Below are 55,402 nucleotides of genomic sequence, written 5' to 3' on the forward strand. Positions count from 1 at the left end.
GGCTACGTCGAGGAGCTGCGGCAGACCCGCTACCACGACACCTGCGCCGACCGCTTCGACCGCCGGCGCTCCGCGCTCAGCCCCGATCTCCCGCGGCCCTGTGGAACACAGGGCGACAGCCGCACTCCAGCCGGTCACCGGATCAGGAGCGATCCGATGTGAACCAGGAGTCCCCTGCGGTGGCGGGGAATACGGTCGTCGCGCACAATGTTTCACAACTTGCGGCAAGTGGGGGCATATCCGGAGAAGGTGAACGGCCACGGGTATTCCTTTCGGACCCCATCTGTCGGTGCCGGGAATGTCACCGGTACGCGGCGTGGGTGTCGAGGCAAGCAGGGCCGCGGCGCGGCTGGTGCGTCTCCCGCTCGACGCGGCGGTGGTAGGTGTCGGGCGGGCCGGGCGTCTTCGCCGTACCGTGTCCGAAGCAGACACGGTACGGGACGATCCGCGACTGGCACAGGGCGGCCTTCCGGTTCTGTTGGTGCATGGGCTGGCGGACGGGGAATCGGTCGTCGCGCCGCTTCGGCGAGGGCTCGACGGCATCGGTGCGGGACCCTTCACCACGGTGGGCTATCACGCCTTCACCCCGGACATCCGCACGGCGGCCCGCGTCCTGGGCGAGCAGGTGGAGCTGGCCTGCGCCCACAGCGCCGGGCGGAGCGCCGTCGTGATCGGGTACAGCCTGGGCGGGCTGGTCGCCCGCTACTACGTGCAGGTGCTCGGCGGGGACGCGCATGTCGTGCTGGTGATCACGCTGGCGACGCCGCACGGCGGGACGGCCGCGGCTCTGCTGGCACCGCCGCATCCGCTGCTTCGCCAACTACGGCCGGGAAGTACGCTGCTGACCGAGCTCGCCGCGCCTGCCGCCGGATGCCGTACCCGGTTCGTGGCGTTCTACAGCGACCTCGACGAGGTCGTCATCCCGGCGTCCAGGGGCCGCATCGACCATCCCGATCTCACGGCGCGCAACGTGCTCGTGCCCGGCGTCGGCCATCTGACGCTGCCGCTGCACCAGCCGGTCATCGGCCAGGTTCGTTCCCTGCTGACGGCAGCCCGGCAGACCGGCTCCGACAGTGTGCTGCGTCGTGTCGCTCCCGCACAGCCCGGCCGGCAGCGCACAGCAGTGCCCAAGGCGCAGCCGCCGTTGCCGTGACAGCCGGGCCGCGGCGGGGTGACACTGAGAGGTAGCCGACAGGAACGCCAGCAGGTGTGGGGACGGACAGCATGGCCTCCTCGCCCAGCCCCGAGAGCGGGACGACGGTACGTCCCTTTCGCCCGCAGGACGAACCAGGGGTACGCGAACTCATCAATGCCGACCGGCTTCCGGGGCAGCCGTACTGCGTCTCGGAGACATCGGCCGAGGCATGGTGCGGCCCCGTCGCGCCGGCCGGCTGGGCCAGGCAGGCCCGGCCGCGGATCGGGGTACTGGCCAATGCCGAGGACCGTCCCCGCGGAACCATCGCCTATCTGTCCTGGGCCGATGTGCGCACCGGTCTGATCTGCTGGGTCCACGCGTACGAGGACCGCCCTGCCCTGCGCGCCCTGATCGGCCACGCTCTGGGCGCGCTGTCCCGCTTCCCGCGGATCGAGGCGTTCGTCAGCACCGCGCCGGGCCCGCTGGGGCCGGGCGGCCTGCCGCGCACCAGACGCGGCGCCACCCACGACGCGCTGGTGCACGCCGGCTTCACGGGGCGCTGTCTGGGCTGCTACCTGCATCGCACACTCCCCGCCGAGCCGGCACCGGCCAAACAGGTCGCCGATGTCTTCCCCTGCGACTTCCCGCCGGGCCATCGGCTGATCGTTCGCGAGGAGGCAGAACCGGTCGCCGAGGCCGTGGTCAGCACGGGTCCCGACCGGACCGCGACGCTCTACTGGATCGAGACCACGCCCGCCAGGCGCCAGCGCGGTCTGGGCCGCAAGCTGCTCGGTCAGGCCCTGGCCCTGCTGGCCGAGCAGGGCGCCGCCGAAGTCGCCCTCGTCCTCGACGACGCCCGACCGGACACGTGCGACTGCCAGGCCGCCACCCGGCTCTTCCGCTCCTGCGGCTTCACCCTCGTCGACGAGCTGTGGACCTACCAGCATCGACGCGTCGAGCCCCCGCGGCCTGGCACATGAGCCGCCCGCCGGACCGGAACCGGTCAGGCGGGGACCCGTTCGGCCGCCGCGAGAATGGTGGAACGTGCCTGGTGACGGCGCTCGTAGTCCAGCACCCGCCGGGTCACACCCTCTCCGGCGTCGGCGAGCCGCTTGCGGATGTCGCCGGCGTTCATGCCGTCGTAGCCGGGCCAGGGCTCGGGCCCGAGCAGGTCCGCGATCCTGTCCAGGACCGCGGGACGGGCCGCGTGGGAGCGCTCGTACGCGCCGACCGTGGCGAGATCCGTCTGCGACAGCTGCGGGAGCCGTTCGACGATCATCCTGGTGCCGAGCCTGCGGTAGTCGGCAATCGGCAGCTCTTCCTCCGAGATCAGAGCGCCCTCCGGCATCCCCTGGAGCCGGTCCACTCCGGGCATCCGCTCGGCCGTCTCCCGCAGCCAGGTGCTCCAGTCCCGCACCGCGCGGGCGGCGCCGCCGACGCCCACACCCTCAGCGGCCACCTCCGCCTCGGCGGCCATCACCGCCGCCTCGGCCTGCTGCTCCAGGAAGGCCGCGAGTTCTTCCAGGATCTCCTCGCCGTCGCGGCGCACGGAGCCGAGCAGGTCCTCGGTGACCGCGTCCTCCGCCTCCTGAGCGATACGCTCGGCGACCCGGCAGATGGCCACGGCGAAAGCGGTGGCCGCGTACTCCTCCTCCACGTTCTTCAGCAGCCGTTGCTCCGTCGCCCTTCCTTGCTGGCTGCGCAGCAGGGCGTTCGGAGCGAACATGGCCGCGTCCATGGGCAGCCGGAATGCCTGCCTCGTCACGTCCCAGGCGTTGCCGAGGACGTTCTCCACGAGCCGTCGAGGCTTCAGCGCTGCCAGACGTTCGTCGAGCACATACACGTGCCCTCGGGCATCACCGGCACGCCGCTCCAGGAGTTCCCGGTACTCACCCGGGGGCGTCACGGCCAGGTCGGCTTTGAAACGGTCGGCCAGCGCGGCTTGGGCCTCACGGACCTCCCGCAGCGCAGGAACGAGCATGTCTGTGGCTACGGCCATCACGTTTCCTTCGGCTAGGGCGCTGCTCGCATGACATCGGACCAGAGCGGCCCGCCCCCTCCTTCCCTACCGTGCCCCGAAACACCCTCCCCCGCATCTCGCCAACACCCCCGCGGGAACCGTCCATCGCGGGTGACGACGCCCACGACCGGCCGGACCCTCGCGCATACTTCACGCGACTGGCCCAAGCGGCGCCGACCGGACGCGGTGCACGACGACGAGGTGCACCGCCCGGTCCCGGGCAGGGCCCTGACGGATCTGGCTACCCGGTTGCGTCGCCGGCGCCGGGCAGCGGTTCGAGCCGGGTCACCGCGAACTCGATCCGGACATCGTCGGCCAGCTTCAACGCGCCGAGGAAGGCGCTGTAGGGCTTGATTCCCCAGGCGGACTGGGTGACGGCCGCCGCACCGCACACCGCGCCGTCACCGTCGCTGCCACCGTGCACGGTCACCGGATGCGTACGGTTCTTGATGGTGAGATCTCCGGTGATCTCGAAGGACTCACGTGTTCCCGTGACGCTCGTGGACCGGAAGGTGATGGCCGGGTGCCGCGCTGTGTGCAGCACAGCCTCGCTCTCCAGCGTCCGTTTGATGTCGGCGCGGTCGGCATCGGTCAGGGGCTTGATCCCGCCCGTTCCCTCCCTGACGGTCAGCGATCCGGTCTCGACGGTGACGGTCACCGACGACTTCCCGGGGTCGCCCGCGGCAACCACCGCGTGCCCTGACCATCGCGTGGCCTCGATCGTGAGGTCGTGGCCCGCCTTCCGGCCCAGCCCGGCGCGGCTCGTCCTGATCAGCAGACGGCCACCGGTGGACGACCCGAACCCGTATGTTCCCTCACTGATGGGCATATCTCTGACTCTAGGCGCTTTCCACCGGGCGGGAGCGAGGATGGAGAGGAGGCGTTCCGTCATGGCAGGGCTGCTCGCCGTGGAAGATCACGTGATCGTACGTCTGGCATGGTGGGAGAAGGCGGCCGCCCGTCATCGGAACGTGTGTGTGCCGCTGGAGGCGGTGTGCCGGGTCACCGTCGAGCCCGACTGGTGGCGAGCCCTGCAGGGTGGTCACGAGCGAGGTGTCTGCGTTCCCGGCGCTCTGTGCGTCGGCACACGCCGCCATCAGGCCGGGAAGGACTTCGTGGCCATGCGCGGGGCCAGGCCCGTGGTGTGCGTCGAACTCCGTTCCTGCGCCCCCTTCCACCTCCTGGCCGTCTCCGCACGCGACGACAAGGATGCCGAGTCGACAGCGGGTCACATCGCCCGGGCCGCACCGAACATCGACACATCGACGCCGTGTCGGCAACCCCTGCCGGTGCCGGACGAATCGCAATGAGCGGGTCGGCCGGGTCCCCGGCGAACGGGTTCCCGCACCGCGGGTCCGGGCGAACAGCCCCCATGCCCTGTGTTCCAGGGTGTTCGCCCGGGGCTGGTCAGCGGTAGAGGAGGTAGTGGCGGCGGAGGTCGCGGAACGCCGCCAGTTCGCTCGCCCAGGCCGCCGCCACCTCGTCGGCCCCGGCACCCGCGTCGATCATCGTGCGGACCCGTGTGCTGCCCGTCAGCCGGTCGATGTTGAGGTCGGACCGCCAGGCGAAGTCGCTCCAGACGCGCTTCGCCGTCACCAGCAGCGCCACTCCCGTGTGCACGGGGTCGTACACGTCCCGGTCGTGGACGTGGATCTGCACGCCGCCCACCGTCGTTCCCTGGAACTTCGAGAAGGTGGGGGCGAAGTACGCCTCGCGGAACCTCACTCCCGGCAGGCCGAGGGCGTCCGCGGCCTCGGCCCACCGGGCGTCGATGCCCGCGGCGCCGAGCAGTTCGAAGGGACGGGTCGTGCCGCGCCCCTCCGACAGGTTGGTGCCCTCGAAGAGGCAGGTGCCGGAGTAGACGAGGGCGGTGTCGGGCGTGGGCATGTTCGGGCTCGGCGGCACCCAGGGCAGACCGGTGACGTCGTAGAAGTCCGAGCGCCGCCATCCGGTCATGGGCACCGTCTCCAGGTGCACCGGGGCCGGCAGGAACTCGCCGTTGAACAGCCGTGCCAGCTCCGCGGCCGTCATGCCGTGCGCCTGGGCGATGGGCTGCCGGCCGACGAAGGACGCGAACTCCTTGTGCAGCACGGGGCCCAGCGCGCGGCGTCCCGTCATCGGGTTGGGCCGGTCCAGGACCACGACCCGCTTGCCCGCGAGCTGTGCGGCCTCCATGCAGTCGTAGAGCGTCCAGATGTACGTGTAGAAGCGCGCGCCCACGTCCTGGATGTCGAACACCACGGTGTCGATGCCGGAGGCGGTGAAGATGTCGGCCAGTGGCTGGCCGTTCTTGAGGTACGTGTCATACACCGGCAGGCCCGTCGCCGGGTCGTCGTAGCGGCCCTCCGAGCCGCCCGCCTGCGCGGTTCCGCGGAAACCGTGTTCGGGTCCGAAGACGGCGACGAGGTTCACACGGTCGTCCGCGTGCATGACGTCGACGATGTGGCGTACGTCGCGGGTCACGCCCGTCGGGTTGGTGACGACGCCGACGCGTTGGCCGTCCAGCAGCGCGTATCCGTCCTCGGCGAGGCGTTCGAAGCCGGTGCGCAGTCGGTGGCCGTTGCCGTGGGCCGCGGCGGCAGGTGCGGTGGCGGCGGTCGTGCCCGTGACGGTCAGGGCCCCCACGGCCGAGCCGGCGGCCAGCAGATTCCGTCTGGACAGGTTCATGGTGTGACCTCCGTGCTCTCCGCGACCGCGACGAACGCTTGTGGTTGTCGAGTATCTGAAGACCGAGCCCACAGGTCAATAAGTAACGCACAGGCTTTGGTTGTGGTTACTTTTTGACGCACCATGGCCTGGATCGCGAAGTCCGCGAAGACGGGCGCGACCCTGACAGGCGCGGACGGGGTGAGCCCGGCACCCCTCCGGGAGTTTCTGGTGCGGCCCCGAAAAAGCCTCGCGCGGGCCGTCGGCCGGATGGTGGGATGGCACGGTGACCGATCACGGTGAGGCGGCGGCTGTCCGGCCGTTGACGCTGGCTTGGGTGAGGCGGCACCTGGCGGTGGGAGAACGGATCGTCAGGACCGAGGCGCTGCGCGGTGGTATCACCGCCGAAATGCGGAGGCTGACCATCGCCACGCGACACGGCGGCAGCCGTGACCTGGTGCTGCGGAGCTTCGTCGGTCCGTTCTGCGCGGGGCACGCCGAGGACTCGCTGAGCAGAGAGGCCGGCGCCCTGACCCTGCTCGCGGGGACCGGCGTGCCGGCCCCTGGGCTGGTCGCGGTCGATCCGACCGCCGCGCATGGTGAGTATCCGTCGCTCCTGATGACGCATATGCCCGGCCGGACCGTCCTCGATGATGTGGGACTGGAGGCGCGCGTGCCGCTGCTGGCCCGTCAGCTCGTGGCGATCCACGCGGTGCGACCCGCCGAGCGGCCCCGGACGTATGTGGCGTTGACGACCGCCGAGACCGTCGTCGTTCCGGCGGGCGCCGACGCGGCGGCATGGGCCGCGGCGATCGACATGATCCGCTCGCCCGCGCCGCCCTATGCGGGGCGGTTCCTGCACCGGGACTTCCAACCCGGCAATGTGCTCTTCGACGTCCCGCCGCTACGGCCGGAAGATCCCCGGATCACGGGGGTCGTCGACTGGGCAGTTGCCTCCTGGGGCCCGGCGGACCTCGATGTGGCGCACTGCTCCACCCAGCTCGCGCTGCTGCACGGCCCGGCGTGGGGTCTGCGGTTCGCCGAGGCGTACGAGGAGGCTGGCGGGGTGCTGGCCGCTGCATCGAACGAGCGGTTGTACTGGCAGGTGCGGGACGCGTTGGCGTGCTCAGAGGAAGTGCACCTGGTGTCGCAGCCGTGGCGAGAGGCGGGGAGGACAGAGCTGACGACGCGAGCCGTCGAGGAGCGGCTGGATGCCTATGTCACCGCCCTGCTGGACGCGCTGGGCTGAAGCCGAGACGGTCTGCTGCACCTACGGCACCTTGTCGGTCGACGTCGAGGCCGGCCAGGCCATGGGCGTGCCGCCCGACCGAACCTCGCAGGCGGTGATCCGGACCGGGGCCCGCGGCAGCTCAGGGCCAGGACCGGATCGGGGTGGTGACGCGGCCGGGCCCATGCCCCCGAGGGCGCGGGACTCCGTCAACCGTCCGTTCCGGCCGCCCACAGCACGGTGTCGCCGGACTTGATGACAACGTTTCCGTCGGCCTGGAACACGAGGACCGCTCCCGGGTGGCCATTGGTCTGCGAGGCCCACAGCGGCTGCCCGCCGCTGTTGTAGACGACCAGGTTGCCGTCCGTCTGGAAGCGGGCCGAGTTGCCCTCGCCGACGGTCATCGTGGCCCAGCGCGCCTTGTCGTGCTGGTCGTTGACCACCAGGTTTCCGTCCTGCTGCATGACCAGGGTCCTGGCGCCGGTACCCACGGAGTCTCCGGTGGCCAGCTCGAACGTGGCCCGTATGACCTTGAGTGCCGCGCCCTTGTCCTGGGGCTCCCGGGACTCCTGGGCCGAGGCCGACGGCGTCTTCCCCGTGGTCGCCGAGGCGGACGGCGGTCCCTGCGTGGACGGGGAGGATTCGGCCGAGGAACGCTGCGTACCGAAATGGACGACGGCCACCACGGCCGCCACGACCGCGACCGCAGCGACGGCCGTGGTCAGCAGCCAGGCCCGCCGACGGCGATTGCCGGGCTCCGCCGGGGTGTCGAGGACGGTGTCGGACCTCATCGTCGGTAAGGCCGATCCCTGACCCGCGGTGGCCGCGAGGTCGACTTCGGTGCGCGCCCAGTGTTCGGCCTCGGTGAGCTGTCCGGCGAGACCCGTGGGGCATTCCTCAGGCCAACGCCCGATCCGGGCACCCTTCTCCTCCAGCCATCCGCTCAGCTGGGCCGCCGTCGGGCGCAGCTCCGGGTCCTTGGTGAGGCACGCGGTGAGCAGCGGCACCAACTCCGCGGGGACTCCTGTGAGGTCGGGTTCCTCGTGCACCACGCGGTACATCAGGGTGGCCGCGGGGATCTGTTCCCCCGCGCGTGAGAAGGGGCCGCGTCCGGTCGCGGCGTACACCAGCACGGCGGCCAGCGAGAACACGTCGGCGGGTTCGGCGGCGACACCGCCGACGGCCTGGTCCGGCGCGAGAAATCCGGGGGAGCCCACGGAGACGCCGAGGCGGGTGTGCCGGGCATCGTCGGCGGCCCGTGCGACACCGAAGTCGATCAGCCGGGGACGGTCGCGTGCCAGCAGGACGTTCCCGGGCTTGATGTCCCGGTGTGCGAGGTCGGCCTGGTGCACGGCCTGCACGGCGCCGCTCAGTTCGGCGGCGAGTGACAGCAGCGCGGTCCGCGGCAGGGGGCCGTGGGCCGTGACCCATTCGGCGAGCGAGGGCGCGGGCACATACTCGGTGGCCAGCCACTGCGGGCGCTGGCCCGGGGCACTGTAGTCCACGACGGTCACGGTCCACGGCGAACGGACCCGGTCGCTGTTGCGTATCTCACGGGTGAACCGCTCCTCGAACCCCGGCTCCGAGCTGAGATCGTCGCGGATGGTCTTCAGTGCGAGCAGGCGGCCCGACCCCGTACGGGACAAGAACACCTGCCCCATGCCTCCCGCGCCGAGCCGGCCGAGCAATGGATAGCCGCCTATGGACGTCGGGTCCGAAGGCTGAAGGTTTTTCATGACGACTTTTCCCCGGAAGTGTGCCTCAGGTTCGGACCACGCGCTGGGGCCTTGGCCTGCGTGCTGGTGAGCAGGGTGGTCCGCGCTCGTAAGTATGCCGGACGGGATCGCCCTGCGTCGTTCTTTCCAACTCGTCGGCGCCGAGCGGAGGTTGCACCGGCCCGGGAGTTCGCACGAGCACCGATGGATCGGACAGCCGCGGAAGACACCCCGTCGGTCCGGCATGGCCGGCGAGCACAGGCTCAGAGCCAGTTCCGGCGGGCGGCCTGCCAGGCCAGCTGCATACGGGTCTCGGCGCCGGTGAGGGCCATCATGTGCTGGATGTGCCGTTGGATGGTGCGCCGGCTCAGTTTCATCTGGCTGGCGATGGCCTTGTCGGCGACGCCCGCCACAAGCAGCGACAGCAGTCGGCGGTCGGTTTCGGACAGGGCGCCCGCGCCGTGGTCGTCGGTGCCGTCGACGGTGCCGGCCGCACCGACGCGCAGCGGGACGGCGTCCTCCCAGTAGCGTTCGAAGAGAGCTGTCAGCGCGTCCAGGAGACTGCTGTCGCGCAGCAGTGCCGCCGTCGGTTCGCCGGGGTTGCCGTGCGCGCCGCCGGGGACCAGCGGGCAGATGGCGATGGCCCGGTCGGCTATGGCCAGACGCAGCGGGAGGTGGGGTACCGAGCGGGCGATCTCACCGGCGCGCACGCCTTCGGCAACGTTGTCGATGGCTCCCTCGTCGTCGAAGAACGCCTGCTCGTACAGGACCCGGTAGCGCACACCGCGGGCGAGGGCGTCGTACTCCGCGCGGTTGCTGCCCGACGGCATGGCCACGTACTGGGCCTTGCAGAACCAGAGCATCTCGTGGCGCGCGTTGTCCTGCATCCGGCGCAGATGCTCACGCAGCGCCTCCGCCCCGGTGATCACTTCGATGAGCTGGCCCGCGTCCTGGCGGCGGCGTGCGCTGCGGTAGCTGTCCAGCAGGTCGCCGACCGCGGTGCGGGCCTTGTCGAGGGCGTCGGCGTGCCGCTGGAGCCGGGGCAGCAGTGCCACGTCGGGCGGCGTGGCGGCGAAGTGCGGCGGGTCGCGGTCGGTGGGGGTGGCGAGCCCCTTGCCGCGCAGGGACACCAGGGTCGACTCCACGGTGTCGGGCGGGAGTCCGGTCTGATCGGCGATCTCCTGGACCGACGCGGTCGCGGTGCCGACCAGAAGGCGGTAGACCGTTTCCTCACGCGCTGTCAAGCCTGCCGCCTCCAGCATGCCTTACCCCTTCTCGTCTCCGTCCGGTCCCGGGCGAAGCGGCCGGATGTCGTTGACGTTCGTACTGTAAGGCCCTGGTGCAAGCGTCGGCGGGCGCCGGGGCTCCTCGGCCCCGGCGCCCGCCGGTGTCACTCGCTGTACCGCTCCGCCGTCACCGCCGCGCGGATGGCCCGCGGTGCAGGTAGGCACGGTCGATGGTCTGCCGGACGCCGTCGCCGGCGGCGTCCGTCGCGGTGACACGCAGCGTCACGAACGCGTCCCCGTGCACCGAGGAGGGCCGCTCGACGGTGGCGGTGAAGTCCGTGCCGCCGCCGTGCCGGCTCGTACGGGCCGTGGTCCAGGTCCGCCCGTCGTCGTACGAGGTCTCGACCTTGAGCGACACCCCGCGCGGTGCGGCCAGGCCGTCCGGCATGCGCACGCGAAGACCCACGGTGTGCGACCGGCGCGGACCCACCGCGTTGCGGACGTCCACGGGCACCGCGTAGTCGACCTGGAGCAGGGGCAGCAGGGCGCTGGTCGCCGCGGTGTCCGAACTGAACGTCCAGGAGGTCGTGGTGCCGGTGCCGAACCGCCAGTCGGACGAGGCGCGGGCGGTGGTCAGGTCGAGCCGGTAACCGGCCTTGCCCGCGGGCACCTCGAAGTCGCCCCACGCGCCGTTGTCGGACTGCGCGACGCGCCGGCCGTTGCGGTACAGCTCCGCGCGGGCCACGTCGCTCGCGTCGGCCGCCGCGGCCGCTCCCGTGCCGATGCCGCCCAGCGCGGAGCGCTCCGCGAACGACCAGTGGCCGGCCTCGGAATCGGTGAACTCCGCGATGTGGAACGACAGGGTGTCGCCGTTGCGCGCCGAGGCGGGCCAGCCCGTCACACCGTGCGGGATCGACGGCCGCACCGGGGCCGCGAACCACCGCTCGGTGGCGCGCTGTCCGGGCTGGTAGGTGTGGGCCGCGTCACGCATCCCGGCGCCCAGCTCGACGTCCCGGTCCATGACGGTGTCGTGGTGCACGGTGTGGCTCCACCGCGTGTCACCGGCCGTCACATATTCCGTCCGTTCCTGGCCGGTCGGCACGTCGCGGGTGTACTGGTTCCAGGCCGTGTTCTGGTAGGGCCGCCATCCGAAGCGCTGCTCGCTCGTCCAGGCGGAGGCCCCCGTGCGGGTGTAGGCGGCGCGCACCACCGCGCTGTTGCGGTCGGAGACGGTGTGCACCAGGTGTTCGGGGATGCGCTGCTGGGACACCTGCATCACGTCGTACAGGTACGGGCTGCGGACCGTGCCGGAGAAGTTCACCGAGGTGGAGCGCTTCGCGGCGCGCCTGAGCAGGTCGGTGCCCTCCGCCGTGCCGGCCCGCATGACGGGCAGGGCCAGGCGGTCGCCCTCCGGGTGCCAGCGCGTCCAGGGGTAGGAGCCCTGCGGCATCACGAGCATCAGCGCCTTGGCCCCCGCGTCCGCCGCCGCCCGCGCAAGCGCCCGGTCGTCGCCGTAGTCGTAGCGGATGACGGCGAGCTTCCCGCGCACGCGGGCGGCCCTCAGGTCGGCGGCAGTGCCCGCGCCGGCGTCCACCGCGGTCAGACGGACACCCTTGTCGTCGAAGACAGGGGAGGTCGGCAGGTAGTACGGGGTGAAGGCCGAGGAGGTGCCGGACACCTCGGCCCGCAGCTGGGGCGCCGTCATCTGCCATCGGGAGGCGAACTCGAAGGTGCCGTCGGTGACCTGGGCGGTGGGGCTGACGTAGATCCGCTTGGCGATGTCGAAGTACATCACGCCCTGGAGCAGGCCGTGGCCGTCGATCTTGCGGTACGTCTGGTAGCTGAGGATGCCCCGCTGCTCGGCCGGCTTGGGCGTGCGGATCCGCACCTCGGTGACCTTCGAGGCGTCGAGCGTCACCGTGGTGTCCTTGGCGACCGTCACCTGCGGGTTGATCACCTCGCGCAGTTCCTGGCCGTCGGCGGCGTTGTCCAGCGTGCCGTAGTCGACCTGGTACGTGCCCTCCTCGACGACCGCGACCGCGGGCTCGGCGCTGGTGTACGAGACGAAGCCGTCGGCGCCCCAGATGGTCGGCAGCCAGCCGGGGAGCACCTTGCCGTCGCGGTCACGGACGACCACGGTCAGCCGGTGCTGCGGAGCGTGCACGACCAGGGAGAGCGTGGTGTGGGCGACCACCGTGCCGTCGGCGCGGCTCGCGGTGACATAGCCGTAGTACGAGCCGCGCTTGGCGTTCTTGGCGTCGGTGCTCAGCGGCACGTCGGCGGAGGCACCGGGAGCGAGGTGCACGGTGGCTGCCGCGGGCGTGACGACACCGGACGGCAGGGGGATGCCGTCGGCGTTCGCCAGGGCGGCGGTCAGCTTGAGGTCGACGGGCCGGTCACCGGTGTTGGTGTAGTGCAGGACCGCCGCCTGCCGCTGCCCGCCGGCGCCCGTCTGCAGGGCGGGCAGGGTCACGCCGCCGGTGGCCGTGACCGCTCCCATCGCGGCGGCGACGTCGATCCGGCCGCCGCCCTGCTCGGTCACCCCGGTGCCGGCCACGGTGCGGGCCGTGCTGGTCAGGGCGTCCTTCACCTGCTGCCCCGTCCACTGCGGATGCCGTTGTGCCAGCAATGCCGCCGCCCCCGCGACATGCGGGGTCGCCATCGACGTACCGGACGCGCTGGTGTAGTTCGCGTCGACGGGATCACCCATCGTGGTGCCCGCGGCGCGCGCGGCCACGACACCCACACCGGGTGCGGTCACATCCGGCTTGACGGCCTTGTCACCCGGGCGGGGGCCGCGGCTGGAGAACGAGGCGAGCAAGTCGTCGCGGTCGACCGCGCCCACGGTCAGCGCGGCATCCGCCGAACCCGGCGAGCCGATCGTCGAGGGTCCGTTCTGGCCGGAGTTGCCGGCCGCGACCACGAAGAGGGTGTCACCCGACGCGGAGAGCGTGTTGACGGCCTGGCTCATCGGATCGGTGCCGTCGGACGCCCCGTCCGAGCCGAGGCTCATGTTGACGACCTTGGCGTGCTCGGCCGCCGCCCACTCCATACCGTCGATGACCTGCGACTCCGAACCGTAGCCGTCGTCGCCCAGCACCTTGCCGACCAGCAGCTCCGCCTTCGGCGCCACACCGCGCCGCTTCCCGGCCGACGCGGCACCCGTTCCCCCCACGATCGACGCCACATGCGTACCGTGTCCGAAGTGATCCTCGGTGTTGGAACTGCCCGAGAAGTCCTTGGACTTCGCGATCCGTCCCACCAGATCCGGATGGCGCGCGTCCACCCCGGTGTCCAGCACGGCCACCTTCACGCCCTGGCCCTCGAAGCCGGCCTGCCACGCCGTCGGCGCGTTGATCTGCGCCGTAGTGCGATCCAGTACCGGAGAAACCCTGCCGTCCAGCCACACCCGGGGCGTCGCCGCGGCACGGGCCGCGCCGGATGCGTCGCCGGGGGTGAGTGTCTTCCAGAAGGCGCCGAGATCGCCGACCGCCACGCGCAGCGACCGGGCGTCGATGCTGTCCAGGCGGCGCTCGTCGGCGGACGCCATGGTGAACGCGGCGACCCGGTCCGCGACGGCGGCCGCGGCCTTCTCGCTCTTCGCCGTCGTCCGGACCAGGCCGGGACGCGGTGCGGCGGAGACGATCAGCGGCAGCGAGCCGGCCGCCTCGTCGTACCCCTGGGCCATCAGGGTGGTGACGTTGAACAGGCGCCGGTCCAGCGTCCCGGCGGCGACCAGGTCCGCGGCGTCCGCCGGCAGCACCGTCAGGTCGCCGCCGTCCTCCTGGTATGTGCGGAACACGATCCCCTCGCGCCCCGGCCCGGGCTCCACCGACGCGGTGTTCCGGCCGTCGGCGCCCGGCGTCACGCTCACGCGGTCGCCGGTCACCAGCCGCAGGGTCGTGGGGTGGGCCCCTGGTACGGCGGCGGGTCCCGCCGCGCCCACTTCGGATGTCTGCGCGGACACGGACTGCACACTCCCAGCGGTCAGGAGCAGTCCTGTCGATATCGCCGCCGTCAGGCGGATCCATGCCATCAGCCGAGCACCTTTCGTTCAGCGTGTGGTCACGCGCCATCCGAAAGAATCTGCTGATGTCCAAGCACATGTCACGGCCCTCGGGTGTCACAGCTGCGACATGTCGCAACGGCGCCAGGGCATGGACCCGTTGACGTTTCACCCCGGTTACGGACTCTTTGCCGGTGGCTGTGCCGTGTGCGTCCTACGACGGTCAGGAGCGCGGCCGGTCGGTGGCGTGGGCCTCGGCGAAGTCCCACAGCACCGGGAGCAGTTGCTCGGGGGTCTCGGCCTGGGGCATGTGGCCGGTGCCCGCCAGCAGACGGAACTCCGCGTCCGGGATGGCCTGCGCATAGGCGCGGCCGTAGTCGGTGTCCACCACTTGGTCGGATTCCCCCCAAGCGACCAGGGTGGGGTGGGTGACCTTGGCGAGGCGTGCGGGCAGGGCCGGATCGGCCATGGCGTGCGGGCCCGAATAGACCTGCAAAGCGGCCCGGTTGGCGGCCGTCACCGCGCGCTGGGTCTCGGTCAGCGCGCTGGGGTCGAAGCGGAACTTCGACGGGTCGTGGAAGGACAGGCGCGACAGCTCGACGGGGGTCAGGGAGAAGGTGTCGGCTATCGGGTGCCCGGGGACGGGGATGCCGACGGCATTCACGAGGGTGACGCTGCTGATCCGGTCGCTGCCCAGGGCTGCCAGTTCGGCGGCGATCCAGCCGCCGATCGAGTTGCCGACGACGGCGACGTCGTGCAGGGCAAGTTCCTCAAGCAGGTGTGCGTAGACCTGGGCCAGGGTCGTGACATCGGTCAGCCATGCGGGGCGGTCGGTTCCGTCGAAGCCGGGGTGGACGGGAGTGAAGACCCTGGCCGGCCGCTGCTCGGCCAGGAGAGCGGCGAAGGGGGTGACGGTCTGCGGGCCGCCGCCTCCGTGCAGGAGCAGGAAAGGCCGCCCCCGCTGCCCGTCGCGCCCGACGGTGACGTCGAGGGTGCCCTGGTCCAGAGCGAGTGTGTGGGTGGTGGTCATGGATGCTCCTGAGAGGTGGGCTGTGGCGGACGGTGTGCGGTCCGGTCAGGCGAAGTCGGTTGCGGGGACGGTGGCGTAGCGGCTCATGACCGCGATGGTCGACTCCGGGGTGAGATCCTGACCGCTCGCGATCATGGCCCGCAGGTCGCGGAAGTACTGCACGTACAGGTCAGGCGTAAAGGTGTTGAGGATCACCGCGGGCGTGTCACCGAGGTTGGCGAAGGTGTGCGGGGCGCCGGGCGGGATCATGGCGAGTGTGCCCGCCGGTGCCACATGGGTGGTGTCCCCGATGGTGAAGTGCACGGTGCCGGAGACGACGTAGAAGCCTTCGTCGTGCTGGGCGTGGCGGTGCTGGGGCGGGCCCTGGGTGTGCGGGGCGATGGTGATCTCTCCGATGCCGAGGCGGTGCCCGGTGGTACTCCCGTCCTCCAGGATGCGCATCCGCGTCGCACCGAGATGGATCGTCTCGCCGTCGTCCGGGCCGATCACGGAAACCGTGCTCATCACGCCTCCTTCATGAGAGTTGACTCTCACGAGGGTAGGAGGGCACACGCTCGTTATGCAAGCCAGCTCTCATAACGAGGGTCGGATGTTAGGATCTGGGCAGATCCGACGGAGGGAGCCTCAGCATGGGGACGCACACCGGCGCCGGCCGCACGAACCAGAAGCTGCGCACCCGGACGGCGATCGTGGCGGCAGCCCGGGGTCTCATCGACACGGGTGCCGAAGTGACCATGCCCGCCGTCGCCCGCGCGGCCCTGGTGTCCGAGGCGACCGCGTACCGGTACTTCCCCGATCTCCCCTCGCTGATCACGGAGGCTCTGGCCGGCGTCTGGCCACCCCCCGCCGTGGCGCTGGCACCCGTCGCCGAGTCCACCGATCCCGTCGAACGCGTCGCCTTCGCCTGCGCATACCTGCTTCGCGGCATCCTGGCGCGCCAGGGCTCCGTGCGCGCGATGATCGCGGCCACCATCACCCGTCCCGAGACCGTCGCCGCCCGGCCCGGGATCCGCTTCGGCCTCATCGACCACGCGCTCCTGCCCGCGCAGGACACGCTCGGCTCGGCGGACCCGGATGCGTTCGCCCAGCTCAAACGCGACCTGGCGGTGGCGGTGAGCGCCGAGGCCCTGTTCACGCTCACCGATCTGTGCGGGCTCGATCCCGAGGAGGCCGTCACCAGTGCCGTACGCACGGCGATCACCCTGACCAAGGCCGCCCTGGGGCCCGATCACGCGCCTCGCAGCAGCGGATGAACCGCGGGACGGGGCGACCTCACTCAGACGGCGGCTCTTGAGCCGTCCCGGGCACGCCGTTCGGAGCACGGCGAGCCCAGCGGCAACAGGCTCCGCTCACGGCAGGGTTGGCGCAGAGATGCCTCAACTGGCCACCGTGGTCCGGTGGCTGGTCAAGGGCGAGTGCTCCCGGCGGTCGTCATGCGCTGGGTGGCGGTGTACCGCAGACGCGTTCGCCAAAGTGCGGGCCGTAGCGGACGACGCGGGTCGGGACGGTGACGCGGCGGGAGGCGGGCGGTTCGGAATCCCGGTGGCCCAGGCGCTCGATGAGAAGGCGTGCGGCCTGCCGGCCGATCTCGTCAGCGTCGTACGAGACGAGCGTCAGCGGAAGACCGAGGATGTCGGAGAGGTCGAAGTCGTCGAAGCCTGCCAGCGGAAGGGTGATCCCGGCCTTGTAGAGCGCCCGGATCGCGCCTTGGCTGATGCGGTTGTTCGTGCAGAACAGTGCTGTGGGTCGCTCGGGCAGGCCGAGGAGTTCGAGCACCGCCTGCTCGGCCGTCGCGGCGTCGACGAGGCCCTGCCGTACGAGGGCGTTGTCGGGCTCGACGCCGGTTTCCTCGTGTGCCGCCCAGAAACCGCGCAGCCGTTCGGCCCCCGTGTACAGCGCCGGCGGGTTGCCGAGGAAGGCGATGCGGGTGTGTCCTTCTGCCAGGAGGCAGGCCGTGGCCTCGCGGGCCCCGTGGAAGTCCTCGACCAGCACGCAGTCGGTGTCGAGTCCGGCCGGTGGCCGTGCGGCGAGGACGACGGGGACATGGCGCATGGCGGCGGCCAGGTGCTGCTGCCGGCTGCCGGCGGGGACGACGATCAGTCCCTCGACCCGGTGGTCGATCAGGCCGTCGACGAGGCCGGGCTCGCGTTCCACTCGTTCGCCGGTGTTGCTGAGCAGCATCCGGAAGCCGTGTTCGGTGAGGACTTCCTGGACCCCGAGGGCGAGACGCGAGTAGAACGGGTTGGCGAGGTTGGTGACGACGAGACCGATCATCCCGCTGCCGCCGAGCCGCAGGCTGCGCGCGGTCTCGTTGCGGCGGTAGCCGAGACGGTCGACCGCGGCGAAGACACGTTCGCGGGTGGCTTCGGAGACGCCGGGGTCGTTCTTGAGCACCCGCGAGACCGTCATGGCACTGACCTGCGCGAGTTTCCCGACGTCATGCATGGTCGGCCCGCCGCCTCGGCGAGCGGTCATGGCCCCTTCTCCTTCCTGCCGGCCCAGGCGGCGTCCCGGATCCGGCATCAGCTCTCAGGGCGCGCCCGGTGTGTCGTGTGCCCAGTGGGCGGCCCCGATCAGCGGTGCCTGAGCGGGCTGCCTGGCCGGCAGCACGCGCGCGGTGGTCCCACCGGTCCGAGCCAGCCCTGCGACGAACGCGGGGTGGATCAAGTCCCACGACTGGGCCATGGAACCACCGATGACCACCGCGGTGGCCTCGAAGCGGTCGATCCATGGGGCCAGGGCCTGGCCGAGGGTGTCGAAAGCGTAGCGGAAAGCCTCCAAAGCGGCCGAGTTGCCCTCGCCGGCCAGCGCGGCGATCACGTGGACGTCCGGGAGGGCTTCGTCCGGGAGAGCTTCGTCCGCGACGCCCTCAAGGCGGGCGTAATGCGCGCGGATGGCGCGGCGCGAGACCAGGTCCTCCAGCGGCCGGCCGTGCACGGTCAGTCGGTACACATGACCGCAAGGGGGCACGTGTGTGCCGTCGTGCACGGGCCGGCCGCCGCGCAGGAACGACGAGCCCACGCCGGTGCCCAGCGTCAGGCACACCACACGCTCGTGCCCCGCGGCGGCGCCGGCGTGATATTCGCCGATGGCGAAGGCGTCGGCGTCGTTGAGGAAGCACAGTCGCTCGGCCCGGTGGGCCAACCGCCGGCGCAGACCGGCCCCTACGTCGACGCCGGAAAGGGACTCGAACTTGCCGATCCCTGTGAAGCGGCCGATTCCGGTGTCGTAGTCGAAGGGGCCCGGCATGGCGACGCCCCAGCGCAGCCGGTGCTCGGCGGGCAGTTCCAGGGCGGCCAGGGCGATGGCGTCGAGGATGCCGTCGGCCGCGGCGTCAGCGCCCAGGGGCCTGCGCAGCACCGAGGAGGGCAGAGGGCGGCTGGTCACGGGGTCGACGAGGGCGGCGGTGACATGTGTTCCGCCGATGTCGAGAACGGGGATCGGCGCACCGGCTCGCTCGGCGACGGCCCCGGTCATGGCTCGACCACCAGGGCCTTGACGATGTGTACCTCGCCGGTGCCCACCGAGCGGACGCGGTAGGGGCCGACCGCGGCGGGCACGGTGATGGTCTCCGCGAAGGCCAGGAAGTGGCTGCCCGCGTCGCGGGTCTCGATGACGGCGCCCTCGCCCGCGGCGAGGTTGAGGATGTGGAAGCGGCCGGCGGTGTCGTCGGCGATGTCGGCGTCCGGGGCCACGACGAGGCGGTGCACCGCGTAGAACATCTCCGGCAGGGCGCCGATGACCTCCTCGCGCCAGCCCTCGCCGGTGCGCAGCGTGCGCGGCTGCTGGATCAGGTCCTTCGTCACGTCCTGGCCGCGTCGAGCGGTGTCCAGGTTGGCGAAGCCGTGTTCGTAGGGCAGGGGCCGGGACGCGCCGGCGGCGTCCTTGCGGAGCCAGTCGTAAAAGCGCAGGGAGTACAGATACGGCGTGGCACTCACCTCCAGCACCAGGTTGCCCGCGCCGGAGGCGTGCGGGGTGCCCGCGGGGATCATGAACAGCTGGCCCACGGTGGCCGGGTGGGTCTGGATGTGGTCCTCGACGGGCAGCGGGGTGCCCTGGGTGATGGCGTCCTCCACCTGGCGGCGCATGACGTCGAGGTCGGCGTGCTCGGTGAGACCGAGCAGCACCTGGGCACCGGGCTCGCTGGCGGTGACGTAGTACGTCTCGTGCTGGGTGTAGGGCCAGCCGAACACCTCCCGCATGTACCGCTCCCGCGGGTGGCAGTGCAGGGACAGGTTGCCGCCCCCGACCGTGTCGAGGTAGTCGAACCGGATCGGGAAGGAGGTGCCGAACACGCGGTGGACCTCCTCGCCGAGCATGGCCTGAGGGTGAAGGACGCAGAGCAGCTGAAAGGGTATCTCGACCTGCGGCCCGCTCTTGTCGCCGACGAGGACGCCCGCCTCGGGCGCGATCAGCTCGTAGCCGAGGGCGGTGTTGCCGGCCTGCGGGGTGAAGCCCAGTTCGCTCGCCGCCCACTGGCCGCCCCACGGGGTGGAGTTGAAGTAGGGACGGGTGCGCACGGGCCCACGGGCCAGGCGGGCCAGGGTGGCGCGCAGCGCGGCGCCGTCCAGTGAGGCGGGCGATGCCGCGTCCTGCATGTCGATCCACCGCTCGACCTGTGCCGCGTACGCGTCGCGGTGCCGGTCCAGCACGGGCCAGTCGGTGTAGAACAGCCGCACCAGATCACCGGGTTCGCCGGGGCGGCCCAGGTTGGCGCCCACTGGCAGCCGTCCGTGTGCCACGGCGGCCTCCGCGTACCGCTTCGGCAGGTCCGCGTACCACAGCACATCGGGCCCGCACAGGGCCGCGCCCGGCCCGAACACCACGAGTACGCCGTCGCCCGAGGGTTTCTCGGCCCGGGGGACGGAGTCGAAGAGATCCGCGACCCGCGCCTTCGACAGGGGGGTGAAGAAGGGGTCGTCGGCGGGGACGGGCCGAGCGGCGATCCGCTCGGCACCTGCCGGCGCACAGTGGCGGCGCACGTCCAGCAGCTCCACCTCACGCCCCGCGGAGCGTACGGCCGCCGCAAGGCCGTCGGTCAGCGCACCCCAATCCAGCGCGGCAGGACCGTCCACCGACAGCACGAGCGGACCCGGCGGCAGCGCGGCGACCGCGGCCGGCCAGCCGACGACCACCTGCCCGCCCACAGGCGGGTAGCTGGGGTGGGGATCGTACGAACGAGACGCGGACGGCACATCTTCTCCTCGTTAGGCTCCACGATGTTCGTTAACGATAACAACAGCTGGCCGAAGCGGTCCACCCCTCGATCCCCAACGGATTTCAATGACCAACTCCCATTTGACCTGCTGTTCTTTGGACTGTTGGACTCACCGACGACTTCAGATGGCGACGAACCCTTGATGTCGCCGGAGTGTTGTCGTTAACCTCCGGGCAACACGCACCCGGCAATTCAGGCGTTTCTCCTGGCCCCACGTGTGTTCACTGGCTCACATCCGGCCATGCAGGTGGCCCGTTCGGTGAAGGTGATCAATGACAGCAGGCACGCCCCGCCGCGCAGCAGCGCCGCTCGCCCGGCGTCGCTTTCTCGCCGGGATGACCGCAGGCGCGGTCACTCTCGCGGTGGAAGGCTGCGCTCGCGGAGACAGCACGTCCCCGCAGCCGGGGACCACGAGCATCTCGAATGACAACGCCACCTGGGACGAGGGGTACCGCTCGGCCGGCCAAGCACTCAGGAAGATCACCGGTTATGCGCTGCGGCCGTTGTCGAATCCCTCGGTGACGTCCTATCAGCAGGTCGTTCAGATGACTCTGCAGACCTCGAAGGCCTCCGACCTGGTCAAGTGGGCTTCCGGCTACCAGCTCAAGCGCCTGGCACGCGCGGGCGGGCTCACCGACCTGTCGGACGTCTGGGACGGGTACGCGGCCAAGGGGTGGGTGCGCGGTGCGACACGGGAGACGGTGTCGTACCACGGGAAGGTCTACGGCGTTCCGCTGTACGAGTCGTACTACGTGCTGTTCTACAGCAAGCCGGTGTTCAAGAGGCTGGGGCTGTCGGTCCCGGGGAGCTGGGCCGAACTGCTGCACTGCGCGGACGTCCTCAAACGGAACAAGATCACGCCGTTCCTCGCCAGCCAGGTCGGGGGCTGGCCCGCGATCGAATGGTTCCAGGAACTCGTCACCAAGGTCGATCCGCGCTTCTACCAGAAGCTCGTGGCGGGCGCGGCCTCCTACCTCGACGCCCCGGCCCGCCAGGCGATGGACATCTGGCACGACTTCATGCGCAAGGGCTGGATGACATCGCCCGACTTCGACCAGGCCCGCGGCCCCGGCGCGATCAAGGCCGGCACCGTGGGCATGTTCCTCCACGGCACATGGCAGGCGCAGGGGATGAGCGCCGTCGGTATGAAACCGGGCGTCGACTACGGCGCGTTCATCCTGCCCACGGTGCGGCCCTCCACGCCCAAGAGTGTGATCACCGAGTCGGGTGTCTTCGCGGTTCCCACCCGTGCCTCCTCGCATGCCGCGGCCATGGCGAACGCCGGGTCCTGGCTCGCCCCGCCCGTCCAGCGCGTGTGGAGCGATTTCCTTCAGGACAGCTCCGCCAATCCGACGGTGCGCTCGGCCAACCCGGTCGTGGCGGAACTGCAGCGAGGCATCGCGCAGGAGCGCCGGCTCCCGCTGATCAGGTACTGGGAAGCGAGCCCACCGAGCCTCATCCAGGGCAACAGCGACGACCTGGGCGGCTTCATGGCCGGGCAGACTTCGCCGGCCACCACGCTGCGCCGGATGCAAGAGCGTGCACAAGACGAATGGGCGGCCTGGAGGCGTGACGAAGCATGAGTACTTCCTCGACCGAGCACCGTACGTCCACGGCCGGCGGCGGACTTTCGGCAGCGCCTCCCGGCGACGCCCGCCGTTCTCCCGTACCGCACACCTGGCACAGAGGGCGTGAACGCCTGGCGGCCGGGACGTTCATGGCTCCGGCGGTGCTCCTGGTCGCCGCCTTCCTGCTCGCCCCCTTCGTGTGGACGCTGTATCGCAGCTTCTTCAGCGACACCAGGACCTCTCCCTTCAGCGGGTTCGACAACTACTCGCTGTTCGCCTCCGACCCGGCGCTGGCCCGCTCCATTCAGAACACGCTGATGTGGGTGGCGGGCACCGTCCTGCTCCCCTTCGTCCTCGGGCTTGCCATCGCCTACCTGACCAACGCCACCCGCTGGTCGCGGCTGGCACGGCTGTGCGTCGTGCTTCCCTACGCGCTCTCGGGCTCCGCGGTGGCGGTGGTCTGGAACTTCATGCTCACCACCGACGGCGCCGTCAACCAGGTCCTGACCAGCCTGCATCTGGGCTCGCTCGCCCAGGGATGGCTGCTGACCTGGCCGGGCAACACCGTCGTGATGATCCTCGCCAACGCCTGGCAGGCCACCGGCGTGGCCGTCATCCTCTTCCTCGTCGGCCTGCAGTCCATCCCGCCGGAGACCGTCGAGGCAGGTGCCCTGGACGGCGCGGGAGGCTGGCAGCAGTTCCGCCACATCATCCTGCCCCAGCTCAGACCGGTCTCGATCATCGTGATCGGCATGAGCCTCGTCAACGGCCTCAAATCGTTCGACCTGATCTGGGTGCTCACCCAGGGAGGCCCCGGACGAGCCACGGAAACCCTGGCGGTGTCCATGTACAACGAGACCTTTCTGGAACTGCGGCCCGGCGCGGGAGCGGCGATCGCGGTCGTCCTCACCGTGATCGTGCTGGCGGCTTCCTGGATCTATCTGCGCCGACAGCTCGATGTGAAAGGCGAATAACCGATGTCCCTGGGCCGAGGTCTACGCAATGCCACCGTCGTGGTGCTCGCCGTGCTGTGGCTGGTTCCGACATGGCTCCTCGTCGTCAACGCACTGGTGCCGGCCGAACGTTACTCGGGCAGCCCGCACTGGCTGCCGCAGAGCTTCGGACTGTTCGACAACATGTCCCAGGCCCTTGACAAGGCCCAACTCGGGCCCGCGCTGGGCAACAGTCTGCTGTACGCCGTCGTCAGCGCGCTCGCCGCCGTCGTGCTGGCCACATGCGCCGCGTTCGCCACCGTCATCATGCCCGTGAAGCGGCAGGCGCTGTGGTTCTGGCTGATCTACTCCGGCACCCTGCTGCCCTTGCAGGTCTTCATCCGGCCGCTGTTCCTGTCCTACGCGAAGTCGTCCCTGTACGACACACAGATCGGGCTGGTGCTGATCTACACGGCCATCGCCGTTCCGTTCGCGTTCTTCGTCATGCGCAACTACGCCCTCACCCTGCCGCGGGAGGTCGTGGAAGCCGCGCGCATGGACGGTGCTTCCTGGTGGCGGCTGTTCTGGCAGATTCATGTCCCGCTGTCCCGATCCGCCATGATCGCCGTGTTCGTGTTCCAGTTCGTGGCCGTCTGGAACGACCTGATGTTCGGCATCACGCTCACCACGAGCCGCAACATCCGGCCCGTCATGGCCGCGCTCGCCGATCTGCAGGGCAACTACTCCAATGTCGGGCCCCCGGTCGTGCTGGCCGGCGCCCTGCTCGTCTCCCTGCCGACCCTGGTGGTGTTCTTCTCCGCACAGCGCTTCTTCGTCAGCAGCCTCAAGATCCACCGCTGATCCGTGCGCTCCTGCGCCTCTCCTCGTTCCTCTTCGCCCCTGCTCGCCCCTGCTCGCCCCCGCTCATCTTCTCCCTCGCTCCGAAGGGTAACCATGCTGAGATCGCTGCTCCGTCGTGCCACCGTGACCGCCGCCTGCGCCGTCCTGCTCTGGAGTGCCGTCCCCGCGCACGCCGGGCCCGCTCACCCCGTACGCCCCCACCCCATGTCCCCCACTGTGTGGGCCGACCGCGCCACCAGCGCCTACAACGCCCTGCAGACCCACCTGTACGAGGGCGCGGACCAGCACGGCCTGTACCTGGAGCGCACACCCCGGCAGGCGACGGACCGCGAGCACTCCTACCTGTGGCCGATGCGCGAGGCCGCCGCGGCGACCGTGGACATGCAGCAGCTCCCCCGAACCGGCCCCGTCTACCGCCCGGATGCGGCGGAGCGCTTCAACACCATCGAGCTGTACTTCGCGCCCGGCGACCGGCCGGGCTACCAGTCCTATCTGCCCGCCCCGCTGGGATCGGGCGGCGATGTGTACTACGACGACAACGCCGTGGTCGCGCTGAGTCAGCTCGACCAGTACGAGCGCACCGGCGACCGTACGTTCCTCACCCGGGCCGAGCAGGTCGTCGCCGTCGTCATCCGGGCCTGGGACACCGACCCCGCGAAGGCATGTCCCGGCGGGATGGACTGGTTCGACTCACCCGACAACACCGTCCGTGCCACCAACGTCACTTCCCTGTCCGCCCAGCTCGCCGCACGGCTCTACGAGCACACCCGCAACCGCACCTACCTGGAGAAGGCCGAGCAGTGGTACGGCTGGGTGTACTCGTGCATGCGCCAGTCACCGGGCCTGTACGCCAACGACCGCGGCGACGACGGCAGCACCAACCCGACCCTGTGGACGTACAACTCGGGCTCCATGATCGGCGCGGCCACCGCCCTCTACCGCGGCACCGGCGACGCCGCCTACCTGAACAAGGCGGTCGAGGACGCTCGCGGCTCCCTGGCGTACTGGACTCAGGGCAGCCGTCTGCATGATCAGCCGGCCATTTTCAACACCTTCTACTTCAAGGACCTGCTCGCCCTGGACGCCGTCCGCCCCGACTCCGCCTACGTCAAGGCCATGAGCGCCTACGCGGACAGCACGTACGCCGGCAACCGGGACGCCACAACCGGGCTGTTCCACTTCCAGCCCTCGGGCGGCGGCGATTACGATCCGCGGATTCCGGCCGAGACCCTGGAACAGTCCGCCATGGTCCAGATCTTCGCCACGCTGGCCCGCACCACCCGCTGAGGCCACCGTCCTCGGCGAGTTCACCGCCCCCGCTCGTGACCCGCGCCTTGGCCGCGCACCATCGTCCCTCGACCCGAAGGAAATCCACGGACCATGTCCAAGGCACCACTGACCCGGCCCTCCTGGTGGGACTCCGACATCGCGCGCGACATCCTGCGTGACCGGGTGGTCACCACCAGCGCCGGCATCGGCGGCATACGGCTGCATCTGTCGGGCGAGCCACTGCTGCGCCGTGACGGCAAGGGCGGACTGCTGCAGTCCGTCCGGCTGCGTCTGCGCCGCCCGGGCGCGGCCTCGCGCGACACCCTGCCGCGCGTCACCCGGGCCCGGGTCACCACGAGCGGGGGCACTCCCGTCCCCTGCGAGATCCTTCCCGGCCCCGGGACCGACACCCGCATCCTGGTGCCCGAAGTGGACGCGCCGACACGTCTGCTGATCGAGCTTCCCGACCTGGAAGAAGGCACCCGGTTCGACTTCGAGGCCCGCCCGCAGCGTCACTGGACGCTCCACCTGGTACAGCACTCGCACCTCGACATCGGCTACACCGACCCCCAGGGACGGGTGATGGCCGAACACCGCGCCTACCTCGACTCGCTGCTCGAACTGTGCGACGACACCGACGACTGGCCGGAGCCCGCCCGATTCCGGTGGGCCGTCGAGGGCTTCCACTCCTTCCAGGACTGGCGGGCCAACCGCCCCGACCGCCAGATCGAGCGTTTCCTCGACCGGGTACGCGAGGGCCGCATCGAACTCACGGCGATGCCGTTCAACCTCCATACGGAGACCTGTTCCACCGACGAGCTGCATGAGCTCATCCGGCCCGTGCTGGATCTGCGCCACCGGCACGGCATCGACATCCGCACGGCCATGCAGACCGATGTGCCGGGCCAGGTGGTCGGGCTGCCCGATGTCCTCGCGGACAACGGCATTCGCTATCTCTCCGTGGCGCACAACTGGGCCGGGCGTGCCGTACCGCACCTCGTCGGCGGGGAGCACCTGCCGCGGCTGTTCCGCTGGCAGGCTCCCAGCGGCAACAGCGTCCTGGTGTGGCGCACGGACACACCGCACGGCCTGGCGTACATGGAAGGCTCCATCCTCGGTTTCGACGAGTCCTTCGACCACGTCGACGACCTCCTGCCCGCCTATCTCAGTGCGCTGGCCGACTTCCCCTACCCCCACGAGGGCCGCGGGATCCCGGGCTTCCCCATCCTCGACCACACCGTCACAGCCGAGCCCTACCCCTGGGACGTGCTGCACCTGCGGGTGCTGGGCAAGTTCGCGGACAACGGCCCGCCCCGCCGGATCATCTCCGAAACCGTGCGCCACTGGAACGAGCAATGGGCCTTCCCCCAACTGCGCGCCTCCCGGAACGAGGACTTCTTCGAGGACGCCGAACAGCGCGTCGGCGACCGCCTGGAGACACACCAGGGCGACTGGAGCGACTGGTGGGTCGACGGAATCGGCGCCGGCGCCGTCCCGCTCGCCGCCACGCGCCGCGGTCAGGCCGCCCTCACCGAGGCGCAGACCGTGGCCGGCTACGCACGGCTCCTGGCCGTGCCCGGCAGCCCGGCCGTCACCGAGGCGGCACCGACGGTCTACCGTGCGGCCTCGCTGTTCAACGAACACACCTGGGGCGCCGGCGATCCCTGGACGCACGGCGACCACGGCCATGGATCGGGTGAAAAGCAGTGGCACTGGAAGTACTCCCAGGCCCTGCGCGCCCATGACGAGGCGGAGACACTGCTGGAATCCGCCGCCGCGCTGCTCGGCGAAGCCTTCGCGCCCGCCCCGGGCGCCCTGGCCTCCTACCACGTCGTGAACACATGCAGCTGGCCGCGGACCGAGACGGCGCGGCTCTTCCTGCCCGAGAGCACCGTGGCGCAGGACGAGGCCGTCCAGGTTCTCGATGCGCGCACCGGTACGTCCTTGTCCTTCACGGAGGAGGCCCAGAGCAACGACCGCCACCGGGCCGCCGGACGGTTCCTGCGGGTGCCCCTCACCGACGTGCCGGCCTGTGGAAGCGTGCGCCTGGACATCCTCCCCGGCGTCGCCTCCGCCACGGAGCACGGCGACAGCGCACAGCCGTCCGCTGATCCGGCCGTTCTGGAAAACGATCACCTGCGGGTCACGGTCGATCTGCGCAACGCGTGCATCGGCTCCATCCTCGACAAGCACACCGGGCGCGAACTCGTACGGCAGGACGCCGTCATCGGCTTCAACGGCTATGTGTACGACGAGTACGCCACCGCCGGCGCGTTCAACCACCAGTCAAGCAAGACCGTCGCCGACGACTCGATGCATCTGCTCGCCTCGCGCCGTACGGCACCACCGGCGGCGCTCGTGGAGCGCACCGTTGACGCCACCGGTCACACGCTGACCTATGAATGTGCCCCGGCCGGTACCCGGCGGCTGCGCACGCGGGTGCACCTCCCCCACGACGCGGCGCGCATCGACATAGAGAACCGCATCGACAAACCCGCGACCCTGACCAAGGAGAGTGCGTTCTTCGCCTTCCCCTTCGCCCTGGACGACCCCGCCGTACGCATGGAAGCCACAGGAGGCGTCACGGGCACCGGACTTGGCAGCGTTCCCGGCTCCGCCACGCACATGCGAGCCGTCCGGCGCTGGATCAGCCTGAGCGACGGCCGCCACCACGCCGCGCTGGCCACCACCGACGTACCCCTTGTCCAGCTGAGCGGGATCGCCATCCCCTACGTTCCCTACCCCCAGTCCCTGCCGCAGGAGGAACCGGCCACCGTCTTCTCCTGGGTGCACAACAACATCTGGGACACGAACTTCCCCGCCCAGCAGGCATTCGACCACGTCTTCCGCTACAGCGTCGGCTTCGCCGCCGCCGCGGCGGATTCCGGCGCCGGCGCACACACCCTCGCGGGTCTCGGTGAACAACTGGCCATGCGCACCGCGGCCGTCACCGGCCACCCGCTCGTGGCGGTCCGCGCCCGTGCCGTGAACCGGCCCGAGTCGCCGGCACAGTTGCGGTTCCTGACCGTGGAGGACCCCCGCGTGCGTCTCGTGGGCCTGACCGTCCCGGACGACCGGAGCGTCATGGTCCGACTGCAGTCCACCGCCGACACCCCGGTCACCTGCCGCCTGAGCATCCCGTTCCCCTTCGCCGAGGCGTTCCGCACCAGCTACCTGGGCCAGGCACCGGACGAACTCAGCCCGGAACCGGGCGGCATCGTCCCGGTCGACGTGCCCGCGCTCGGAACGGCGGCGGTCACGCTCCGGCTGCACCCGTCCACGGCCTTCCCCAGCGGCGGCACACAGCCCTGACCCGCACCGCCGGCCCGGTGCCCCATCCGGCAGCGAGGAGTCCGCGGTCCGCCGGAGGTTGCGGGATCGCCGGAGAACGTTTCCGTGGTGCCCTTTCAGCCGCTGGCCCGGCAGATCGTCGGCGCCGACGCCGCGCTGGTCCACGGGGGAGCCGGCACGGTCATCGGGGCGCTGAGCGAAGGCGTTTCCCCTGGCCGTGCTTCCGCTCGGGGCCGACCAGTTCGTGCAGGCTGCCGCGGTCGACACGGCCGGATGCGGGATCGCGCTGCCGGTCCGGCCGGGGCACCTGGGCGATCTGAAGCCGGGGCAACTGCGCGACGCCGTCGCAGAGGTGCTGGCCGACAGCGGATACCGGCTGCGCGCACAGGCCGTTCAGGAGGAGATCGCCAGGATGACGTCACCGGAGGAGGTCGCTGAGCGGCTGGCCGCCGCCGTACGGGAGTGAGGTCGCGCCGGTGCGGGGTGGGAGTGTGCAGCGTGCCCGTCCCCGCACCGGCGTGGTGCGGCCTCGGCGCGCCACGGCGCGGCGGGTGAGGGGCTCAGGGGGCCACGGCGACGGCGCGTCCGTCGACCTGGCCGTCGCGGAGCTTGCCAAGGTACTCGGGGATCTGGTCGAAGGTGATCGGCACGATCCTGGAGCTGATCTTGCCCTGGGCGATCAGATCGAGCACGGCCTCACATTCGGCCTTCTCCCCGTTGGAGGCGCCGACCAGGGTGATCTCCTTGAGGATGATCTTCTGCATCGACAGCGTCGCGGACTCGCGGGCCATGCCGATCTGCACGACCCGGCCGCCGTGCCGGATGGCGTCGATGGCGGAGGCGGTGGTGGTGCCGAAACCGGCGAAGTCAATGATCACGTCGAGCTGGGCATCCTCGAAGTCGCGCATGTCGGCGGAGAGGGCCGCCGGCCCGAAGTCCCGGACGTTCGGCCAGACGGCTTCGTTGATCTCGGCCACGTACACCTGCGCGCCGAAGGCCCGGGCGATCTGCGCACCGAGGGAGCCCAGTCCGCCGAAGCCGATGATGCCGACCCTCATCCCCTCCTCGACGCGGCCGAAGGTGCGCACGGCCCGGTAGGCGGTGCGCGCCGCGTCGGTGGCCGGTGCGGCCTGCTCGAAGCCGACCGCGTCGGGGAGGCGGACGACAAGCCGCTCTTTGACGCGTACCTTCTCGGCGAATCCGCCGTCGACGGCGGTACCGGGGCCTTCCGTCGTGGCGGGGATGCCGACGCGGTCACCGATGGCGAAGGTGTGGACGTCGCTGCCGATCGCGGAGACGATGCCGGCGGTCTCATGGCCCAGCACGATGGGGACGGATCCGAGCAGTGCGGTGATGGTGCCGTCCACGAAGCTGACGTCGCTGTGGCACAGGCCCGCCGCCTTCACGTCCACCACGATCTCGTCCGGGCCGGGCAGGGGGTCCGCCAGGTCGACCAGGCGCAGTGGTGCGTCGATGCCGGTGAACTGCCATGCCTTCATGGGGTGGAGCCTTTCGTTCCGCTGTCGGGTGGTGCCGGTGTCCCCCGGAGGGGGTCAGCGCCGCCCAGTGCCGCAGCGGCCTCGTCGAACGCGCACCGGGTTTATGGTACCTCGTACCACAAATATTTTCGGTACGGGGTTCCATAAAAGGTGGGGGGTGGGAGGGCAGGCTGCCGCCGCCGGTGAGAGGGATGGGCGGAACACGCGCGTCGGATCGGGGAGTTCAGTCCGGATCCGCGGAGGGCAACGGGCGGAGCAGGGCCGCGACGTGCCCCATGTTCCGGTCGAGGTCAGCGATGAAGGCGTCACGATCCCGGTCGTCCTGCCAGGCGCGGAGCTGGGCGACGAAACCGCCGTGGAACGCGCCCGCGACCGCAAGGGCGATCACCGAGTCGGGCGCGCCGCCCGGACGCCCCGCGATGTACTCGGCGATGACACCCTTCCACCGCTCCCAGTGCCGGTGGGATTCCGCCTGTAGCTCGGCGACCGTGTCGAGGAGCTGGAACCGCTCCAGCCACACCGGGCTGTCCTGGACCGCGGCCCGGGTGGACTCCACGACGGCCGCCCGCACCGTGTCGAGCGCGTCGGCGTCGGCGGGCGCTGCGGCGATCGCCGCGACCAGGCGTTCGATCGTGGTGTCGAAGGCGTACCAGATGACCCCGGGCTTCGAGCCGAAATAGCGAAAGAAGGTGGTCCGGCTGATACCGGCGGCGGAGACGATCGAGGCGACGGTGACGTTCTCATAGCCGTCGCGCCGCATCAGCGCGACGGCCGCCGACTCGACGTCCTCGCGCGTACTGGCGCGAGGACGCCCCCGCCCCCGCCGCCCTGGCTCCACCGACACGCGGAGGAGTCTAGTCGGGGTTCCCTCTCCGGCTGGGCACGTGCCCCGCGGCCGGCCGCGTGGGCGGTGCGGCCCGGGAACACTTCGCCGAACAGGTCGAGCCGAGACGGAGGCCCGTCGGCGGACCGTTCACGGGGCACGGTGCCACGGCAGCGCGGGCAGGACAGACGCCTGATGGGAACGAGCCCGGGCACAAAGCCTGCGCGGCGCGCGGTCAGGTCGCCCCGCGCAGGCGGTCATGAGGTCAGCTCGACCGCGCGCGCCCGGTCCGGCGGGGTCCGCAGGACGCCGGCCGCCACGGCGGCCGTCGCGCAGAGCAGGGCGGGGAGCAGGAAGGTGTGGTTGAGAGCCATCAGATGGGTCATCCAGCCGATGACGGCGGGACCTGCGAGCATGCCGATGTAGCCCAGCCCGGCGACCCGGGACACGTTGGTGCCCGCGGCCGTGGGGTCGGCGTGTCCGGCGGCGCTGAACAGCTGCGGGATGCAGCCGGACAGGCCCAGGCCGAACAGTGCCCAGCCGGTCAGCGCCGCCCAGATCCAGGGAGAGAGGGCCACGATCGTGATGCCGACGGCGGCCAGAGCCGCGCCGTACCGCAGGACGGCGACCGGCCCGAACCGCGCGGACAGCCGGTCCGCCAGGAGCCTGCCGATGGTCATGGTCGCCGCGTAAGTCCCGTAGGCGAAGGCGGCGGTGCTCTCCGGCGCGTCCAGGACGGACTTGAGGTGCAGGACGCTCCAGTCGTTGGCGGCTCCCTCGCACAGCATGACCAGCAGGGCCAGGACGGCCAGCAGCCAGATCCGGCTGGGCACAGCGCGCTTTTGCACCTCGGGCCCGGCCTCGGCATCGACCGCGGGAGCGGTCGCCGCAGAGGGCAGGAGACCGCGAGCCGACACCAGGGCGACGATGACGCCGACGCCCGCGGCGGTGCCCAGTGTCATGGCCGGGCCCCAGCCGATGTCGATGGCCACGGCACCGGCGAGCGCGGCCAGCACACCGCCGACGGAGAACGTGGCGTGGAAGGCCGACATGACAGGCCGCCCGTACGCCTTCTCCACCTGCACGGCATGCGCGTTCATGCTGACGTCGAGGGTGCCGTTTCCGAATCCGAAGAGCACCAGGGCCGCTCCGAGGGCCCACGGCTGCCGGGCGAGCCCGGGCAGCACCAGGGTCGCAGCGCACAGCGCTCCGGCCAGCGGTACGACGGTGCGTGTGCCGAGGCGGTCGGACAGACGCCCGCCGATCTGCATGCCGGCGAAGGCCCCGGCGCCCAACAGCACAAGGAACCCGCCCAGGGCCGCGTGGCCGATGCCCACGCGTTCCTCGATGGCCGGGATCTGCACCACCCACATGCCCAGCAACGTGCCATTGAGTACGAAATAGACGAATGTCACGACGCGAGACATGCGCAGCGCTCTTTCCATGCCGGCCGCGCAAGGCGTCCTCGAACGGTTCCGCGGCGGCGCGCGCACCCTCCTTCTGCGGGGAGAGGAACCTCCCTTCGCGCTGCGCGCCCACGAGGCGATCGATGCCAAGCGCCGGATCGCGGCGGAGGTGGCCTCGCTCATCACCGACGGCGAGGCCGTCCTGCTCGACAGCGGCACGACCTGTCTGGAAGTCGCACGTCTGCTGCACGGACGGCGGGTCACCGTGATGCCCCTGTCACTGCAGGCGATCGACATCCTCAGCGACGCCCCCGATGCGACCTCGCTCCTGGTCCCCGGGGGCCGGCCCCGCGCCGGCGAGGGAGCCCTCACCGGACCCCTCACCCTCGCCTCGCTGTCGGCGCTGCGCTTCGACACCGCCGTCCTGGGCTGCTGCGGCCTGGCCGCCGGCGACGGCATGACCGCCTACGACCTCGACGAAGCAGCGGTGAAGAAGGCGGTCATCGCCTCGGCACGCCGCGTCATCGCCGCCGCCGACGGCAGCAAACTCGGCCGCACCACCCATGCCTGCGTCGGCCCCTCCACCCTGGTGCACATCCTTGTCACCGACAGCACCGCGCCCGCCGACGAGACCACCGCGCTCGAAAACGGCGGCACCACCGTCAAGATCGTCTGAGCCGAGCGCTCACCCCAAGTCCTGGTCGATCCTCACCACATACTTGCCCCGCACACCGCCGGCCTCCAGTGCGCGGTGTGCCGCCGCCGTCTCCTCCAGGGGGAAGACCGTGTCCACCGCTGGGCGCAGCCTGCCCTGCTGCACGTGGCGGGCGAGGTCGTCGAAGTGTTCCCGTACCGGGTTGCCGCTGAAGAAGCGCACCCGGCCGCGTCCGTGGATCGCGCTGGCCGCGATGTAGCCCAGCGAGGCGACGGGCCGCGTCAGGTCGAGGGCGATGGTGACCATACGCCCTCCGGGCCTCAGCAGACCCCGGAAGGTCCGCAGGTCGGTCCCCGCGGTGTCCACCACCACGTCGAACCGGCCCAGTTCCGCCGGTTGGACGGCCCGATGGTCGACGGCCCGGTGGGCGCCGAGTGTCCGAACGAAGTCGAGGTTGGTGGCGCGGGCCAGGGCCGTGACCTCAGCGCCGTACGCCTGTCCGAGCTGCACGGCCGCGTGGCCCACGCCCCCCGCCGCGCCCCGCACGAGCAGTCGCTCACCGGGGCGCAGGGCGGCCTTGTCGCGCAGCGCCGTGACGGCCGTGGTCGCCACCGGCAGCGAGGCGGCGTCCACCAGGTCCAGGCTGTCGGGAACCCGGCCGAGCCGCCCGGCCGGTACGGCCACATACTCGGCCGCGCTGCCGAATCCGGAGATGCGGCCCAGGAGACCCCATACGCGGTCGCCGACCGCGACGCCCGCGGCGCCGGCGCCGAGTTCGGCGACCTCTCCCGTGAAGTCCAGTCCGATGCGCTGGGGGAACCTCCGGCCGGTGAGGAGGCGGAGGCGGCCGGCACGGGCCGCGGTCTCACCGCCGTTGACGCTGAAGGCACGCACCCGCACCAGCACTTCGCCGGGTGCCGGCTCGGGACGCGGCACCCGGCCCACGTACAGCACTTCTGGAGCGCCGTAGCGGTCGAAGAGAACTGCTTTCATCGTGCGGTCGTGCACCGTTTTCACCTTGCAACCCATGGCCGTACGGACGATGTGGCCTTGACCGTAGGCTCTGGAGCGGACGCATCGTCCGTTCGAGGCGAAGGTGAGAGGCAATGGTCGAGGAATTCTCTCGGATAGGGGTCCCGCGGGGGCTGCGGGCGGACGCGCGGCGCAACCGGGAGCGCATCCTCGTCGCCGCACGCTCGGTCTTCGCCGAACGCGGGATCGACGCGTCCATGACGGCCGTGGCCCGGCGGGCCGGGGTCGGCGCAGCGACGCTGTACCGGCACTTCCCGACCAAGGACGCCTTGGTGCAGGCCGCCTTCGCCCGGCAGATGGAGACCTGCGACCGCGTGCTCGGCGAGGCGCTGGCCGATCCCGACCCGTGGCGGGGCTTCCAGCGGGTGGTCGTCACCGCCTGCGAGGTCCAGCGGGAGGAGCAGGGGTTCTCGGCCGCGTTCGCCGCCGCGTTCCCTGACGCCTCCTCGCAGTACGCGCAGTCCCGGCAGCAGGCCGAGCGGGACCTCACGACCCTGGTCCGCCGAGCCCAGGCGGCCGGTGCGCTGCGGGCCGACTTCCATCCTTCCGACCTCGCCGTGGCCTTGCTGGCCCACTGTGCCCTGGTGGCCACTTTGCCGGGGGACGGTGCGGCGTCTCGGCGTCTGGTGGCGTACCTCCTCCAGTCGTTCCGTGCCGACGCGGCCAAGGGGCCGCTGCCTCCGCCCAGCGCGCTGCCGCTGCGCCGGCTGCCCCTGGCAGCCGGCAGCACCCTGGGCCGGTGGCCTTCCGGAGCCTGACGCGAGGCGGGCGGGTGCCGGTACGCAGGCAGCGGGCCACCGGCCGGGCTCCGCCGGGCAGTCGGCGCCGGCTTCGTCAACTCCCGTCCGGCATCGGGCAGATCACTCGGATACGGACTGCCCTCGGCCATGACCTGGGCGGGTCGGGGCACTTGTCGAGGATGCGGCGGCGGGCGAGGTCGTCGGTCAGTCGGCGGTGGCCGGGGTCGTGACGGAATGCGTGAGGGTGTCGAGTCGGGCGGCGAGGTCGGGGTGGGTGGGGGTCAGATGCGGGCGGGTGGCGGTCAGGGGAGGGACGAGGGCCGCGGGGTCGTCGTGGGCGAGAGCCGCGTGGAGTTGGCTGAGCGGGCGACGGGCCGCCGTGGGCAGGTCGGTGAGGGCGGTGATCTGGCCGGCGATGCGGCGCAGGTCGGCGGCGTTGCGGCGCGCCCAGGTGGCGACGGCGCGTTCGGCGGCGCGGCGTTCACGGGTGGCCTGGACGCGCTGTTCGCTGGTGGTTCCCGCGGGGCCTGGCCGGTTGCGCAGATAGCGGCGTTCCGCGGCCTGGCGGCTTGCGACGCCGAGGGGGTGGGCGAGATCGGCCCAGCTGGCTCCCGCGTGGCGGGCCGTTTCGATCAGGCCGGTTTCCCATCCGGCGAGCTGCTCGCGCACCTGCCGCAGCAGCAGGAGAGAGGCCAGAGCCTGCTCCGGTCCTGGGCCTGCGCCCGGGGCATCGGCGGCCTCGTGCCGGGCGGCGCGCAGGGCGGCGTCTATGGCTTCCAGGGCCGCCGCGGCGGCGAGAAACGACGCCGGGCTCCGGGCGTCGGCGTCGGAAGAGACCGGCTCGTCGGCTGCTGTCACGGGCACTCCTCTCAGAGACTGTCATCGTGTGGATGACACCTGCACTTGTCATCCATTGGACGACATGTTACAACGACTCCAGTGAGGCGCATTGGCAGCAACTGCCGGAACCTGCTGGAGGTGTTTCACGATGTTGATGCGCACTGACCCGTTCCGTGAGCTCGACCGTCTGGCTCAGCAGCTGATGGGTCCTGGCACCTGGTCGCGGCCCGCCGCGATGGCGATGGACGCCTACCGCGAGGGCGACGAGTACGTGGTGGCCTTCGACCTCCCCGGCGTCAGCGCGGAGGCGATCGACATCGACGTCGAACGGAACATGCTGACCGTCAGGGCCGAGCGCCGGCCCGTGGCGAAGGCCGACGACGTGCAGATGGAACTGTCGGAGCGGCCGCTGGGCGTCTTCTCCCGCCAGATCGTACTGGCCGACACGCTGGACACCGAGCACATCAAGGCCGACTACGACGCCGGGGTGCTCACGCTGCGCATCCCGATCGCCGAGCGCGCCAAGCCCCGCAAGATCGCCGTCGGCGGAGGATCCGACCGCAAGGAGATCTCCGGCTGAGCCGGGCGATACGGGCCGATCAGTCGCGGAGGACGGGCACCCGACCCCCTCCCCCGTCCTCCGCGGTACCGCAGTAGCGCAGTGGAGAAGGGTGGCGACCGACGTGACCCTGCGACGGGAAGCGTTCCTCGACCAGGTGACAGAACGCGGTGAGTACACGAGCCCGCAGGAAGCAGAGCGCGCGGCCCGCGTCGTGCTCGCCCTGCTGGGCGCACACCTGGTCGGCGAGGTGCGCGCACACCTGGCGGCGCGCCTGCCGGAGGACTTCGCCCTGATCCTGCTCAACCCGCTGCAGAGCGCCGAGCCGCTGCCACCGGAGCGGTTCGTGCGGGCGACGGCGGCCTGGATCGAGGGAGCCACCGACCGGACAGCGGCCTGGGACGTCGGCGCCGTCCTCAGCACGGTCGCCGACGCGGCCGGAGACGATCTGCTCACACAGATCCTGCTCCAGCTCCCCGCAGGCTACGACCTGCTGTTCGGCCACCCCCAGCCCACCTGACCACCCACACACGCCGATGTCCGCACACCTTCCCGGGCACCGGAGACACGACGAGAGAAAGGCAACCACCGCAGTGATGTCCGACGAGCGCGCACCGCTTGAGCACCTGCCCTCGATGACGTACGAGCAGATGCTGGAGAAGGTCCGCTACGAAGGCGCCTACCCCACCCGGGAACGGGCCGAGGAAGCCGTCCGCCTGGTCCTCGCGGGACTCGGACGCCAGCTGACGGGCGACGAACGCGTCGACCTGGCCGCCCGGCTGCCCCTCGAAGCCGCGCGCATCCTCACTCAGCAGATCCCCGACACCCAGCCCCTGACCGGCTGGGCCTTCGTCAAGGACCTCGCTGCCCGCAGCGGCGCCTCCCCGGCCACCACCCGCTGGGACACCGGCTCCGTCCTCGTCGCCGTCGCCGCGTCAGCCGGCCCCGAACTGCTCACCCGCATCCTGCGCCAACTCCCGGGCGGCTACGCACTGCTGTTCGGCCGCGCCGAACTCACCCCAGCGGCATAGGCGGGCCGTGCGGATCGACGGGGCATGAACGGCCCAGCGGATTGCTCCCGTTGGTCGGAGCCTGCCCTTGACGCTCCATCAGCGCCGTACGGCATCCGCGGAGTTCATGACGGGGGCGAACCGGCTGGTCAGCCGAGATCGAGGACGGCTTTGCCGTACAGGCGGCGGTCGAGCAGAGCCGCGACCGCCTCGGAGTGGCGGGTCCAGGGGCCGCGCCAGCTGATGCCCGGATCGAGGCGGCCCGCGGCGATCTCTCCGGCCAGCCACGTCAGATCCGCGGAGAAGTCGGTGGCGGGGTCGCCGAGGAGGAAGAAGGTGCGGATCGACCGGTCGTGCCGCCCTTGGTCACCCAGCAGGGCATCCGGTGACAGCACCGCGTCGGCCTCGGAGGAGCGGCCCACGCTGAAGAGGCTGCCGCCGGCCGACAGCGCGGCGAAGGCGTCGACGAGGTGTTGTCCGCCGACGGTGTCGAGGACGGCCGACACGGGCTGCCGCACCGCGGCCGGCTCGGGGTGGACCTCGTCGGCGCCCAGGGCGCGCAGCCCGTCCGCCTGGGCGGGGCTCCGGCTGACGGCAACGACATGCGCGCCCGCGCGGGCGGCCAACTGGACGGCGTAGCGGCCGACACCGCCGGAAGCACCGGTGATCATCACACGGCGGCCGAGCAGGCATCCCATGCGGCGCAGCACGTGCAGGGCGCTCAGCCCGGCCACGGGGACGGTGCTCAGCGCGCCGGGGTCGGCGTCCTTCGGCGCGGTGCCGAGCAGGGCGGCGGGTACGGCCCGCAGCTCGGCCCAGCCGGCCTCGCCGAGGGTGACGACCCTCTCCCCCTCGGCCGGACCGGAGCCGTCGGCGGCCGCCTGGACGACGACGCCCGCCGCGTCCCATCCGAGCACGGTGCCGTCCGGTGTCGTTGCACGGATCGCCTCATGGACCTCTCCGAAGTTCAGCGAGACCGCCTCGACCCGTACCAGCGCCTCGTGGGCGGCGGGACGCGGGGCGGGGACGTCCATCAGCGACAGGTGTCCGGGTGAGGTGTGGTCGACGACGAGTGCGCGCACGGGGAAGATCCCTTTCCAAAGTGCCACAGTGAGGCGTTTGCTTCAGTAGAGCATATGCACAGGCTCGGCGTGCTTGGTACAGTGCCGGGGATGACCAGCTCCGACCAGCCCACCACCCTGCGCGAACGCAAAAAGCTGCGTACTCGCCAGGAACTGATCGACACCGCCGTCACACTCTTCGGTGAGCGCGGATTCGACAGCACTCCGCTGGACGCGCTGCTGGAGCAGGTGGAGGTGTCCCGGCGGACCTTCTTCCGCAACTTCCGCTCCAAGGAGGACGTGGCGCTCGCCGCCGTCAAGCAGCTCTGGGACGCCTACCTGGAAGTCCTCGACGGCATGGAGAAGTCCGGGCCGCTGGCCGATGTCTTCCTCGCCGCCATGCTGACCACTCTGGAGCGCATGGACGAGGGCTGGTACCGGCGCTTCCCCCTCACACTCCGGCTGATCGCCGGCTCACCCGCACTCGACGGGTACACGCTGCGGCACTGCGCCGAAGTCCAGGCCGAGATCGCGCGCCGACTCGACGAACGGAACCGTCTCGAACTGCGGCTCCTCATCGAGTTCTTCGCGGCCGCCTGGCGCTGCGCTCTGGACGACTGGCTGCCCGACTGCACACCGGGCGAACTGCCCGCGCTCCTGCGCCGGGCCTGCTCGACCATGGACTCCGCGCTCACCCTTGAGGCATGACCCGCCCACCGGGGGCCCCGCCGGGCGGCTGACGGCGGCGTCCCGAGGGCGAGACATCGCACCCGAGGTGCGCGCGGGGCCGGCCCGAAGGTGTTGCCGAGGCCCGCCGAGTGGGAGAAGGATCTCTCACCGCGGCGCACGAGGGCCCACGGGGAGGGAAAACCCCGGCCAAACCGCCCAGTTGCCCCGGACATGTAGGTGTACGCAACCTGAGGGAGGACGCTATGGAGCCATGGGAACTCCGCCTAACAAGATCGACACCCTGCGGCTCTCCGGCGACGAGCCGCAGATGTCCCCTGCTATGGTGCCCCGATGTCATCGGTCAAGAAGTTCCAAGTCACCTTCGACTGCGCGGATCCCGAGCGCGTCGCTCGCTTTTGGTGTGAGGTGTTGGGGTACGTCGTACCGCCCCCGCCGAAGGGGTTCGCCTCGTGGGACGATTTCGATCGCTCTCTGCCGGCCGAGCAGCAGGGTTCGTCGTTCGCCTGCGTCGATCCCTCAGGTGAGGGCCCGCGCCTGTACTTCCAGCGCGTCCCCGAAGGCAAGGTCGTCAAGAACCGGGTGCATCTTGACGTGCGGGTCGGCACCGGGCTCGTGGGGGAGGAACGCCTCGCCGCGCTCGAAGCCGAGTGCGCGCGTCTGGTCGCGCTCGGCGCGGTACGCGTGCAGGTCCTGCTCGCCGACGAATACAACGAGTCGTGCATTGCGATGCAGGACGTCGAGGGCAACGAGTTCTGTCTCGACTGAGCGTCTTCCGAGCGTGTGAGGTGGGAGCCGACTCCGCCACGGGGCCTCGACGAGTCAGTCGGCGCGGGTGTCGTATGTCGCGCGGTGGGTGAGCACATCGTCCATGTGTGTCTCGGCCCACGTCTTCAGGCCGCGCATCATGTGGTGCAGGGAGAGGCCGAGGTCGGTCAACTCGTAGGAGACCGTGACGGGGACGGTCGGTGTGGCGGTGCGGGTGATCAGTCCGTCACGTTCCAGTGAGCGCAGCGTCTGCGTGAGCATTTTCTGGCTGACGCCGGCCAGCAGGCGCGACAGCTCGGAGTAGCGCATCGGCCGGGGTTCCCCGGCGCAGTCGGCGCCCGGCTGGTGCGAGCCGCCGCTGCGCACGGAGCCGAAAGGCACCATCACCCAGCGCCCCCATGAAAGACAGACACATGAGCACACCCTCCGTTTCCCTTGCCGGCGGCACCTGGACCCTGGGCGATCTGACCGTCACCCGCTTCGGCTACGGCGCCATGCAGCTCGCCGGCCCCGGCGTCATGGGGCCGCCCGCCGACCACGACGCCGCGCTGGCCGTCCTGCGCGAGGCCGTCGGCCTCGGGATCACCCACATCAACACCGCCGGTGCCTACGGGCCACGCGTCACCAACCGGCTGATCCGTGAGGCGCTGCACCCCTTTCCCGACGCGCTGCACGTCGTGACCAAGGTCGGCGCGGTCCGCGATGAGCAGGGCGGCTGGCCCCCGGCGCGGAGGCCCGAGGACCTGCGCCGCGCCGTCCACGAGAACCTCGATGACCTCGGCCTCGATTCGCTCGACGTCGTCAATCTCCGGCTCGGTGACGCTCAGGGCCCGCGGCCCGGCTCGCTCGCCGAGCCCTTCGGGACCCTGGTCGAACTCCAGCAGCAGGGCCTGATCCGGCATCTCGGTGTGAGCAACGCGACGGCGGAACAGGTCGCCGAGGCGCAGGAGATCGCGCCGATCGTGTGCGTGCAGAACATGTACAACCTCGCCTACCGTCAGGACGACGAACTGATCGACGAACTCGCCGAGAAGGGCATCGCCTACGTGCCCTTCTTCCCGCTCGGCGGCTTCACCCCGCTGCAGTCCACGGCGCTCTCCGCCGTGGCCTCCCGGCTGGACGCGACACCGATGTCGGTCGCCCTGGCCTGGCTGCTGCGGCGGTCGCCGAACATCCTGCTCATCCCCGGCACCTCGTCGGTGGCACACCTGCGCGAGAACATCACCGGCGCGGGACTCTCGCTCTCCGACCAGGAACTCGCCGAGCTGGACAAGATCGGCCGCTAGCGGAACGCGGTTCGCGGACGAGGTGGCTGCCCCATGACGGAGTGGGGCCGCCCACCCCGGCGAACGGGCCCGGCGCCTGGCCGCCGTTCCACCCCGGGGACGCCCTCACCGGCCCGGGTGCACGTCCGCTCGCGCTCACCGCGGGTGACTGAAGGTCCCGCACAGGGCAGCGCCCGTTCCCCCGGGTGCGCGGCCCACGCGGCGCGCAGGTGGGCGATCCCCTCCCGCGACGCGTTGTTCCCCGTCGACGGAGCACTCGCGTGTCTCCGGGTGCATCAGACACAGCCACATCGCCGTGCGCAACGGCGGCGGCAGGATGTCGAAATCCAGCAGCAGCCTGGTCAAGACCCGCCGCTGACACCCGGTCAAGGACCCGGAACGGCAGAGGCCGTGGGGCCGGGCTGTGCCTCATCCGCGCCGTACCGCGCTGCTTGCCTCGGCGCCGAGTACGTTCAGCAGAGCCAGTGCCTCGGCGCCGGGGGATCCCGGCGGTGCGCTGTAGAGCACGAGGTGCTGGTCGCGGTCCGTGAGCGCGAGGGTGTCGCAGTCGACGGTGATCTCCCCGAGGGCCGGGTGGCGGAAGGTCTTCGTGAGCATCTGCGCGGCCTGCACGTCGTGCCGCTCCCAGAGCCGGACGAAGTCCGGGCTGGCGTCGCGGAGTTCGTCGACGAGGCCGGTCACCGCGGGATCGCTCGGGTAGCGGGCGAGGGTGGCGCGCAACTCCATGACCACGTGGTGCCGGAACTCGGCGGCGTCGGAGATCCCGTACAGCGTCTCGTCGGCGCGCTCGGATCCGAGGAATGCCCGGCGGGCGAGATTGCGGTCCTCGGGGTCGAGTGGGGCGAAGTCCTCCATGAGGGCGGCCGCGAGGTCGTTCCACGCAAGCACCTCGAACACGGCGGACGTCACGAAGGCGGCCGTCTGCGGCAGCCGCTCGATGAGCGCGACAATGCTCGGGCGTACGTCGCGCCGGTGCAGCCGGGTACGGGTCGGCGCGGTACCCGCGAGGACGTGGAGGTGGTCGGACTCGGCGTCGGTGAGCCGCAGCGCGCCCGCGATCCCGGCAAGGACCTCGCCGGACGGTCGCGGCGCCCTGCCCTGTTCGAGCCGGATGTAGTACTCCGTGGAAATGTGCGCGAGGACCGCGGCCTCCTCGCGGCGCAGACCCGGTGTCCGGCGTCGCGGTCCCGAGGGGAGGCCGACGTCCTGCGGCCGAAGCCGCTCGCGACGGCTGCGGAGGAACGCCCCGAGCGCTTGCTTGTCCATACCCCAAGTCTGCACGCTGCCCGGCGACGGATCCTGGTACCGCCTGTGCCTGTATCCGGCCCGGGTCCGGCCTGACGCTGGCGTCATGACGAACAACAGCGACATCGCACCCGTCGGCCTGCTCAGCGGCAAGGTCGTGTTCATCACCGGCGCGAGCCGCGGCATCGGCGCGGCGGCGGCCCGGCTCTTCGCCTCCGAGGGCGCCGCCGTCGTGCTCGCCGCCCGCAGCGCCGACGCCCTCGACGGCATCGTCACCGAGATCCGCGCCGAAGGCGGCGTCGCCGACGCCGTCACCGTGGACCTCGCCGACCGTGCCGGCGTCCGCGCCGCGGTCGGCCGCGTCGAGGAACTGCACGGACGGCTCGACGGCGCCTTCAACAACGGTGCGACGATCCAACACCCCGGCCCACTCGACACCACGAGCGACGAGGACATCGACGAACAGTTCGCCGTGAACTTCCGCTCGCACTGGACCGCGATGAACGCGGAGGCCGCGCTCATGCGACGAGGCGGCGGCGGGGCGATCGTCAACACCTCAAGTATCGGCAGCCGCCGCGCGAACCCCGCCCTGCCCGCCTACGGCGCCATGAAGCGCGCACTCAACAGCATCACCGAGACGGCCGCCGTGACCTGGGGCCGACAGGGCATCCGAGTGAACGGCATCACCCCCGGCGGCACCGCCACGGCGATGATCGACGCCTGGGAGGCCGTGTCCCCGGGCATCGTCGAGCGCAACAACGCGGCGACCCCACTGGGCCGGATGGCCGAGCCCCGCGAGGTGGCCGAGGTGGCCGCGTGGCTGCTCAGCGACCGTGCCTCGATGGTGACCGGCGCGATCGTGCCGGTCGACGGCGGCGCCGGCGCCTGACAAGGGGAAGCCCTGGCAAGCCGCGTCCTCCAGCACCTGTGAGCCGCCGGATTCGGCCCGTCCAGTCCGGGGTGCGGCGTCGGCCGCGGTTCTCGCCCGGCGCCGGCACCGGGCCGCAGGTCCTAGGTCCGGCCTACGTCTGTGGCCCGTTACGCCGCCGTGCCGTCCTGCCTACTGTCCAGGCCATGGATACGACAGGAACGTTGGACGAGGCGCTTGCGCGACTGCACGACTGCGGGCCCGAACGGCTCGGGCGGCTCACCAACCACGCGCCGATGGCCGTCGAAGCCCTCGCCGCTCACGGGCAGGCACGGTCCGTGCACCGCTGGCTCGACCTGTACGCACACAAACTGGAGGAGTTCCCGTCTCGTGTCGAGCCGGTCACGGACGCCCATTGGTCCTCCGCGCTCGGCGATCCGCGGCGCGCGGCCGACTGGATCGACCACTTCGAGCGCGAGGTGGCCGAGCGTCCCTGGCGCGAGGTGCTGACGCAGTGGTGGCCCCGTCTGCTGCCCGGCCTGTACGGCGGCTCCACACATCCGGTGATCCGGGTGGGCCACGCCGTGCGCACCCTGCTGTCCGGCGAGGTCACCGAACCCCGGCTGGCGGAACTTGCCCACGGCCTCGGCTACTGGGCCGCACGCCACCGGCCCGTCGCGGGCGTCGCCTCACTGCCCGGCGCCGACGGCGCGGCTGCCGCGCTCGACACGGTTTTGCGGATCGCCGTGCAGGACGGTGGCTTCTCCGCCCGGCTCGACCAGGTCAGGGCCCTGCCGGTGTGGGCGGCCTCGGTGACGGAACCGAGCGACGCGTACCGCCGCCTCACCGAACTGGTGCGGGCGGCAACACACCGGTATGCCACCCACGGCCACGGCGAGGCGACGATGCTGGTCCACGCGGCCACGGCTCCCAACGCCGTCCTGCGCACCCTGCCCGCGCTCCCCCACGCCCTGTGGCCGCCGAGCCTGCGGGCGGCCTGGACGGCCTCCGCGGCGGTGACCGCGATGTACGCGCCCGCGGTGCCGGTCGCCTGCACCCCGCCCGGCGCCCTCACCCCCGAAGAGGTGTTTGAACGGGCCCTGGCGCACGGCGACGAACACGTCATCAAGCTGACGGACACAGCCCTTGACGTCGGCGATGAACCGGCCATGGCGGCGGCTCTGCGGTCCATGGAACTGAGCACCCCACTGGCCTGAGCACGGACCTGCGGGGTGGTCATGGTGCGGTAGGGGCGGCCGGTTCAGCCGGCGCTGGACCAGGTGTGGTGCGCCCAGTCGGTGAACCGGGTCCAGCGGATCTCCGGGTGGGCGGCATGGAGCGCGGGGATGTGGACGCGGTAGCCGGGCCCGTTCAGGAACGTCCACATCGCGTGCATGTCCGGGTTGCCGATGGCGGTCAGCGGCACCCGCTCGTGGCGGACGTCCCGGCCCAGCGCCGCGCCGAGCGCGGCCGCCATCTGCGCAGGGGTGGGGTCGTCAGAGGCCAGTTCGATGCGCCGTGAGACGTACGGAGCGGGGTCGAGGAGCACATGCGCCGCGAACGCGCCGAGGTCGGGCCGGGCGAGCTGCTGCAACGGCCGGTCGGGCGGCAGCGGCAGATCGAGTACGCCGTCCAGGATGCGCCGTGCCCCGCCGAGCGCGTTGTCGAAGAAGTACGTCGGCCCCAGAATCGTGTACGCGACATCGCCCGCGGTCAGTTCCGCCTCGATGCGCGCCTTGCTCTCGAAGTGCGGTACCCCGCTGTCCTGGTCGGCCCCGGCGACCGAGCTGAACACGAGGTGCGGAACACGTTCCTGTGCCGCGGCGGCGAGGATGGCCCGCCCCTGGGCCACCTCCGCCTCGATGCCGGCCTCGAAGGGTGTGGTGAACGCGAAGACACCGGCCACGCCCTTCATGGCCGCGGCGAGCGATCCGCGATCGCTGAGCGAACCCGCCACCACGTCGACACCCTGGCCGGCCAGTTCCCGTGCGGCACCGCGGGCGGGGTCGCGCACCAGCGCCCTGATCCGGGCCCCGCGGGCCAGCAGCGCGTCGACCACGGCCCGGCCCTGTCCACCGGTCGCCGCGAGCACCAAGACCGGTTCATCGACCATCGAAGAACTCCTTTCCCAGCCATGGGGGCATCGGATCGGCAGCCGGCCCCAGCGGTCATCATCCGTGCCACAGCACGGCGAACGGCGCCGACATGCGGGAACAGGGCACTGGAGGACTCATTCCCGTGCACGCACAGTCATGCCGAGCGTGCGACCGGCGCCTAACGTTCCCGACGTCACACGTTTGCCGGAAGAAGAGGGATTCATGCAGTTCGGCATCTTCACGGTCGGGGACGTGACGACCGATCCGACCACAGGCCGTACTCCACCGGAGCACGAACGCATCAAGGCGATGGTCGCCATCGCGCTCAAGGCGGAGGAGGTGGGCCTGGACGTCTTCGCCACCGGTGAGCACCACAACCCGCCGTTCGTGCCGTCGTCCCCGACCACGATGCTCGGCTATGTCGCCGCCCGCACCGAGAAGCTGATCCTGTCCACCGCGACGACACTGATCACCACCAACGACCCGGTGAAGATCGCCGAGGACTTCGCGATGCTCCAGCACCTCGCGGACGGCCGGGTGGACCTGATGCTGGGGCGCGGGAACACCGGGCCCGTCTATCCGTGGTTCGGGCAGGACATCCGGCAGGGCATTGCGCTCGCCCGGGAGAACTACGCGCTGCTGCACCGGCTGTGGCGCGAGGACGTGGTGGACTGGGAGGGGAAGTTCCGTACCCCCCTTCAGGGCTTCACCGCGACTCCGCGTCCGCTGGACGGCGTACCGCCGTTCGTCTGGCACGGTTCGATCCGGTCGCCGGAGATCGCCGACCAGGCGGCCTACTTCGGCGACGGCTTCTTCCACAACAACATCTTCTGGCCGGCCGAGCACACCAGGCGGATGGTGCAGCTGTACCGGCGGCGGTACGCCCACTACGGGCACGGCCGCCCCGAGGAGGCCGTCGTCGGGCTCGGCGGCCAGGTCTTCATGCGGAAGAACTCGCAGGACGCCGTACGGGAGTTCCGCCCCTACTTCGACAACGCCCCGGTGTACGGCCATGGCCCGTCCCTGGAGGACTTCACCGAGCAGACACCGCTGACGGTGGGTTCCCCGCAGCAGGTCATCGAGCGGACGCTGTCCTTCCGGGAGACCGTCGGCGACTACCAGCGGCAGCTGTTCCTGATGGACCACGCGGGCCTGCCCCTGAAGACCGTGCTGGAACAGCTCGACCTGCTCGGCGAACAGGTGGTGCCCGTGCTGCGCAAGGAGTTCGCGAAGGGACGTCCCACCGACGTGCCGGACGCGCCGACGCACGCGGCCCGGGTCGCCGCGGCGGCGGCCTCGAAGGGGGAGGACGCCGCATGAAGCTCGTCGCCGTGTCCGCGGGGCTGAGCACCCCGTCCTCCACCCGTCTGCTGGCGGACCGTCTGGCCGAGGCGGCCCACGGCGAGCTGGCCGGCCGGGGCCTGGATACGAAGACCGAGGTCGTCGAACTGCGCGAGCTGGCCGTCGCCGTCGCCAACAACCTGGTGACCGGGTTCCCGCCGCCCGCGCTGGCCGCCGCGATCGACTCGGTGACGGGGGCCGCCGGTCTGATCGCGGTCACCCCCGTCTTCACCGCCTCCTACAGCGGACTGTTCAAATCCTTCTTCGACCTGATCGATCCGGAGGCCCTGACCGGCAAGCCGGTCCTGATCGCGGCGACCGGCGGGACGGCCCGCCACTCCCTGGTCCTGGAGCATGCGCTGCGCCCGCTGTTCTCCTACCTGCGCGCGGCCGTCGTCCCCACCGCGGTGTACGCGGCGTCCGAGGACTGGGGCTCGGGTGGTGACGCGTACACGGAGGGACTGCCCGGACGCATCCGGCGGGCGGGCGGCGAACTGGCCGCACTGATGGCTGCGCGTCCTGCCGGGCCGGCCCCCGAGGACGACGTCACCGCGCTCGAACGGCAGCTCTCCGATCTGCGCTTCGACTGAGCCCGCCCCGACGTGCGCCGGCGGACCGCCACCGGTCCGGTCCGCGACCGGGGCCGGGGCCGGGGCCGGGCGGATGACCGCGGACGGCGGCCGGGCGGACGACCGCGGTCCGTGGCCGGGGGGACGACCGCGGTCCGTGGCCGGGGGGACAGGCGGGGTGCCGCTCCCGCACGGCGGTCACCGAGGTGCCGTGCGGCCCCCGGAACAGCGCGGCCGGCGGCGCCACGACCGTCTCCAGGACGGCCCGCCGTGTGCCGCGGGCGTCAGCGCCGGTCCGGTTCATCGGGCACTCCGCGCAGGACCGTACGGTCGCGGGCGGGTCATTCGCGGCCGGCCGTGAGGCGTTCGACGACGCGGTCCAGATCGATGTGGCGGTGCTCGGTGCCCGGTGGGACCAGGGCGTCGGTGCGGTGCAGAAAGGCCGTGACGGCGCGGGCGGCGACCTCAAGGACCGCTGCCCCGTGTCGTGTCCTGAGCAGGACGCCGACCGTGTCCGGATGGCGGCGGTGCCGTGGGATCACCACCACGTCCCCGGACCCGGCGGGCCGGCACAGGCCCTGGGCGAGGAGCGACCGGGCGAAGACCCAGTCGACGGAAGGGGAGGAGGGGGCGGAGGGGGCGCCCAAGGACAGGCACACGGCGTAGGGGTCCGTGACGGTGTAGCGGAACTGCGCGGGCAGCGGCACCGGCGGATCGTCGGCCACGGTGACGAGGACGGTCGTCGCGCAGACGATCGGGCCCTCGTCCGCGGCACCGGTGTGATGCTGTCCCATGCCGCCCCCTGTCCGCGACTTTCTGCTGCGTTCCGTTCGTCCGCCGGGTGCCGGCGGATCACGGCGGCAATGACCGTACGGCGGCCGGGCCGGGGAGAATTGCCGGCGAGCGCACGGGGTGTTGCCGGTCGGCGAACCGTGACTACGGTCCCGGGCCTGGCTACGGTCCCGGGGGTCCCGGGCCCGGCTATGGTCCCGGGCCCGGTTAGTGGTTGAATGTGAAACAATTACGTGGCTGAGAGGCGGTCCACCATGAGCAATGTCGAGACGAGGCCCGTCGAGGTGCCGTGCGGCGCGGCGGCGGACGGCGGGCGGCGGGACGAGGCGCCCCGAGTCGATGTGCTCACCCCGCGGGATGTGCCCCTCGGTGGCCCGCGGGCCATGACCGTGCGGCGCACGCTGCCCCAGCGGGCCAGGACCCTGATCGGGGCCTGGTGCTTCGCGGACCACTACGGTCCCGACGACGTCTCCGAAACCGGCGGCATGGACGTCGCCCCGCATCCCCACACCGGGCTCCAGACCGTCAGCTGGCTGTTCAGCGGGGAGATCGAGCACCGGGACAGCCTGGGCAGCCACGCCTTCGTACGGCCCGGTGAGCTGAACCTCATGACCGGCGGTCACGGCATCGCGCACTCGGAGGTCTCCACCGCGCGGACCACCGTCCTGCACGGGGTCCAGCTGTGGGTGGCGCTGCCCGAGGAGCACCGGCACACCGCACGCGACTTCCGGCACCACGTCCCCGACCCGGTACACGTCGACGGGGCGGAGATCAGGGTCTTCCTGGGCTCGCTGGCCGGCGTCACCTCACCGGTGCCGACCTTCACTCCCCTGCTCGGCGCCGAGATCGTGCTCGCGCCCCACGCGTCCGTCACGCTCGCCCTGGACCCCGGATTCGAGCACGGCCTCCTGGTCGATCGGGGCGAGGTGCGGCTGGCCGGCGTCCTCGTGCGCTCCGCCGAACTGGGCTACGTCCACTCGGGTCCCGGCGCGCTGACCCTGACGAACGAGTCGGACGGCCCCGCGCGGACGGTCCTGCTCGGCGGGACGCCGTTCGGGGAGGAGATCGTGATGTGGTGGAACTTCATCGGCCGCAGCCACGAGGACATCGTGAAGGCCCGTGAGGACTGGCAGAACTCCGCCGAACGCTTCGGCGCCGTCGACGGCTATCCCGGGGACCGCCTGCCCGCACCGGCCCTGCCCCATGCGAGCATCAAGCCGCGCGGGAATCCGGCGGATCACTGACCCCGCCCGAGGGGCGCCCGGCGACCTCGCCGAGGCGGTCGTGTCCCGAGCGGCCCTGGCGAGGCTGCGCGCGCCGGTGGGGCTCGGCCTCGGCGCTTCGGCGCCCGAGGAGACCGCCGTGGCGTTCGCAGCGGAACTCGTCGCGGCGTGCGGCGGACCTGCGGTGAGCGCCCCGTGGTGGCCTCAGTCGTCGTAGCTCGACAAGGCGCTGTGCCCTCGGCCGACGGACAGGCCGGGGAGCCTCGTGCGCTGTGGGGACATCGAAGGGGCGCTCGCGGAAAACTGCCGTGTGCGCGCAGCGCCTACGGTTCGGTGCAGCGGCGCCGGAGTGTCCGGTACGACGACGCGTGTCGTTCCGGGAACGGCCGCCGCGCCCGATGAATCACAGGAGATGCGCATGTCTGATGCCCTCGCGCCGGTCGAGCCGGTGCTGGAACCCGCGGCAGCCGCGTTCGCGGAGGCCACCGCCAACCCGCCCTACCTCTTCGACCTGGCGCCGGCCGAGGGCCGCAAGGCCGTCGACGAGGTGCAGTCCGGCGAGGTCGACAAGCCGGCGATCGACGAGGAGTGGATCAGCGTCACCGGCGGCCCGACGGGCTCCGTGCGCGTCCGCATCGTCCGGCCCGCCGGCGCCACCGGCACCCTGCCGGTGATCCTCTACATCCACGGCGCCGGCTGGGTCTTCGGCAACGCCCACACCCACGACCGCCTGGTGCGCGAACTCGCCGTCGGCGCGAACGCCGCGGTCGTCTTCCCCGAGTACGACCTGTCACCGGAGGCCCGCTACCCCGTCGCCATCGAGCAGAACTTCGCCGTCGCGCGGTGGATCGTGGAGCAGGGCGCGGGCAAGGGCCTCGACGGCACACGGCTGGCCGTGGCGGGCGACTCGGTCGGCGGCAACATGACGGCCGCGCTGACTCTGATGGCCAAGGAACGCGGTGGCGTCCCGCTGGTCCAGCAGGTGCTGTTCTACCCGGTCACCGACGCGAACTTCGACACCGGCTCCTACCACCAGTTCGCCACCGGCTACTTCCTGCGCCGCGACGGCATGCAGTGGTTCTGGGACCAGTACACGACCGACGAGACCGAGCGGGCACAGATCACCGCGTCCCCGCTGCGCGCCACCACCGAGCAGTTGCAGGGCCTGCCCCCGGCGCTGGTCATCACCGGCGAGGCCGACGTACTGCGCGACGAGGGGGAGGCATACGCCAACAAGCTCCGTCAGGCGGGTGTGCCGGTCACCGCCGTGCGTTTCCAGGGCATCATCCACGACTTCGTGATGCTCAACGCCCTGCGCGAGACCCACGCCGCACAGGCCGCCATCGCCCTGGCCACCCGCACGCTGCACGCGGCCCTGCACGCCGGCTGACCCGACGGCCCACACTCGCCAGCAACGAAGGAGAAGAGACACACATGGCCACCAAGCCCGCCCCGACGGTCGTCCTGGTGCACGGAGCCTTTGCCGACGCCGCCAGTTGGTCGGGGGTCATCGCGGAGCTTCAGGAGCACGGCGTCGCCGTGGTGGCGCCGCCCAATCCGCTCCGCGGACTGGCCTCGGACGCCGCGTACATCGCTTCCGTGGCGTCTCAGATCGACGGTCCGGTCGTCCTGGTGGGCCACTCCTACGGTGGTGCGCTCATCACCGTGGCCGGTACCACGGAGAACGTCGTCGGACTCGTGTACGTCGCTGCCTACGCGCTCGAAGAGGGCGAGAGCCTTGGTGAACTCCAGGGCCGCTTCCCTCTCTCGGCGCTCGTGAGCAACCTCAAGGAGGCGACGTACCCCGTCGAGGGCGCTGAGCCCGCCGTCGAGGTCACCATCGAGGCCGAGGCGTTCCCGGCCATCTTCGCCGCGGACGTCCCGGCCGACGTCACCAAGGTGTTGGCGGTGGCGCAGCGCCCGCTGGCCGCCGGCGCGTTCGAGGAGACGGCCTCGGCGGCGGCGTGGAAGACCAAGCCCTCCTGGGCGCTCATCGCCGGCGCGGACCAGGCGATCAACCCCGAGGTGGAACGCTTCGGTGCCCAGCGGGCCGGGGCGACGACCGTCGAGATCGACGGTGCCTCGCACGCGGTCGCCGTCTCCCAGCCAGGGGCCGTCGCCCAGCTGATCCTCGACGCGGTGCGCGCCACGAGCTGAGCGCTCCGCTGGATAACGCCGCGCTGTGCCGTCGGTCGTCTGCGGCACCGTCGTGGCCGGCCGGGCCCGCGCGGCACAGCCGATACCGATACGGCCGCACGCCCCTTCGGGGCGCCGTCGAACCGCGGCGCACCTCACCGAGCCCCCTCGGCCGCGCGGACCGCCTTGAGCAGCCCGCGCGGCTGACGCCTTCCCGCGCCATGGACGGCGGGCGCTCCCGACCCTGCTCGGCCTCTGGTCAAGACCCCCACGCGGCACCCGCACACCCTGAGCCCTCTTCAGGGCCTCGGCGGCCACCCCTACAGGCTTGGAATACACGGGCGTTCGGGCGGCTGTGTCCCTTAGGTTTCGGTGCATGGCCTCATCCGCTGGTCCTGAACGCCGAGTTGCCGAGGCGCGGCCGCGTCTGGTGACCCGCCCGCTGCTGTTGCGCTTCGTGACGGTCGTCGGCTCGTCGGCAAGCTTCTACCTGCTGCTGTCCGTCGTACCGGCGTACGTGCAGAGCGTGCCGGGCCGGGGCAGCGACGAGGCGGGCCTGGTCACCGGTGTGCTGATGCTGGCCACGGTGGCCGGCGAGCTGATCGCCCCCTGGCTGGCCGCACGCTGCGGCTATCGCGTGATGCTCGGGGCGGGGCTGTTGCTGCTGGGCGCTCCGGCCCTGGCCCTGACGGTGTCGCAGAGCATGGCGTGCATCGTGGCGGTGTGCCTTGTCCGGGGGCTCGGCTTCGCGTTCACGCTGGTGGCGGGTGGGGCGCTGACGGCGTCACTGATCCCGCCCGAACGGCGCGGGGAGGGGCTGGCTCTGATCGGTGTCATGGCCGGTGTGCCGTCCCTGGTGGCCTTGCCGCTCGGAGCCTGGCTGGCCTCGCACACCGGGTACGAGCCCGTCTACTGGGCGGCGGCGCTGGTCGCCCTGGTCTCCGTCGCCGCCGTCTGGGGCCTGCCCGGCCGGGAAGCGGCGCAGGGGCCGCCGCTGGGGATCTTCGCCGGGGCACGTTCCGGTGCGCTCGGCCGGCCCACGGCCGTGTTCGCGGCGACGGCAGTGGGCGCGGGGATCGTCGTCACCTTTCTGCCACTGGCCGTGGCGCCGGGCCGCTCCGGCGTGGTCGCCGCGGCGCTCTTCGTGCAACCGGCCGCCGCGACCGCATCCCGCTGGTTCGCCGGTCGGCGCGCCGACCGGCGGGGAGCCGCCGGGCTGGTCGTGCCGGGACTGGTCGTCTCGGCCGCCGGCATCCTCGTTGTCGCCCTGACGGGCGTTCCCGTCGCGGTCGTGGTGGGTGCGGCCGTGTTCGGGGCGGGCTTCGGCATCACGCAGAGCGCCACCATCACGCTGATGTACTCCCGCGTCCCGCCCTCCGGGTACGGGACGGTGAGCGCGCTGTGGAATGTCGCCTACGACGCGGGCATGGGCATCGGCGCGGTCGGCTTCGGCACGGTGGCCGGCCTGACCGGCTATCCCTGGGCGTTCGCCCTGACCGCGTTCCTGATGCTGACGGCCCTCGTCCCGGCCCGGTGGGACCGCACGGCGGCGCGCGAACGGCGTGCGACGGCCAAGGAGGAGCGGGCGCTGAAGGCGGAGGGGCAGCGGTGAGCGCGATCGCCCCCCGAGCCGGACGCGTCCCCGCGGGGAACGAACGCCCGTCAAGCGGGCGGCGTGCCCGACAGCTCAGGTACCGACCCGGGCGCGCACCAGCGCGGCGACGCCGAAGGCCATGAGGGCGAACGGCACGCTCCGTCGCGGACAGACCCGCGCGCTCGGTCAGCAGCGGGGAGATGACGCTGTAGCTGCACAGCACCCCACCAGTGATCATCGCGCAGGTCGCCGGCGTCAGCCACAGCCGGCCGCAGCGCAGAACGCTCAGCTCGGCACCGACCGAGGGCGGCACACTTCCCGCTCTTTCCTCGGACACGAGACGGGCCGCTCGGGGATCGCCGTCAGGCGGTGGTGATGCGCACGACCGCCTGGCTGGTCAGTGCGCGGCCGTGCGGTGCGCCGTTGTCCAGGGCACGGTGCAGCGCGAGTCCCTCGATGAGCGCGTCGAGTTGACGTGCGGTGTCGGGGTCGAAATGCCGTTCCAGCAGCTGCCTGCTGCGGCGCATCCATGCCTGGGTCAGCTCCTGGTACTCCGGCCGTCGGGCGGCGAGGGTGTAGAGCTCCTGGGTCAGGATCAGGTCGCGGCGGGGCCCGTCGGAGAGCGTGTGCACCAGGTCGGTGACGGCCTCACGCGCCTGTTCGGGCCCCTCGGCGCGGCTCAGGTACTCCTCGAAGACGGCCGCGATCTGATCGGCGAAACGCGTGAAGGCTGCGCGCAGGAGGTCGTCCATGCCACTGAAGTGGTAGGTCATCGAGCCGAGGGGGACGGCGGCGCGGGCGGCGATCTTACGGTGGGAGACACCGGCCACACCCACCTCCGCGATGTGGTCGAGCGTCGCGGCAAGGATGCGCTCGCGGCGCTGCGGGTCAGCGTGTCCGGTGGCCATCTGCGTCGTGTTCCCGGAGGGTCCGGATCGGGCGGGCGGGGTTGCCGACGGCGACGACATCGGCGGGGATGTCCTTGGTCACCACCGCGCCCGCGCCGATGACACTGTTGTCCCCGATGGTCACGCCGGGGCAGACGATCACGCCGCCGCCCAGCCAGACGTTGTTCCCGATCGTGATGGGCAGCGCGGCCTCCAGCTTGTCACGCCGCAGCTGCGGCTCCACCGGGTGGGTGGGTGTGAGGAGTTGCACGTTGGGCCCGATCTGGCAGTCCTCGCCGATGGTGATCGCGGCGACGTCCAACGCGGTGAGGTGGTAGTTGACGAAGGTGCGGGCGCCGATGGTGATGTTGCTGCCGTAGTCGACGTAGAGCGGCGGGCGCACCTCGACGTCCTCGCCGACCGAACCCAGCAGCTCCGCCAGGACCGGCCGGGCCTTGCCCGGATCCTCCAGGTGCGTGGCCTGGTACTGGGCGGCGAGTTGCACGGCGCGCTGTTGCCTGCGCGCGATCTCGGGGTCGTCGGCGATGTAGAGGTCGCCCGCGAGCATGCGTTCCAGGTTGGTGCGCGGGTCGTCGGCGAAGTATTTCGGCGGCATGCGTACGATCGTACACTCCGCCGGTGTACGACCGTACGCGCCTCGCGCCGCGACATGCACAATGCGCCGGGCCGGCGGCCGGGGCGAGGGAGCCGAGGCAGCTCGGTCGTGTGTGGGGCGTTGCGACGGCCCGGCCGCCGAGGGCGTGCCGGGACCGGGTCGCTCAAGCTCGCTACTGGGCTACGAGGTACCAAAGGCGCGAGGGGTCGGTGTCGCAGTTGTAGATGACGGTCGGCGTGTTGTTCAGGACACCCCCGCCCGCCGGGCTGAGGCACTTGCCGCTGTTGTAGTTGACGAGGTGGTAGTTGAGGTTGCCCTTGTCGACGAAGTACCAGAGTCTCGACGGATGGTCGTCGCAGTTGTAGATGACCGTCTCGGTGTTGTTGGTGCCGGCTCCCCCGGCGGGGCTCAGGCACTTGCCGCTGTTCAGGTTCAGGATCTGGTAGATGTTGTTTCCCTTGTTCACCAGATACCAGGAACGCGACGGGTCGGTGTCACAGTTGTAGATGACGGTGGGCGTGTTGTTCAGGACACCCCCGCCCGCCGGGCTGAGGCACTTGCCGCTGTTGTAGTTCGCGAGGTAGAGGCCGAACCCCGAGGCCGCCGTGTCCGCCGACGGCGTCGGGGAGGCCGCGTGAGGCGCTGCCGACGCGGGGTCCGACGCCGAGGCGGTCGGCGCCGACAGGAGCGATCCACCGATGGCCGCCGCGGTCGCCGCGATCATCCCAGCGGTCCTGAAGTACATGGTCGTCGTCATCTGCTTTCTCCTTCGAGCGCGGAGGACGGAGTCCAGGGGACATTCCTTGATCGTCGCGCTGCGCGGGCGGCCCGTATGTCGCCCGCCGCGACGTGCCGTGCACGGTCCGGACCGTCCGGTGCTCAGCCGCAGCTGCGGAACGCATCCGTGGTCCCGGCCGTGGTGACGAGGCCGGACCTGCGGTCCAGGACCACGACGGTGGCGGGTTGGGTGACGCCGCTGCGGCAGCTGATGAACCCGACGGTCTGGTAGCCCTGGATGCGGCCGGTGGCGTCGGCGGTCAACTGGCCGAGCGAGAAGGGACCGGTCGTGCTGATGCCGACGGCGTAGAACGACACCGTGCCGTTCGGGGACAGGCCGCTGCCGGTGGCCGTCAGGTAGGCGCCGGTCGAGTAGCCGTATTCCGTGAACACCGACACACCGCCGCGTGGCGTGGCACCCGGATCGACCAGTCTCCAGGGCGCGTTGGCGTTGTCGGCGCGGGCCTGGTCGCGGCCGGCCGGCGGCACGCACACATGGTCGGCGGGGCTCGTCTCGCGCCATACGTAGCCCTGCTTGCAGGTGTCGGGCCCGTAGGGGCCGCCGCCGGGCTCGCGGCGCGAGGCGGCGAGTGAGTTCTCCGTGGCGGTCTGGGAGCGGATCTGCGGGGTGACGCAGACCAGGTCGGACGGTACGGCCTCGCGCCAGACGTAGCCGTTCACACAGGTGTACGGCCCGTACGGCAGGTCGGCCGCGTTCGCCTGTGTGCCCGTCGCCAGCAGGCCCGT

Annotated in this window: 53 protein-coding genes and 1 pseudogene (1 of these 54 running past the window's edge); 28 read left to right on the forward strand and 26 right to left on the reverse strand. The window is 71.3% G+C overall.

What is annotated here, in order from left to right; all coding sequences use genetic code 11:
* Window positions 1–301: 301 nt before the first annotated feature.
* Window positions 302–487, reverse strand: coding sequence for a hypothetical protein (locus AC27LF_RS10100; protein ID WP_479664341.1), 186 nt, complete (start codon window positions 485–487; stop codon window positions 302–304).
* Here AC27LF_RS10100 and AC27LF_RS10105 point away from each other — a divergent pair.
* Entirely contained in the window at window positions 482–1,153 is a 672-nt protein-coding gene (locus tag AC27LF_RS10105; protein ID WP_479664342.1) for an esterase/lipase family protein, read from the forward strand. The two genes, AC27LF_RS10100 and AC27LF_RS10105, sit on opposite strands and share 6 nt — an antisense overlap.
* 56 nt (window positions 1,154–1,209) lie before the next feature.
* The gene (locus AC27LF_RS10110; RefSeq protein WP_479664343.1) at window positions 1,210–2,115 is read left to right on the forward strand and encodes a GNAT family N-acetyltransferase; all 906 of its coding nucleotides are present in this window, start codon (window positions 1,210–1,212) and stop codon (window positions 2,113–2,115) included.
* Window positions 2,116–2,138: 23 nt separating this feature from the next.
* On the opposite strand, the gene AC27LF_RS10115 is transcribed toward AC27LF_RS10110, so the two are convergent.
* Together AC27LF_RS10115 and AC27LF_RS10120 are read right to left on the reverse strand one after the other, a co-directional pair.
* Window positions 2,139–3,134 (reverse strand): hypothetical protein, encoded by a 996-nt coding sequence (locus AC27LF_RS10115; protein WP_479664344.1) that lies wholly within the window; start codon window positions 3,132–3,134, stop codon window positions 2,139–2,141.
* Between the two features lie 262 nt (window positions 3,135–3,396).
* Window positions 3,397–3,984 (reverse strand): YceI family protein, encoded by a 588-nt coding sequence (locus tag AC27LF_RS10120; protein ID WP_479664345.1) that lies wholly within the window; start codon window positions 3,982–3,984, stop codon window positions 3,397–3,399.
* 61 nt (window positions 3,985–4,045) lie between these two features.
* On the opposite strand from AC27LF_RS10120, the gene AC27LF_RS10125 reads away from it, so the two are divergent.
* Complete coding sequence (locus AC27LF_RS10125) at window positions 4,046–4,465, forward strand: hypothetical protein (protein WP_479664346.1); 420 nt, start codon at window positions 4,046–4,048, stop codon at window positions 4,463–4,465.
* Window positions 4,466–4,562: 97 nt separating this feature from the next.
* On the opposite strand, the gene AC27LF_RS10130 is transcribed toward AC27LF_RS10125, so the two are convergent.
* Window positions 4,563–5,822: an exo-beta-N-acetylmuramidase NamZ family protein gene (locus AC27LF_RS10130; protein WP_479664347.1), complete on the reverse strand. Its 1,260-nt coding sequence runs from the start codon at window positions 5,820–5,822 to the stop codon at window positions 4,563–4,565.
* A gap of 316 nt (window positions 5,823–6,138) precedes the next feature.
* On the opposite strand from AC27LF_RS10130, the gene AC27LF_RS10135 reads away from it, so the two are divergent.
* Window positions 6,139–7,050, forward strand: coding sequence for a phosphotransferase family protein (locus tag AC27LF_RS10135; RefSeq protein ID WP_479664348.1), 912 nt, complete (start codon window positions 6,139–6,141; stop codon window positions 7,048–7,050).
* Between the two features lie 188 nt (window positions 7,051–7,238).
* On the opposite strand, the gene AC27LF_RS10140 is transcribed toward AC27LF_RS10135, so the two are convergent.
* The 5 genes from AC27LF_RS10140 to AC27LF_RS10160 form a co-directional block, all read right to left on the reverse strand.
* Window positions 7,239–8,765 carry a protein kinase domain-containing protein gene (locus AC27LF_RS10140; RefSeq protein WP_479664349.1) on the reverse strand — a complete coding sequence of 509 codons (1,527 nt, stop codon included), beginning with the start codon at window positions 8,763–8,765 and terminating at the stop codon, window positions 7,239–7,241.
* Between the two features lie 242 nt (window positions 8,766–9,007).
* Window positions 9,008–10,006 (reverse strand): LuxR C-terminal-related transcriptional regulator, encoded by a 999-nt coding sequence (locus AC27LF_RS10145; RefSeq protein WP_479664350.1) that lies wholly within the window; start codon window positions 10,004–10,006, stop codon window positions 9,008–9,010.
* A gap of 151 nt (window positions 10,007–10,157) precedes the next feature.
* The gene (locus AC27LF_RS10150; RefSeq protein ID WP_479662652.1) at window positions 10,158–14,006 is read right to left on the reverse strand and encodes a S8 family serine peptidase; all 3,849 of its coding nucleotides are present in this window, start codon (window positions 14,004–14,006) and stop codon (window positions 10,158–10,160) included.
* Window positions 14,007–14,199: 193 nt separating this feature from the next.
* Complete coding sequence (locus tag AC27LF_RS10155) at window positions 14,200–15,006, reverse strand: alpha/beta fold hydrolase (RefSeq protein WP_479662653.1); 807 nt, start codon at window positions 15,004–15,006, stop codon at window positions 14,200–14,202.
* 45 nt (window positions 15,007–15,051) lie between these two features.
* Entirely contained in the window at window positions 15,052–15,510 is a 459-nt protein-coding gene (locus AC27LF_RS10160) for a cupin domain-containing protein (RefSeq protein ID WP_479662654.1), read from the reverse strand.
* 125 nt (window positions 15,511–15,635) lie between these two features.
* Here AC27LF_RS10160 and AC27LF_RS10165 point away from each other — a divergent pair, with 125 nt between their 5' ends.
* Window positions 15,636–16,259 (forward strand): TetR/AcrR family transcriptional regulator, encoded by a 624-nt coding sequence (locus AC27LF_RS10165; RefSeq protein WP_479662655.1) that lies wholly within the window; start codon window positions 15,636–15,638, stop codon window positions 16,257–16,259.
* A 178-nt stretch (window positions 16,260–16,437) separates the two neighbouring features.
* Here AC27LF_RS10165 and AC27LF_RS10170 read toward each other — a convergent pair whose 3' ends face one another.
* Genes AC27LF_RS10170 through AC27LF_RS10180 form a run of 3 tightly spaced genes read right to left on the reverse strand, consistent with a single transcriptional unit; the run spans window position 16,438 to window position 20,201 of the window.
* Window positions 16,438–17,481: a LacI family DNA-binding transcriptional regulator gene (locus AC27LF_RS10170; RefSeq protein WP_479662656.1), complete on the reverse strand. Its 1,044-nt coding sequence runs from the start codon at window positions 17,479–17,481 to the stop codon at window positions 16,438–16,440.
* 54 nt (window positions 17,482–17,535) lie between these two features.
* A complete protein-coding gene (locus tag AC27LF_RS10175) occupies window positions 17,536–18,483 on the reverse strand; it encodes an ROK family protein (protein ID WP_479662657.1) in 948 nt (315 codons plus the stop codon).
* Complete coding sequence (locus tag AC27LF_RS10180) at window positions 18,480–20,201, reverse strand: class I mannose-6-phosphate isomerase (protein WP_479662658.1); 1,722 nt, start codon at window positions 20,199–20,201, stop codon at window positions 18,480–18,482. The genes AC27LF_RS10175 and AC27LF_RS10180 overlap by 4 nt, the downstream gene beginning before the upstream one ends.
* Window positions 20,202–20,559: 358 nt before the next feature.
* Between AC27LF_RS10180 and AC27LF_RS10185 the strand changes: the two genes are divergently transcribed.
* The 6 genes from AC27LF_RS10185 to AC27LF_RS10210 all read left to right on the forward strand — a co-directional run bounded on the left by AC27LF_RS10185 (window position 20,560) and on the right by AC27LF_RS10210 (window position 28,611).
* A complete protein-coding gene (locus AC27LF_RS10185) occupies window positions 20,560–21,807 on the forward strand; it encodes an ABC transporter substrate-binding protein (protein WP_479662791.1) in 1,248 nt (415 codons plus the stop codon).
* On the forward strand, window positions 21,804–22,766 hold the full coding sequence (locus tag AC27LF_RS10190; protein WP_479662659.1) for a carbohydrate ABC transporter permease: 963 nt from the start codon (window positions 21,804–21,806) through the stop codon (window positions 22,764–22,766). The genes AC27LF_RS10185 and AC27LF_RS10190 overlap by 4 nt, the downstream gene beginning before the upstream one ends.
* A gap of 3 nt (window positions 22,767–22,769) precedes the next feature.
* Window positions 22,770–23,585 (forward strand): carbohydrate ABC transporter permease, encoded by an 816-nt coding sequence (locus tag AC27LF_RS10195; protein WP_479662660.1) that lies wholly within the window; start codon window positions 22,770–22,772, stop codon window positions 23,583–23,585.
* 204 nt (window positions 23,586–23,789) lie between these two features.
* Window positions 23,790–24,872, forward strand: a complete 1,083-nt coding sequence (locus tag AC27LF_RS10200) for a glycoside hydrolase family 76 protein (protein WP_479662661.1) — start codon at window positions 23,790–23,792, stop codon at window positions 24,870–24,872.
* Between the two features lie 93 nt (window positions 24,873–24,965).
* A complete protein-coding gene (locus tag AC27LF_RS10205; RefSeq protein ID WP_479662662.1) occupies window positions 24,966–28,166 on the forward strand; it encodes a glycoside hydrolase family 38 N-terminal domain-containing protein in 3,201 nt (1,066 codons plus the stop codon).
* 196 nt (window positions 28,167–28,362) lie between these two features.
* Complete coding sequence (locus AC27LF_RS10210; RefSeq protein ID WP_479662663.1) at window positions 28,363–28,611, forward strand: nucleotide disphospho-sugar-binding domain-containing protein; 249 nt, start codon at window positions 28,363–28,365, stop codon at window positions 28,609–28,611.
* Between the two features lie 94 nt (window positions 28,612–28,705).
* On the opposite strand, the gene AC27LF_RS10215 is transcribed toward AC27LF_RS10210, so the two are convergent.
* The 3 genes from AC27LF_RS10215 to AC27LF_RS10225 form a co-directional block, all read right to left on the reverse strand.
* A complete protein-coding gene (locus AC27LF_RS10215) occupies window positions 28,706–29,644 on the reverse strand; it encodes an alcohol dehydrogenase catalytic domain-containing protein (protein WP_479662664.1) in 939 nt (312 codons plus the stop codon).
* 223 nt (window positions 29,645–29,867) lie between these two features.
* Window positions 29,868–30,488 (reverse strand): acyl-CoA-like ligand-binding transcription factor, encoded by a 621-nt coding sequence (locus tag AC27LF_RS10220; RefSeq protein WP_479662665.1) that lies wholly within the window; start codon window positions 30,486–30,488, stop codon window positions 29,868–29,870.
* 236 nt (window positions 30,489–30,724) lie between these two features.
* Window positions 30,725–31,912 carry an MFS transporter gene (locus AC27LF_RS10225; protein ID WP_479662666.1) on the reverse strand — a complete coding sequence of 396 codons (1,188 nt, stop codon included), beginning with the start codon at window positions 31,910–31,912 and terminating at the stop codon, window positions 30,725–30,727.
* Between AC27LF_RS10225 and AC27LF_RS10230 the strand changes: the two genes are divergently transcribed.
* On the forward strand, window positions 31,893–32,549 hold the full coding sequence (locus AC27LF_RS10230) for a DeoR/GlpR family DNA-binding transcription regulator (protein WP_479662667.1): 657 nt from the start codon (window positions 31,893–31,895) through the stop codon (window positions 32,547–32,549). The two genes, AC27LF_RS10225 and AC27LF_RS10230, sit on opposite strands and share 20 nt — an antisense overlap.
* Before the next feature lie 9 nt (window positions 32,550–32,558).
* Here the strand turns inward: AC27LF_RS10230 and AC27LF_RS10235 are convergent, their stop codons facing one another.
* On the reverse strand, window positions 32,559–33,536 hold the full coding sequence (locus AC27LF_RS10235; protein WP_479662668.1) for an NAD(P)-dependent alcohol dehydrogenase: 978 nt from the start codon (window positions 33,534–33,536) through the stop codon (window positions 32,559–32,561).
* Between the two features lie 98 nt (window positions 33,537–33,634).
* Here AC27LF_RS10235 and AC27LF_RS10240 point away from each other — a divergent pair, with 98 nt between their 5' ends.
* Entirely contained in the window at window positions 33,635–34,318 is a 684-nt protein-coding gene (locus tag AC27LF_RS10240; RefSeq protein WP_479662669.1) for a TetR/AcrR family transcriptional regulator, read from the forward strand.
* A 186-nt stretch (window positions 34,319–34,504) separates the two neighbouring features.
* On the opposite strand, the gene AC27LF_RS10245 is transcribed toward AC27LF_RS10240, so the two are convergent.
* The gene (locus tag AC27LF_RS10245) at window positions 34,505–35,158 is read right to left on the reverse strand and encodes a type III effector protein (RefSeq protein WP_479662670.1); all 654 of its coding nucleotides are present in this window, start codon (window positions 35,156–35,158) and stop codon (window positions 34,505–34,507) included.
* A 130-nt stretch (window positions 35,159–35,288) separates the two neighbouring features.
* On the opposite strand from AC27LF_RS10245, the gene AC27LF_RS10250 reads away from it, so the two are divergent.
* The 3 genes from AC27LF_RS10250 (at window position 35,289) to AC27LF_RS10260 (ending at window position 36,730) form a co-directional block, all read left to right on the forward strand.
* On the forward strand, window positions 35,289–35,720 hold the full coding sequence (locus AC27LF_RS10250) for an Hsp20/alpha crystallin family protein (RefSeq protein ID WP_479662671.1): 432 nt from the start codon (window positions 35,289–35,291) through the stop codon (window positions 35,718–35,720).
* Between the two features lie 103 nt (window positions 35,721–35,823).
* Window positions 35,824–36,219: a DUF2267 domain-containing protein gene (locus AC27LF_RS10255; RefSeq protein ID WP_479662672.1), complete on the forward strand. Its 396-nt coding sequence runs from the start codon at window positions 35,824–35,826 to the stop codon at window positions 36,217–36,219.
* A gap of 76 nt (window positions 36,220–36,295) precedes the next feature.
* The gene (locus AC27LF_RS10260) at window positions 36,296–36,730 is read left to right on the forward strand and encodes a DUF2267 domain-containing protein (protein WP_479662673.1); all 435 of its coding nucleotides are present in this window, start codon (window positions 36,296–36,298) and stop codon (window positions 36,728–36,730) included.
* 128 nt (window positions 36,731–36,858) lie between these two features.
* Here AC27LF_RS10260 and AC27LF_RS10265 read toward each other — a convergent pair whose 3' ends face one another.
* Window positions 36,859–37,791 (reverse strand): zinc-binding dehydrogenase, encoded by a 933-nt coding sequence (locus tag AC27LF_RS10265; protein WP_479662674.1) that lies wholly within the window; start codon window positions 37,789–37,791, stop codon window positions 36,859–36,861.
* A 90-nt stretch (window positions 37,792–37,881) separates the two neighbouring features.
* Between AC27LF_RS10265 and AC27LF_RS10270 the strand changes: the two genes are divergently transcribed.
* On the forward strand, window positions 37,882–38,478 hold the full coding sequence (locus tag AC27LF_RS10270; protein WP_479662675.1) for a TetR/AcrR family transcriptional regulator: 597 nt from the start codon (window positions 37,882–37,884) through the stop codon (window positions 38,476–38,478).
* 312 nt (window positions 38,479–38,790) lie between these two features.
* On the forward strand, window positions 38,791–39,225 hold the full coding sequence (locus AC27LF_RS10275; RefSeq protein ID WP_479662676.1) for a VOC family protein: 435 nt from the start codon (window positions 38,791–38,793) through the stop codon (window positions 39,223–39,225).
* A 54-nt stretch (window positions 39,226–39,279) separates the two neighbouring features.
* Here the strand turns inward: AC27LF_RS10275 and AC27LF_RS10280 are convergent.
* Window positions 39,280–39,576 (reverse strand): annotated as a pseudogene (locus AC27LF_RS10280) (winged helix-turn-helix transcriptional regulator); the annotation flags it as partial.
* Window positions 39,577–39,638: 62 nt separating this feature from the next.
* On the opposite strand from AC27LF_RS10280, the gene AC27LF_RS10285 reads away from it, so the two are divergent.
* Window positions 39,639–40,511 (forward strand): aldo/keto reductase family oxidoreductase, encoded by an 873-nt coding sequence (locus AC27LF_RS10285; RefSeq protein ID WP_479662677.1) that lies wholly within the window; start codon window positions 39,639–39,641, stop codon window positions 40,509–40,511.
* 408 nt (window positions 40,512–40,919) lie between these two features.
* Here AC27LF_RS10285 and AC27LF_RS10290 read toward each other — a convergent pair whose 3' ends face one another.
* Complete coding sequence (locus AC27LF_RS10290) at window positions 40,920–41,777, reverse strand: helix-turn-helix transcriptional regulator (protein WP_479662678.1); 858 nt, start codon at window positions 41,775–41,777, stop codon at window positions 40,920–40,922.
* Window positions 41,778–41,862: 85 nt separating this feature from the next.
* Between AC27LF_RS10290 and AC27LF_RS10295 the strand changes: the two genes are divergently transcribed.
* Entirely contained in the window at window positions 41,863–42,645 is a 783-nt protein-coding gene (locus tag AC27LF_RS10295) for an SDR family NAD(P)-dependent oxidoreductase (protein ID WP_479662679.1), read from the forward strand.
* A gap of 185 nt (window positions 42,646–42,830) precedes the next feature.
* On the forward strand, window positions 42,831–43,841 hold the full coding sequence (locus AC27LF_RS10300; protein ID WP_479662680.1) for a questin oxidase family protein: 1,011 nt from the start codon (window positions 42,831–42,833) through the stop codon (window positions 43,839–43,841).
* A gap of 44 nt (window positions 43,842–43,885) precedes the next feature.
* Here the strand turns inward: AC27LF_RS10300 and AC27LF_RS10305 are convergent, their stop codons facing one another.
* Window positions 43,886–44,737: an NmrA/HSCARG family protein gene (locus tag AC27LF_RS10305; protein WP_479662681.1), complete on the reverse strand. Its 852-nt coding sequence runs from the start codon at window positions 44,735–44,737 to the stop codon at window positions 43,886–43,888.
* Between the two features lie 205 nt (window positions 44,738–44,942).
* On the opposite strand from AC27LF_RS10305, the gene AC27LF_RS10310 reads away from it, so the two are divergent.
* Together AC27LF_RS10310 and AC27LF_RS10315 are read left to right on the forward strand one after the other, a co-directional pair.
* Window positions 44,943–46,040, forward strand: coding sequence for an LLM class flavin-dependent oxidoreductase (locus tag AC27LF_RS10310; RefSeq protein WP_479662682.1), 1,098 nt, complete (start codon window positions 44,943–44,945; stop codon window positions 46,038–46,040).
* Entirely contained in the window at window positions 46,037–46,651 is a 615-nt protein-coding gene (locus AC27LF_RS10315) for an FMN reductase (protein WP_479662683.1), read from the forward strand. The genes AC27LF_RS10310 and AC27LF_RS10315 overlap by 4 nt, the downstream gene beginning before the upstream one ends.
* A gap of 320 nt (window positions 46,652–46,971) precedes the next feature.
* On the opposite strand, the gene AC27LF_RS10320 is transcribed toward AC27LF_RS10315, so the two are convergent.
* The gene (locus AC27LF_RS10320) at window positions 46,972–47,424 is read right to left on the reverse strand and encodes an SsgA family sporulation/cell division regulator (protein ID WP_479662684.1); all 453 of its coding nucleotides are present in this window, start codon (window positions 47,422–47,424) and stop codon (window positions 46,972–46,974) included.
* Window positions 47,425–47,676: 252 nt separating this feature from the next.
* Between AC27LF_RS10320 and AC27LF_RS10325 the strand changes: the two genes are divergently transcribed.
* From AC27LF_RS10325 to AC27LF_RS10345, 5 genes are all read left to right on the forward strand, one after another.
* Window positions 47,677–48,666: a pirin family protein gene (locus AC27LF_RS10325; RefSeq protein ID WP_479662685.1), complete on the forward strand. Its 990-nt coding sequence runs from the start codon at window positions 47,677–47,679 to the stop codon at window positions 48,664–48,666.
* On the forward strand, window positions 48,626–48,862 hold the full coding sequence (locus AC27LF_RS10330; RefSeq protein ID WP_479662686.1) for an XdhC family protein: 237 nt from the start codon (window positions 48,626–48,628) through the stop codon (window positions 48,860–48,862). The genes AC27LF_RS10325 and AC27LF_RS10330 overlap by 41 nt, the downstream gene beginning before the upstream one ends.
* Before the next feature lie 201 nt (window positions 48,863–49,063).
* On the forward strand, window positions 49,064–50,035 hold the full coding sequence (locus tag AC27LF_RS10335) for an alpha/beta hydrolase (RefSeq protein WP_479662687.1): 972 nt from the start codon (window positions 49,064–49,066) through the stop codon (window positions 50,033–50,035).
* Window positions 50,036–50,079: 44 nt separating this feature from the next.
* The gene (locus tag AC27LF_RS10340) at window positions 50,080–50,802 is read left to right on the forward strand and encodes an alpha/beta fold hydrolase (protein WP_479662688.1); all 723 of its coding nucleotides are present in this window, start codon (window positions 50,080–50,082) and stop codon (window positions 50,800–50,802) included.
* Window positions 50,803–51,157: 355 nt separating this feature from the next.
* Window positions 51,158–52,393, forward strand: a complete 1,236-nt coding sequence (locus AC27LF_RS10345; protein WP_479662689.1) for an MFS transporter — start codon at window positions 51,158–51,160, stop codon at window positions 52,391–52,393.
* A gap of 344 nt (window positions 52,394–52,737) precedes the next feature.
* Here the strand turns inward: AC27LF_RS10345 and AC27LF_RS10350 are convergent, their stop codons facing one another.
* The 4 genes from AC27LF_RS10350 to AC27LF_RS10365 all read right to left on the reverse strand — a co-directional run.
* Entirely contained in the window at window positions 52,738–53,283 is a 546-nt protein-coding gene (locus AC27LF_RS10350) for a TetR/AcrR family transcriptional regulator (protein WP_479662690.1), read from the reverse strand.
* Window positions 53,264–53,878 (reverse strand): sugar O-acetyltransferase, encoded by a 615-nt coding sequence (locus tag AC27LF_RS10355; RefSeq protein ID WP_479662691.1) that lies wholly within the window; start codon window positions 53,876–53,878, stop codon window positions 53,264–53,266. The genes AC27LF_RS10350 and AC27LF_RS10355 overlap by 20 nt, the downstream gene beginning before the upstream one ends.
* A gap of 172 nt (window positions 53,879–54,050) precedes the next feature.
* The gene (locus tag AC27LF_RS10360) at window positions 54,051–54,635 is read right to left on the reverse strand and encodes an RICIN domain-containing protein (protein WP_479662692.1); all 585 of its coding nucleotides are present in this window, start codon (window positions 54,633–54,635) and stop codon (window positions 54,051–54,053) included.
* Between the two features lie 122 nt (window positions 54,636–54,757).
* Window positions 54,758–55,402, reverse strand: the 3' portion of a protein-coding gene (locus AC27LF_RS10365; RefSeq protein ID WP_479662693.1) for a hypothetical protein. Its footprint extends 87 nt past the window's final position; the window shows 645 of its 732 coding nt (coding positions 88–732); its start codon lies beyond the right edge, outside the window; its stop codon occupies window positions 54,758–54,760.

The organism is Streptomyces diversicolor (assembly GCF_057537855.1).

Excerpts from the sequence above, each read along its gene's own strand:
- AC27LF_RS10100 (WP_479664341.1), bottom strand. The coding sequence starts at position 487 with ATGCACCAACAGAACCGGAAGGCCGCCCTGTGCCAGTCGCGGATCGTC.
- AC27LF_RS10115 (WP_479664344.1), bottom strand. The coding sequence starts at position 3,134 with ATGGCCGTAGCCACAGACATGCTCGTTCCTGCGCTGCGGGAGGTCCGT.
- AC27LF_RS10120 (WP_479664345.1), bottom strand. The coding sequence starts at position 3,984 with ATGCCCATCAGTGAGGGAACATACGGGTTCGGGTCGTCCACCGGTGGC.
- AC27LF_RS10125 (WP_479664346.1), top strand. The coding sequence starts at position 4,046 with ATGGCAGGGCTGCTCGCCGTGGAAGATCACGTGATCGTACGTCTGGCA.
- AC27LF_RS10130 (WP_479664347.1), bottom strand. The coding sequence starts at position 5,822 with ATGAACCTGTCCAGACGGAATCTGCTGGCCGCCGGCTCGGCCGTGGGG.
- AC27LF_RS10140 (WP_479664349.1), bottom strand. The coding sequence starts at position 8,765 with ATGAAAAACCTTCAGCCTTCGGACCCGACGTCCATAGGCGGCTATCCA.
- AC27LF_RS10145 (WP_479664350.1), bottom strand. The coding sequence starts at position 10,006 with ATGCTGGAGGCGGCAGGCTTGACAGCGCGTGAGGAAACGGTCTACCGC.
- AC27LF_RS10150 (WP_479662652.1), bottom strand. The coding sequence starts at position 14,006 with ATGGCATGGATCCGCCTGACGGCGGCGATATCGACAGGACTGCTCCTG.
- AC27LF_RS10155 (WP_479662653.1), bottom strand. The coding sequence starts at position 15,006 with ATGACCACCACCCACACACTCGCTCTGGACCAGGGCACCCTCGACGTC.
- AC27LF_RS10160 (WP_479662654.1), bottom strand. The coding sequence starts at position 15,510 with ATGAGCACGGTTTCCGTGATCGGCCCGGACGACGGCGAGACGATCCAT.
- AC27LF_RS10165 (WP_479662655.1), top strand. The coding sequence starts at position 15,636 with ATGGGGACGCACACCGGCGCCGGCCGCACGAACCAGAAGCTGCGCACC.
- AC27LF_RS10170 (WP_479662656.1), bottom strand. The coding sequence starts at position 17,481 with ATGACCGCTCGCCGAGGCGGCGGGCCGACCATGCATGACGTCGGGAAA.
- AC27LF_RS10175 (WP_479662657.1), bottom strand. The coding sequence starts at position 18,483 with ATGACCGGGGCCGTCGCCGAGCGAGCCGGTGCGCCGATCCCCGTTCTC.
- AC27LF_RS10185 (WP_479662791.1), top strand. The coding sequence starts at position 20,560 with ATGACCGCAGGCGCGGTCACTCTCGCGGTGGAAGGCTGCGCTCGCGGA.
- AC27LF_RS10190 (WP_479662659.1), top strand. The coding sequence starts at position 21,804 with ATGAGTACTTCCTCGACCGAGCACCGTACGTCCACGGCCGGCGGCGGA.
- AC27LF_RS10195 (WP_479662660.1), top strand. The coding sequence starts at position 22,770 with ATGTCCCTGGGCCGAGGTCTACGCAATGCCACCGTCGTGGTGCTCGCC.
- AC27LF_RS10200 (WP_479662661.1), top strand. The coding sequence starts at position 23,790 with ATGTCCCCCACTGTGTGGGCCGACCGCGCCACCAGCGCCTACAACGCC.
- AC27LF_RS10205 (WP_479662662.1), top strand. The coding sequence starts at position 24,966 with ATGTCCAAGGCACCACTGACCCGGCCCTCCTGGTGGGACTCCGACATC.
- AC27LF_RS10215 (WP_479662664.1), bottom strand. The coding sequence starts at position 29,644 with ATGAAGGCATGGCAGTTCACCGGCATCGACGCACCACTGCGCCTGGTC.
- AC27LF_RS10230 (WP_479662667.1), top strand. The coding sequence starts at position 31,893 with ATGCGCAGCGCTCTTTCCATGCCGGCCGCGCAAGGCGTCCTCGAACGG.
- AC27LF_RS10225 (WP_479662666.1), bottom strand. The coding sequence starts at position 31,912 with ATGGAAAGAGCGCTGCGCATGTCTCGCGTCGTGACATTCGTCTATTTC.
- AC27LF_RS10240 (WP_479662669.1), top strand. The coding sequence starts at position 33,635 with ATGGTCGAGGAATTCTCTCGGATAGGGGTCCCGCGGGGGCTGCGGGCG.
- AC27LF_RS10250 (WP_479662671.1), top strand. The coding sequence starts at position 35,289 with ATGTTGATGCGCACTGACCCGTTCCGTGAGCTCGACCGTCTGGCTCAG.
- AC27LF_RS10260 (WP_479662673.1), top strand. The coding sequence starts at position 36,296 with ATGTCCGACGAGCGCGCACCGCTTGAGCACCTGCCCTCGATGACGTAC.
- AC27LF_RS10270 (WP_479662675.1), top strand. The coding sequence starts at position 37,882 with ATGACCAGCTCCGACCAGCCCACCACCCTGCGCGAACGCAAAAAGCTG.
- AC27LF_RS10275 (WP_479662676.1), top strand. The coding sequence starts at position 38,791 with ATGTCATCGGTCAAGAAGTTCCAAGTCACCTTCGACTGCGCGGATCCC.
- AC27LF_RS10285 (WP_479662677.1), top strand. The coding sequence starts at position 39,639 with ATGAGCACACCCTCCGTTTCCCTTGCCGGCGGCACCTGGACCCTGGGC.
- AC27LF_RS10290 (WP_479662678.1), bottom strand. The coding sequence starts at position 41,777 with ATGGACAAGCAAGCGCTCGGGGCGTTCCTCCGCAGCCGTCGCGAGCGG.
- AC27LF_RS10295 (WP_479662679.1), top strand. The coding sequence starts at position 41,863 with ATGACGAACAACAGCGACATCGCACCCGTCGGCCTGCTCAGCGGCAAG.
- AC27LF_RS10300 (WP_479662680.1), top strand. The coding sequence starts at position 42,831 with ATGGATACGACAGGAACGTTGGACGAGGCGCTTGCGCGACTGCACGAC.
- AC27LF_RS10305 (WP_479662681.1), bottom strand. The coding sequence starts at position 44,737 with ATGGTCGATGAACCGGTCTTGGTGCTCGCGGCGACCGGTGGACAGGGC.
- AC27LF_RS10310 (WP_479662682.1), top strand. The coding sequence starts at position 44,943 with ATGCAGTTCGGCATCTTCACGGTCGGGGACGTGACGACCGATCCGACC.
- AC27LF_RS10315 (WP_479662683.1), top strand. The coding sequence starts at position 46,037 with ATGAAGCTCGTCGCCGTGTCCGCGGGGCTGAGCACCCCGTCCTCCACC.
- AC27LF_RS10320 (WP_479662684.1), bottom strand. The coding sequence starts at position 47,424 with ATGGGACAGCATCACACCGGTGCCGCGGACGAGGGCCCGATCGTCTGC.
- AC27LF_RS10325 (WP_479662685.1), top strand. The coding sequence starts at position 47,677 with ATGAGCAATGTCGAGACGAGGCCCGTCGAGGTGCCGTGCGGCGCGGCG.
- AC27LF_RS10330 (WP_479662686.1), top strand. The coding sequence starts at position 48,626 with ATGCGAGCATCAAGCCGCGCGGGAATCCGGCGGATCACTGACCCCGCC.
- AC27LF_RS10335 (WP_479662687.1), top strand. The coding sequence starts at position 49,064 with ATGTCTGATGCCCTCGCGCCGGTCGAGCCGGTGCTGGAACCCGCGGCA.
- AC27LF_RS10340 (WP_479662688.1), top strand. The coding sequence starts at position 50,080 with ATGGCCACCAAGCCCGCCCCGACGGTCGTCCTGGTGCACGGAGCCTTT.
- AC27LF_RS10345 (WP_479662689.1), top strand. The coding sequence starts at position 51,158 with ATGGCCTCATCCGCTGGTCCTGAACGCCGAGTTGCCGAGGCGCGGCCG.
- AC27LF_RS10350 (WP_479662690.1), bottom strand. The coding sequence starts at position 53,283 with ATGGCCACCGGACACGCTGACCCGCAGCGCCGCGAGCGCATCCTTGCC.
- AC27LF_RS10355 (WP_479662691.1), bottom strand. The coding sequence starts at position 53,878 with ATGCCGCCGAAATACTTCGCCGACGACCCGCGCACCAACCTGGAACGC.
- AC27LF_RS10360 (WP_479662692.1), bottom strand. The coding sequence starts at position 54,635 with ATGACGACGACCATGTACTTCAGGACCGCTGGGATGATCGCGGCGACC.